Source organism: Brevibacillus formosus, from assembly GCF_003013405.1.
Classification (GTDB): Bacteria; Bacillota; Bacilli; order Brevibacillales; family Brevibacillaceae; genus Brevibacillus; species Brevibacillus formosus.
In genome coordinates this window covers 1-53,260 of the sequence record NZ_PXZL01000035.1, presented here as the reverse complement: position 1 = coordinate 53,260, position 53,260 = coordinate 1, and the positions used below count along the sequence as shown (strand labels likewise).

The following is a 53,260-nucleotide window of genomic DNA, read 5'->3' as shown; positions in this document are numbered from 1 at the left end:
GCAACTGATCATGCAGATCCGGTTTTGAATGAATAATGAATGAAGAAGCCATTCCTTAAAGGAATGGCTTTTTTTTATAAAATGGTTGACAACAACGAAACCAACACAATAATATAATCTTACGTAAAAAATAATTTTACGGAGGGCTGATTAATGGAGATTTCAAAGGGAGTCGAAATGCTTCATCTGGATTTTCAAGGGAATATCATTCATCCGATTCTTTTGTGGGATCAAGACATGGTTGTTTTAATAGACACCGGATTCCCAGGACAAATGGAAGATTTACGTGTGGCCATGGAAAAGGCAGGTGTACCGCTTAACAAACTAAAAGCTGTGATTTTGACGCATCAGGATGTGGATCATATCGGTAGTCTTCCAGAGATTTTGCAGGAGTGCGGAGGTCAGGTTCACGTTTATGCACACGAACTGGATAAGCCGTATATTCAGGGGGAATTCCCACTTTTAAAAGACGGAGACCTTGAGAATCCTCCGAAAGGCAAAGTGGACCATACCGTGAGCGACGGTCAGGAACTGCCGTTTTGCGGCGGGATTCGCGTCATCCATACCCCTGGTCATACTCCCGGTCATATCAGCCTGTATGTAAAGCAAAGCAAGACCCTCATTGCCGGAGATTCGATGTACAGTGTAAATGGTGTGCTCGAAGGCATTCATGCCCCGACCACGCCAGATATGAATGCAGCTAGACTCTCGTTGAAAAAGTATGCAGACCTCGACATTGCATCTGTGGTTTGTTACCACGGGGGACTTAGCACTGGAAATGTGAAGGATAGGATCGTAGAACTTAGTCAAGGGTTACGTTAACAGGCAGTTATCCAGAATCGAGTGACAATCACCAAGCTCCGGCATGAACGCGCCGGGGCTTTTTAGCATGCAGTTAGGGGACAAATACACTGGCTTTGGTAAAGAACGTTGTTGACAGGACACCAAATGGTGTCGTATTATCAAAGTGACACTATTTGGTGTCCAATCAGCAGTTAGTCATTTGGAAAGTTTGGAATTTGAATAAGTTTCATTTGAAACCATTATGAGGGGGAAACATATGGGTCAAATTAACGGTGTGGAAACAATCGCGAAAGCAGAAACCAATCCCCGAGGAAAAATGATTGCCTATTGGTCAGTCACATTACTACTCGCAGTAGCTATTATGCTAAGTGGTATTGGACAGCTGATGCAATTTGGGGGAAACATCGAGTTAGTGACGAATCTTGGTTACCCGCTATACATTTTGACCATTCTCGGGATGTGGAAAGTGCTTGGAGCCATTGCTCTCGTCATCCCGGGTTTTCCTCGGCTTAAAGAATGGGTTCACGCTGGTATCTTCTTTTTAATGACTGGTGCGGCTTTATCTCACGAAACGTACGCTGCGCTAAATATCGCCTCGTGGGCGCTACGTCCGATGAGCCGCAAACTTTAGGGAGGTTGCAGAAATTAACGGCTATCCCCACCACACTACAGAAAATCAGATTTTGGAGGGAGTGTTGTGAGCGAGAACAACCCGTTACGGGATGTGTTTGATGCGATTGCAGATCCAACCAGGCGTCAACTGATTCGCCTGTTAGCAGAGGCAGAGGAGATGCCGCTTCATGAATTAACGGCACAGTTTCAAATGGGGCGCACAGCGGTATCCAAGCATTTGACAATCCTTAAAGAGGCCGGACTGGTACTTGACCGAAAAGTCGGCAGAGAAACGCGATTTAGGCTAAACGCCGCTCCACTTAGAGAAATTCAAGATTGGTTGGCTTTCTACACGAAGTTCTGGAGTACGAATATGCTGCGCTTGAACCAATTTTTAGAGGAGGAAGAAGAATGAGTTTAACATTATCCTTGGATTTTCAGTACAAGACATCGATGGAGAAGCTCTGGTCCGCTTTAACCGATGCAAACAAGCTTACCAAGTGGATGGTCAACGTCCATACCGGACAAGCGATGGAAAATGATTTTAAGCCCGTCATCGGACACCACTTTCAGTTTCGCACTCAGCCGACCGAATATTGGGATGGAATTGTTGAAGGGGAAGTGCTTATCGTAGAAGAACCAAACCGGTTGTCCTATACGTGGTGCAGTGGAGGAGAAAAGCACACCGTCACCTGGACGTTGCAGGATTTAGGAAACGGAAAGGTTAACCTTCATCTCGAACAAACTGGAATCTCAAATGCTCAAGCACTGGGTGGAGCCAAGTATGGCTGGAGCAATTGGTGCGGCGAGCTTGAAAAGGTATTGGAGCAATAATCGCATACCCTCAAAAAACGGCAGCCAGTTTCAATGGCTGCCGTAACTTTTTTACCAGGCAAATGTCCACCCGTTAATCCGTTATCATAACTGAAGGAGTAGCCGTTCGCACGAAGATGATTGCATCAAAAGCTTTTGCCGGAACCATTTGCAACGTATACATCTTCTCCATTTTTCCATACCATCCACTAAAAACATCACCAATTGCACTGATAGACTGCCCTTTATTCAGATAGGTGTAAAGATCCTGATGATGCTTTGCCTTGGAAAAATCAAGAAATCCATCTGGCATGTTTGTCTGTGCAAACAGAACAGCTAGCCGATCTTTGCCACTATTTTTTACAGTAAACGCTTTGCGCTCATTGGTAGTGGTGTCTTTTGCAAGGAAGGTGCTCTCATAGAATTCACTTCCGATTGCGTAATATTGGTCCCCCAAGGCTTTGGCGAGATGTGCCCCCATGCAGGTTGTTATTCCTGCGGAAGTGGAGGTCTTTTCAATGTGTCCATTGTGTCCGGTAATGAACAGGTTATTGCGGCCGTAATGTTTCTTTTCAAACGATAAAATCCACATCACTTTGTCCGCCATATAGCGATCACGGGTATTGCCATAGTTTGTGTTTGTTCCGCGCAGTGTAGCATTTTGCTTGATTGATTCTGCGAAGGCGATAGCCAGCTCATATTCTTTCTCAGAGCTTTTCGCGATGTAGACGGATTGGTTTTGTTTCATCTGTTCCATCAAGCTTTTTATGTGGGTGAGCGCTTCCTGTACGAGGGCGATCTTTTGGTCATACACCGTCTGATCATTCAGATTCGTAAGCAGCTTCTCATACTTGGATGCGCGTGCCGGATCAACTTTTTTCAAATAGGAGAATAGCCCGTTTTTGTTATGGTCATAGCGTTGCATGTCAAAGCCATAAAAATGAATTTGATCTTTGGCATCTCGTTGCTCATTAAAGGAGCGCATCCAAGAGAGAAGCGCCGCCATTTCTTCTGTATGGTAAATCGTAAACCCGATGGCTTTTGCGGCATCCTGCGCAGTTCCACTGCCGCCTAAAATGTATTCATTGACCTTTTGTCCACCGCCAAAATCTCCTTCGATGGCAAATACGCGATAACCTTGTTTTTCGACCAGATGTTTAAAAATATCTAACTTCAGCGTAGTGAATTGCTTGTTGCCATGCGTAGCTTCTCCAAACCCGATGATGGTTTTTGCAGGAAGCTCCATTTTTGAAGCAGGGACAAGGTTAGATTGTAATGACTGTTGCAAGGTGTTGGCTGATGCAGATTGGAAACCCGTCAATACACTCAGCACGATGAACAAGCTTAGGGTGATCAGGAGTTTTCTTTTCATATCAATCTCTCTTTCTTGAAGTGATTACTGGGAAATGGATGGATTTTCCTATCATTTACACAATTATACTCCTTCTAGATCGTATTTACCTAGAGTGAATTCTTTTCTGTGGAGTCTAAGCCAAAATGTAAAAACGCACCTTGGGTGGATTATCCGTACCCCCCGGTGCGTTTTCCATTTGCTATTTCAAATACTTCGCTCGATACTCATCTGCCAGCATGGACATGAGAATGGAGTCGTGATAGGCGTGGTTGTAATAAAGCGCTTGTCGCTGGACACCTTCCCGCTGGAAGCCGAGCTTTTCATACGTGTGGATGGCGCGTTCGTTAAAGGCGAATACGTTTAACTCGATGCGATGCAGATTGAGGATGCCAAACCCATAATCGAGCATCAGCAGAAGGGCTTCGCTTCCGTAGCCTTTGCCTTGATAGGCATTTTGATCAATAGAAATTCGAATGAAGGCACTGCGATTTTTCGAATCGATATCGCCAATTTGAACGTCGCCAATCACCTGATCATTTTCGCACAGGCAGATCAATAAGAGGACACTGGAAGCGTCCTGGCCTTTGTTCGCGATGTACTGGTGGATTTGCTCACGCGTGAAATGCTTTTGGGTACCAGTCAACATACGCGTTTCCTTGTTGAACAAGGAGCGGAAGTATAATTCGGTATCTTCTGTGCCAATCGGTCGCAAAAAGACACGTTCTCCTTCCAAAAAGCGAACCGCTGCATTTGTGTTCTCTTGTTGTGTCACAGACATAGTCGTTGTCCTCCTGTTCGTGCAAAACTTCTTTCTTTTTAGGATAACGAGCAAGTGTATACTTGAAAATGTGCAGTTTTGTAAAAATGAAAAGGACAGATGGAGAGGGAAATCGAGATGCTCTTGACCCTAAACTGGCAGGAAAACGACAACGAGCCGCAATACGTACAGCTTTATGCTTATTTGAAAAAGGAGATCGTCGCAGGACGCTTGGCGGTGAATAGCAAGCTGCCGTCCGTTCGCAAGCTGGCTGACCTGCTGGGCTTAAGCACAACACCTGTGGAAATGGCGTATCAGCAGCTGCTTGCAGAAGGTTTTATCCAGAGCAAACCGCGCAGTGGATACTATGTGGAGAAATTGCCTGATCCAGAGGTGAAGCCGGGTGCGAGCATACAAACCATCCAGCGGCCTATGCTGCGTGACGAGCGGGAATACGTCTATGACTTTCATCTCTCCCGTAATGATTTTTCGTTATTTCCAACCATGATTTGGCGGCGTTTGTACAATGAGACACTTCACATAGAGGAGCAGGAGAATCTTTTTTATGGCGATCCACAAGGAGAGGCTGGACTCAGGAGCCAAATCGCTGATTACTTGCGCAGGTACAGGGGCGTCGCTTGTTCACCGAATCAAGTGGTGATTGGGGCGGACCAGTTTGGCTTGCTGTCCCTGATCTGTTTGATGGTAAAGCCGCAGTTCCAACGCATCGGCGTAGAAAATCCGGGGTATTTGCTATTTGCCAATACGTTTCGCCAGCACGGCTATGACGTGGTGCCGATCTCACTGGAAGAGGATGGAATTAGCGTCAGTGAGCTATACGAGTCAGAGGTTCGGTTGGCTGCCGTTTCTTCGGCTCATCAATACCCACGTGGGATGATCATGCCTATATCCAAACGACTGCAATTACTTGAATGGGCCAAAAGTGTGGGAGGGTACATCATCGAAGACGATTACGACGGAGAGTTTCGTTACCATGGCAGACCGATTCCATCTATGCAAGGCTTGCTCCCGCATGCGAATGTCATTTATATGGGGAGCTTTGCGCAGGTATTGGCACCTGCACTAGGCATTTGGTACATGGTTTTGCCAGAATCTCTGCTGAATATGTACTACAGCCTGCTTCGCGAGACACTGCTGGAACCATCCTCATCCCGACTGCATCAGCGGACGATGGAAGCCTTTATGGAAAAAGGATACTTCGAAAAGCATGTCCGCAAAATGCGCAAGCTGTACCGCAAAAAGCACGACGCGCTGCTGCTGGCTGTGCACAAGCATTTTGGCGAAAGGGCGACTGTTATCGGAGCCGATGCGGGTTTTCATATATTGCTTCGGGTGAACAGTGAGCGAAGCGAGGAGGAGTTGAAAAAGCTGGCGATTCAGGCAGGTGTGAGAGCCTCGTCCGCATCGTTTACTTGGCTGGTGCCACCCAATCCCCTGCCAAAAGAGTTTTTCCTCGGCTTCGCGGGCATCCCATTGAAAAAAATCGATTCCGGTATCGAGGCACTGAGCCAAGCGTGGTTTGGCGATTGTTGACAAGCCACGAGTACGCCTTTATGATAAGAGTACGTTTTGGAAAATATGAAAAACAAAATATTTTCCATGTTTTCTAGAGGGGGCAAGAACATGCAGGAGCGAATCCTACAATGCGCTTATCATGAGATTGAGACCAAGGGCGTTCGTTTTACCATGTCTGATTTAGCTCGGCGCGCAGGTGTTAGCACCAAGACGTTGTATGCGAGCTTTCCATCGAAAGAGGCCTTGATCACCAAAGTCATTGAAGAAAACATCGAGGATTTGCGTAAAGCGGAAGATCAGATTTTGCATGATCCTGACATCGATTTGGTAGAGAAGATGCGACAGCTCCTCGCACTCGTCCCGAACAACTTCTCACGAACGGACCTGCGCGTGTGGTACGAGCTGAAGCGCTACTATCCCGAGCAATGGAAGCTGATCGACGAGTTCAATCAACAGGAGTGGGAGCATGTTCGGATCATTCTGGAGCAAGGGGTAGAGGAGGGCGTGTTTCGTCGTATCCAGCTTCCGATCTTGATTCAGATGTATACCGGGACGCTCAACCAGCTAATTGATCAGCAGTTGGCGAACCAGCATCATGTGACGATTGGCGATGCGCTGGATGCGGTCATCGATATTTTACTAGGCGGCATCGTTGATTCATCGTCTTCAAACAAGTAAGTAGGAGGAACATAATGAGTTGGGTCTATCTATTAATGGCCATTTTGCTAGAGGTGGCTGGAACAACATCGATGAAGCTGTCTGACGGGCTGAGCAAGCCTGTCCCCAGTGTGATGATGTTTATCTTTTATATTTTGTGCTTCTCGTCGCTGAGCCTGGCGCTCAAGGAAATGGAGGTCGGGACTGCCTATGCTATTTGGTCTGGTCTCGGCACGGCGATCATCGCGGTCATTGGTGTGGTGGTCTTCAAGGATGCCTTCACTGTCAAAAAAGTAATTGCTGTCGGACTGATCATCGTGGGCTGTGTGCTGTTGAATCTGGGAGACTCCTCTCACGTGCAATCTTCTAAAGATACAGGAGTAGCTGAGGCGAAATGAGTGAGAAAAATGTGAGAGCTATGCTAGTTTTCTTCTGGGTCACCGATGTGGCTTTTGTCGCATACTGGTTTATTACATTTTTGGAGCTTCTCCCTGTGGAATACTTGTATCAGGATTACTACGACCCCAATTTGCTCGCATGGAACCTGTCCTTTTTTCCATTGGATATCTTCATTTCCATCACGGGCTTTGCCAGTCTGTACGCCTATCGCAGAGGACGGCACATCTGGAAACCGCTCGCCATGCTATCGCTCATTTTGACGTCCTGTTCGGGTTTGCAGGCAATCGCTTTTTGGGCGTTCAAGGCAGATTTTGATTGGTCTTGGTGGATTCCGAACCTGTACCTGCTGATTTATCCGTTATTCTTTTTGCCTGGCTTGATGCGAGAACTGGCAAAAGTGAAGGAAAGGAATTCTTGACAAATTTTGAGCAGTGGCTATATAGTAGGTCTTAAGTTAATAGTGCTGTGGAGATTGGGAGATCAGCTAATATTTGCAAAATGAGGGCATTCGCTCTCAGGTTGCGAGTATTAGCTTTTTTATTTTCTCTCTAGACAAACCACAAAGGAGTTGGCAAATTGTAAGCGCTTTACGGAAGTGATTTTACAATTTTTCCAAAAAGGGGGAGGATGGGGCATGTCTATTTATGTAGGGGAACTGATCGGGACAATGATCTTGATCATTTTGGGGGCAGGTGTTTGCGCCGGACAGAACTTGAAAAAGGCGTATTCCCAAAACGGCGGTTGGATTGTGATTACGCTGGGCTGGGGGCTGGGAGTTGCGTGCGGAGCGTATGCGGTAGGAAGCATTAGCGGAGCGCATTTGAATCCGGCACTTACGATTGCACTGGCCAGCATCGGTCAATTTCCGTGGGAGCATGTGCCGGGCTATATAGCGGCTCAACTGATTGGGGCATTTATGGGCGCGACGTTTGTCTGGATCTTTTATTACCCGCATTGGCGTGAGACGGATGATGCCGGAGCCAAATTGGGGGTATTTGCAACAGGACCCGCTATTCCCCATACAATCGCAAATCTCTTCAGCGAAATTTTAGGTACGTTTTTCTTGGTGCTCGGTCTACTGGCGATCGGAGCGAATAAATTTGCAGAAGGACTCAATCCGTTTATCGTCGGCTTCCTGATCGTAGCCATTGGTTTGTCTCTTGGTGGTACTACTGGTTATGCGATCAATCCAGCCCGTGACCTCGGACCTCGCCTCGCCCATGCCCTCTTGCCCATCCACGGCAAAGGAAAGTCCAACTGGCGCTACGCATGGATTCCTGTTGTTGGACCTATCATTGGAGCTGTAAGTGGAGCATTTTTTTACAAATGGACGTTTACAGACCATTCGCTGACAGGTGTAATAGCATTAGCGGCTTTCATGGTGATTGCCATCGTGGTCGGCATGACAACGAAAAAATCAATCGGCAGCAAGGAGCGACTCGCATCCGAAAGTGCGCGTTCCTAGACATACAGGAAAGAATGAAGGCGACTCCATATGACTGAAGGAGGAACATTATCATGGAAAATAAATATATGCTTTCCCTCGATCAGGGAACCACGAGCTCTCGCGCTATTTTATTCGATAAATCAGGTGCCATTATCGGCGTTGCCCAGAAGGAATTCACGCAAATCTATCCGAAGCCGGGTTGGGTGGAGCACAATGCCGAGGAAATCTGGGAATCACAGCTGGAAGTTTTGAAAGCGGTTTTACTGGAGAATCATGTGAAACCGGAAGAAATCGCAGGAATCGGGATTACCAATCAGCGGGAAACAACCGTGGTATGGGATAAGCATACGGGTAAGCCCATCCACAATGCGATTGTATGGCAAAGCAGACAGTCCATCGATATTTGCAACCAGTTGAAAGAGCAAGGCCATGAGCAAACCGTTCGTGAAAAGACAGGGCTGTTGATTGACGCCTACTTTTCCGGCACAAAGGTAAAATGGTTGCTCGATCATGTGGAGGGAGCACGGGAAAGAGCAGAGAAAGGCGACCTCTTGTTTGGAACCATTGATACGTGGCTGATCTGGAAGCTGACCAATGGTCTTGTGCATGTGACCGACTATTCCAATGCTTCGCGTACGTTGATGTTTAATATTCATTCCTTGGAGTGGGACGATGAGCTGTTGAACATGCTGCAAATTCCGAAAAGCATGCTGCCAGCTGTCCGTCCTTCCAGCGAATTGTATGGCTACACAGACGAGAAGCTCTTCGAATTCCAGATTCCGATTGCCGGGATTGCCGGAGACCAGCAGGCTGCGCTGTTTGGGCAGGCGTGCTTTGCGGAAGGGCAGGCCAAAAACACCTACGGAACAGGCTGCTTCATGTTGATGAATACCGGAGAAAAGGCAGTTGCATCCAAAAACGGGTTGCTGACGACCATTGCCTGGGGCGTGGATGGCAAGGTAGAGTATGCCCTGGAAGGCAGTATTTTCGTAGCTGGTGCGGCGATTCAATGGCTGCGTGACGGACTCAAGGTGATCGAAAAATCATCGGATTCGGAAAAGCACGCACTCGCTGTTGACAGTACAGATGGTGTCTATATGGTTCCGGCTTTTGTTGGCTTGGGAGCGCCGTATTGGGATATGGAAGCTAGAGGCGCGATTTTCGGTTTGACCCGTGGAACGACGGAAGATCATTTGATCCGGGCAGCGCTGGAGTCTCTGGCTTATCAGACAAGGGATGTGCTTGAAGCGATGGAGGCTGATTCCGGCATCCGGCTGCAAAAGCTGGCGGTAGACGGTGGAGCCGTGGCGAACAACTTTTTGATGCAGTTCCAGTCCGACATCCTGAATTCAGAGGTAGAGCGTCCGCGTGTCAATGAAACGACCGCGCTAGGAGCAGCTTACCTGGCAGGGCTTGCCGTCGGGTATTGGGGCAGCAAGGAAGATATCGTGAATAACAAAGTGGTGGAGCGCTCCTTCTCACCGGATATGGCGGAGGAAGTGCGCCAAGAGCTGTACGCAGGTTGGAAGCAAGCTGTAACGGCAACGATGGGTTACAAGATTAGGCATTGATTTTTGCGTAAAAGAGGTCTAAAGTTAGAGATAAGTTAATCATGCTGTGGAGACTACGGAGACAGCCAGTATCAGAAGGGCAATGAGATTGCATTGCTTCTTTTGGATATTGGCTGTCTTTTTCTTTTTAGAAAGGATGAGAAGAACGATGAACGATCAACATGCATTATCATCAAGTCAACGCCAGGCTTGTCTGGATAAAATGGCAAACAAACAACTCGATCTTTTGGTAATTGGCGGTGGGGTGACGGGAGCAGGTATTGCCCTCGATGCAGCCGCGAGAGGACTTACAGTTGGACTCGTGGAAAAACAGGACTTCGCTGCGGGCACCAGCAGTCGCTCTACCAAGCTCGTTCACGGAGGGTTGCGCTATTTGAAGCAGGGCGATGTGCAACTGGTGCGGGAAGTAGGCAGGGAGCGAGCCATTTTGTATCGCAATGCACCACATATCGTCATCCCTGAAAAAATGATTTTGCCAATCGTGAAAAATGGTACCTATGGCAAGCTGGCAACCTCTATTGGTCTGTATGTTTACGATGTGTTGGCTGGAGTCGAAAGAAAAGAACGACGCATTATGCTGAACAAACAGAAAACCGTGGAGGCAGAACCGCTTTTGCGCCGCGATATTCTCAAGGGCGGCGGGCTCTATTTCGAATACCGGACAGATGATGCAAGGCTTACCGTTGAGGTCATGAAAACAGCAAGCTCGCACGGAGCGCTCTGCGTGAACTATACCGAAGCCACTGGCTTTATTTATGAAAACGGCAAGGTCATCGGAATTAGCGCGAAGGATTTGCTCACGGGTACGGAGTACTCCCTCCATGCCAAAAAAATCGTCAACGCAGCAGGTCCTTGGGTGGATCAGCTACGAGAAAAAGATCACTCCCTGTACGGCAAGCGCCTCCACCTGACAAAAGGTGTCCATCTGGTCGTGCCATATAACAGACTTCCATTGAAGCAGGCCGTTTATTTCGATGTATCCGATGGGCGCATGTTGTTTGCCATTCCGCGGAATAACAGTACGTATATCGGTACCACTGACACGAATTACAAAGGTGTGCTGGAGCGGCCAACGGTGACGAGAGAAGACATGGAGTATGTGTTGAATGCCGCGAACGAGATGTTCCCATCTGTGAAACTGACGGAACAGGATGTCAGCTCCAGCTGGGCAGGACTCAGACCGCTGATCCATGAAGATGGCAAGTCCCCATCCGAATTGTCACGCAAGGACGAGATTTTTTATTCCAAAAGCGGGCTGATTACGATCGCAGGTGGAAAATTGACGGGCTTCCGCAAGATGGCCGAGCGCATTGTCGATGTGGTGGTCAAGCAGTTGACTGAAGAAGAGGGCAGAGCATTTGGAGCTTGTCAGACAGATAAAATCGTCCTCTCTGGCGGAAAATTTGATTCCGCAGCCAAAATTCCTGTATTTGTAAAAGCACAGGCAGAGCGGCTTCGCCAATGGGGAATCACCGAGGAACAAATTCGTGTTCTTGTCGGGAAATATGGAAGCAACAGTGAGAAAATCGTAACGATGTGCCAGGAGCTTTTGTCACAAAATGCTCAAAATGTGTCTCCAATCGAAGCACTGTTGAAAGCAGAACTGCGCTACGCTGTAGAGGAAGAAATGGTCATGACCATGAGCGATTTTCTGATTCGTCGCAGTGGCAGACTATTCTTCGAGAGAGATACACTGGAGCCTGTGTATCGATTGGTTGGAGAAGAGCTCGCGCATGAGCTGCAATGGTCGGATGAGAGGAAAGAACATGAAATAAAAGCGTTTGAAGAGGAATATCATCTTGCGAAAACATTTCAATAGGGGTGATTCGTGATTGGCAAACCAGATCAATCAAGTCATACTTCCTGCAGCCCGGACGTTAAAAGAATTTGATGAACTCATGGAAAGCTCCTACGAGCGGATTATTTTGCTGAATGCTCATGTAGCGCAAGTAAAGCCACTGGGAAAACGGGCAAGAGCGTTCGGGAAAAAACTGCTGATCCATGCTGATCTCATTGACGGCTTGAAGTCGGATGAATATGCGATGGAGTTTCTTGCGCAAGAAGCACAGCCCGAAGGTATCATCACCACACGGAACAGTGCTATTCTTGCTGCCAAGAAAAAAGGACTCATTTCCATCCAACGACTTTTTCTCATTGATACGATGGCATTAGATAGCAGTCTTACTCAGCTGGAGAGAACCAAGCCGGATTACGTCGAGGTTTTGCCAGGAATCATTCCCCACCTGATCGAAGAAATCACTGTACGAACCAAAATTCCGGTTATCGCTGGAGGATTTATTCGCACAATGGATGATGTAGATCGCGCCATTCAAGCGGGTGCAACTTCTGTAACCACTTCTCGCAGAGAACTGTGGACGAAATCATAAGGGCATCAGGGTTGTAAAAAGCCGGTTATTCCTGTTCGTAGGAATACCGGTTTTTTTGGTGTTTGTCCGTAAAGAAAATAGGTAAATGACGATGATAGAGGACATAGGTAGATACCCTTTTATTTAATATGGAGGTCATTAGTCTATGCGGATAAACGTCACCGTGCATATACACATATAGTCAACAAAAAATAAGAGGAAAGAAGGCGGTTACGTGAATTATCCAAGCGGGCAATGGCAGTCATCGTATGGGCAGTCTTCCTATTATCCATGGCAAAGAGATGATTGGGGTCGTGGTCGAGACTGGGATCGAGGACGAGATTGGGATCGTGGGCGTGACTGGGATCGAGATCGTAGACGCAGATGTCCAGATTTCTGTCGGCATTGCCATCCTAGATGCTGTGGTCGCTGGCGTTAATCATCCTCTATTTTTTCAGAAGATAAAAACGGAAGTGTAATAGTCTTGAGCCAAATCTTGTGGAGCATTCTAGATTTGGCTCTTTCCTTTGTAAAAGGTGGAAAACGTGGTGAATCAAGAGATACAGGCATTCTCGCTCAAAAGATTTGACTGAGGTTATTTTGCTTTCTCCAGCGGAATATTCGTTAAAACAGCCTTGATCCGCTCGACCCCTTCTTTGATCTGTTCCTCATTGGTATTGCCGTATCCGAGAATGATTTTATCCGTATGCTTGTCTTTGACAATGGTGTGTTCCTCAACTGGGTAGACACGAACTCCGGCTTGCTCCAGTGAAGTCAGGACGTCAGGTGTGAAGCGAACCGTTGGAAAAGCAGCTACGATATGCAGACCAGCGGCCTCCCCCCAAATACGCATACGATCTCCAAAAGCCAGCTGAAGAGCATCAATCAAGCATTGTCGGCGTTTTTTGTACAGCTTTTTCGCGCGATTCACGTATTTCTCTAGGTGCCCCTCCTCGATAAAAACCCCTAGGGCAAGCTGATCAATCGAAGGAGCGTGCAAATCGGATAGCCATTTCGCTTGCTGATAGGAAGCTACCAATGCTTTTGGGAGGACGAGGTATCCCTGGCGTAGACAGGGAGAAAGAATTTTGCTAAAGGAACCGATGTAGATAACACGCTCCGAGGCAAGCCCCTGAATGGAGCTGATGGGAGCGGTATCGTAGCGAAACTCGCTGTCGTAATCATCCTCGACAATGTAGCAGTCAGCTTCCCGTGCATAACGAATGAGTTGAAGTCTTCGCTGGATGGGCATGGTGCCGCCGAGCGGGAACTGATGAGAAGGAGTGACAAATACGAAGCGGGGGCGATGGGCAGATAATGACGGTAGCTGATCCATATCCATCCCGTAGGCATCTGTCGGAACAGGCAGTAAACGAGCGCCTGTCCTGGTGAAAATACTTTGGATATCGTGGGTGATCGGGTCCTCGATGACTACGTGACTATCAGGGCGCAGAAGCACGTTGGCAATCAGGGTGAGCGCCTGAGTAGCCCCGGATGTCATAATAATCTGCTCGGGTTCGCATTGCACGCCGCGCGTTCGATACAAATAGCGACACAAAATCGTGCGCAGCTCCGTGCGTCCCTCGGGACGATTATAGCCAAATACTGACAGCGGCGCTTCCTGACAGACGCGCTGGACGGTTTTGCCCCAGAGGCTGCGAGGAAAGTGCTCCAGAGCAGGAATACCGGAACGAAAATCGATCAGCTTGCTCTCGGCTTCGTTGAAGGGCTGATCCACTTTTGGCAACCCAGTCTCTGTCACCCGAGCGTGCTGTTCCAAATAAATACCGGAAGCAATAAAATACCCAGAGCCACGTCTGCTCTCGATGTAGCCCTCGGCTAATAGCTGCTCGTACGCCTCTAACACTACATTACGAGAGAGGTGCAGTTCGCTGGCTACTTTGCGGGTAGAAGGAAGCTTGAAGCCAGCTGTCAGTTCTCCGCTCAAAATCTTTGTGCGCAATTCAGAGTAAATTTGTCTGATTAACGGAATGGGTTTCTCTCGGTCAATGGTCATCCAGAGCAAGGCGTGTGAGCCTCCTTATGTAACTGGTCCTCTCAAAATAGTGGGAAACTGGACCTAATCCACACAAGCGTACCATGGTAGGGTGAAGGAAGAGAAGAGGTATGCCATTGTCAAAGGAGAGAGAAAGATGACGCCAGAAATGAGAAGAACCGCAGAGATTTTACGTACAATCGCCCGTGATGAACGGATCAAGGAAGTGGTCAGAACATCGCCCTTGTTATATCCATTGCTTTTGACTGCTGCCAAACGTTATGTGACAGGCGAAACGCGTGCGGATGCAATGAAAATAGCCCAACGCTTGGAAAAAATGGGCTACCGTCTATCAGTTGAACACATTGGTGAAAATACGCTGGATTTGCAGGTTGTTCATGAAGCGCAGCGGGAATTTCTGGCGCTAACTGCGGATTGCTCCCAACTACATACATCAGTCGGGATTTCCTTTGATCTGTCCCATCTCGGCTTGTTATTGGATCTAGAGATGGCGTTTGCCCACGTAGACGAGTTGGCGGAGCGGGCGAGTCATAGTGGCCAGTATTTGATGATCAGTATGGAGGAATCGACGAAAACAGAGGCGATCATCAGCATGTATGAGCGCTTGGCACAGCGACATGAAAATGTGGGCATTACGATTCAAGCGCATTTGCACCGCTCGTTGGATGATGTGAAAAGGGTGCTAGAGCTCCCAGGAAAAATTCGTTTGGTCAAAGGCGCATTCAGGGAACCCCAGGAAATCGCATTGGCGCGTTCAGTGGAGTTGAACGAACGATACCTGGAGCTGGCTGACATGTGTGTGCAAGCTGGGCGAGAATGCTCACTCGCCACGCACGACCAAGCGATTGTAGACGAGCTAGCCCGTCGAGACTATTTGCATCGACCGAATGTAGAGGTTGAGTTGTTATACGGGGTTCGCCCTGAACTGGCTCATGCTTTGCGAGAAAAGAGGGTTCCGGTGCGCTTGTACCTCACGTATGGGACAGAGTGGTACTTGTACTTGTGTCATCGATTGGCAGAGCACCCGCCTCATGTGCATCAGGCAATAGCCGATATGTTTGATCCGGCGAGACTTCAGGATGTAGGGTATGGCATGTCATAGAAGGATTACGAAAAAACGTCAGAGCACAATCCTGACGTTTTTTCTATTTTTCACTCTGCACTTAGTGACCAGTAGACTTCATTTTGAAAAAAATGTAGCTATTTGTATGGAAATAACGTCAATAATTGTATGAGTAGAAAAGATAGGAAGATAAAAGAATGGTCCGTGGAGGTTTTGAACGAATGAAAACGGCGCAGTGTAAGCGATGGCTCCTGGCCTTCTGTGCGTTCCTCCTGTTGGTAGCAGGTGTTCCTTTAGGATTAACGGGGACAGCATTGGCAGAGGGAAACATTCAGCTGGGAGTAACAGTCGGAATTGAAGGAAAGTACAGGGAGGTCGGGATGGTTCCCGTTGTGGTCACGGTGAGAAATGGAGGGGCGGATATCGAAGGCGATCTTTTTGTCGCCACGGGGGTACGGGGAGACAGTCGCTTCGAAGTTGCCAATTATCAGCCGGTTTCGATTGCAAGCGGAGTGACCAAGCAGGTAACCATTCTCGTTCCTGGATCAGAGCTGGATAGCAGTTCTTTTGTAGCTTTGATGCAAAATAACAAGATCATGGCGCAAACTCCGGTAACAGGCGTTTCATACACCGAAGATACGTTGATGATTGGCGTGCTGGCAGAAAATCCTGACACAGCTAATTTCCTTGGTGTACTGCCGAAAGGCTCCATTCATAACCCTGTCCAGCTCTTGACGATGAAGGCAGACAATATGCCAGTGACAGGTACACAGCTACAGATGCTTAATATGCTCGTGATCAACAATTTTGCTTTGGATTCATTGAATGAACAGCAGATCAAAGCGATCCGGGATTGGACGAATTCTGGCGGGATGCTGATTTTAGCCGGAGGAGCGCAGTACAAGAAAGCCGGAGGCGTTTTGAGTGACTTGTCGCCAGTAGAAGTGACTGGAGTGACGAGCGTACAGACACTTAACAGTTTAAAAGCGGATAAGACCAACCCGATTGCACTGACATCCCCCTTTACTGTAAGCAATGGGACAGTGAAGGCAGGGAAAGTTCTGTACAGCGAAGGAAATATTCCGCTGATGGCTGTACATAACGTGGGAGCCGGAAAGGTATTGTACGTCGCCTATGATTTGGCGGCGGAACCAGTGGCCAGTTGGGCAGGAAACAGTCGCTTTTGGGCAGATACATTAGTAAAGGCTTTTGGTTCCTTCATCAACACTTCAAATAGGAGCATGATCGACAACGTATGGCCGCTTCGCGATGCTGCTGATCGCGTCCCGTCCTTGAAAATTCCGGAGGTTGGCTGGTTCGCAGTATTTTTCGGAATTTATGCCCTGGTTGTCGGGCCAGTTCTTTTCTATATTTTGCGGAGAGGCCGCAAGCAAAGCTACATGTGGGTGATTGTCCCTGCCCTTTCGGTGTTGGCGGGAATCGGAATCTTCTCGATTGGTGCCATCCAGCGGGGGGTGGGTGTAAAGCTGCATCAGGTAGGTTATGTTGAGCTGCAAAACAACGGACAGGCGAATGCAGTGAGCGTAACCGCATTATTCGTACCGAGTAATGACGACTATCGATTGACTATAAAGGGAGAAGGCAAAACCCAACCCGTCACTGAAGGAGACTATATCGATCAAATTCCGAGAACGTGGATTTCCATACAGCCAGATCAGACCCATATTGATTTCCGCGATGTAGAATTTTGGTCGATGCGCAAGGTTGCGACGGAGCAATCCTTATCGGACGTAGGAAAAATTGAATCGAACCTGTCGTATGAGAACGGTGCACTGAAAGGAACCGTGACGAACCATACGAAGTACTCGCTAAGAGACGTGACGATCTCGACAGGTATGCAGGTACAAGAGTTTCCACAGTTGGCGGCTGGCAGCAGTATCGAAGTGAACTTGCCGTTTGCCCCTCAACAACAAGCAAGGCGGAATCAACATCGGATGAATATGGGGCATGCGCTGCCGCAGTACATGCAATCGAATGGCTATGAAAGAGAAACGCGTGAGCAACTCATCGTGGAAATGCTGGACATGCTGGACAGACGTAGTGGTCCGTCTGAAGTGGTAAAACTCGTGGGATGGACCGATGCGCAAGTTGTTGAGGCTGTCGTACCAAACGAAAATACGGAGAACAACAGCATTGCGATGGTCACTTCGACGCTGCAAGTGAATCCATCCAAGGATGGACACATTTATTATCCGACGGGATCATTTGATGTGACGATGTCGGGCAGCTCAGTTCCAGTAGATGACTTCGGAGATGGCTTTAGACTCCCTGCTGGGGATATTACCTTTGACATCAATTTGAATCAGGAAGGACAGGAGCTTGCCATCAGCAATTTGTATCTGTACACCTGGTCAGAGGACAATACGACATTTGGAAAAGAGGTTTACAACTGGAAGACAAAAGCTTTCGAACCATTTGAAAAAGCATTCATGAACAACGTCATGACAAGCGATAAGACCACTACTTATGTTTCGGGCGACGGCATTGTCCGCATCAAATTTGCCCACCAGTTTGAGGATGATCGCCACATTGGGGTTCCAAGTGTCAGTGTGGAAGGGAAGGTGAGCAAAAAGTGATCCAGATTCAAAATTTGCGCAAGCGCTACGGCAAAATGGAAGCGTTAAAAGGACTTTCGCTCGAAATTGACAAGGGTACCGTCTTTGGTTTCGTCGGTCCGAACGGGGCAGGAAAATCGACGACGATGTCTATTTTGGCGACTTTATTGGAGCCGACCAGTGGGAAAGCATACGTAGGCGGCTACGAAGTGACCAAGCATCCAAAGGAAGTGCGCAAGCTGATCGGCTACATGCCAGACTTTTTTGGTGTCTACGACAATTTGACAGCAGAAGAGTACCTTGATTTTTACGGTGCGAACTACGATATTCCGGCAGCTGAACGAAAACAAATCATTCCGCAGTTATTAGAGCTGGTGAATCTTACCCACAAGCGGGATGCCTACGTCGACTCGTTGTCGCGGGGGATGAAGCAACGCCTCGGACTGGCACGCTCGCTGGTTCACAATCCGGAAGTGCTCATTTTGGACGAACCGGCTTCTGGCTTGGACCCGCGTGCACGCATTGAGCTGCGGGAGATTTTGAAGGAACTGCGGGATATGGGCAAGACGATTATCATTAGCTCACACATATTGCCTGAGCTGGCGGAGATGTGCGACGTCATCGGGATTGTGGAGGAAGGCAATCTGGTTGCCTTTGGACGAGTCGATGAGATTTACTCGAAAATGCAAGAACAGCGAGTATTGCGCATTCGCCTGTTAGATCGGGTTGAGGAAGCAATGACGCGCCTTCGTGAGATGCCCGTCATAACCAGGGTGACACGTGAAGGGAACTGGGTCGTTGCAGGCTTTTCAGGCAATGACGAAGAACAGGTTGAGCTGCTGCGGGAGCTCGCGGTGTCAGGCTATCCTGTTGCCGCGTTTAATGAAGCAGTAGGTGATTTGGAAGAAATCTTCCTGGAAATTACGAAAGGGGTGGGCTCATGAGCGACTTGAGACGATTTCGCAACCCTGTCTTGTTTAATGAATGGAAAATGCGGATGCGGACCAATCGGTCACCGTGGATCATCCTGTTATATTTGCTCGTTTTGGGTGCAATGACGCTCACGATTATTTTCTTTATGACAAACGGCGGCAGCTACTACAACCCGAATGATACACGCGAGCTGTTCATGATGCTGTCTGTGTTTCAGCTCGGGATGATCAGCTTCGTAGTGCCGGGACTGACAGCAGGTGTGATTTCCGGTGAACGCGAACGCCAGACGTTGAGTGTGCTGTTGACCACGAATGTCAGCGCAACACGGTTGATTTTAGGCAAATGGCTGGCGTCACTCAGCTTCATGACCTTTCTGGTCATTGCGACCATCCCGCTCTATGCCATCGTCTTTTTGTATGGAGGAATTTCACCTGCACAGGTGATCAAGGTGTTTGGCTTTTACGTCGTCACGATGTTCGGCATCGGCAGCATTGGTGTGCTCATGTCTACGCTGATCAAACGGACTGGTATCGCTACGGTTGTCACTTATGCGGTGGTGTTTGGATTTGCGATCGGGTCGAGCATACTGGCGGAAATTATCAAAGAGTTCATTCGGTACCAGCGCCGGTCTGGTAGCATGTCATCCATGCCTATGCCGGACTGGCCACATCTCCTGCATAATTTTAACCCGTTGTTTGCGATGTTGAACATTTTTGAAGAAGGGCCGCAGATCAGGATTGGGAATGTGGACCCGTACGCGGTTTACTGTTTGTTTTTCGGGATTATTACACTATTCTGCCTGTTACTCTCCATCTATCTCATTCAGCCAGTGAAACCGAGATTTCGCAAAGCAAAAGAGGAGCAATAAGCCATGTTTACCTCTAGAGCGAACGACGAGCTGAAGTCACTGCTTGCACCCATTCGAAAGCAATTGGGATTGCGTGTATGGATACAGCAGCTAACTGTCTATGGATTGTGGGGAATGGGGGCGAGTTTGATGCTCCTCCTCCTTGCCCGCATCTGGCCGATTCCGTTTTACCATTGGATCGCGGTTGTGCTCCCAGTGCTTGTTGTCATCACAGGTCTGGTGCGTGCGCTTTGGATGCGCCCTACCTGGCTCCAATGTGCGCAAGTGGCAGACGGTAATGGTTTGGCCCAGCGAGTCGTCACAGCATGGGAGAATCAAGAGAATCAGTCAATGGTAGCAGGTATGCAGAGGGAAGACGCCCTACAGCATCTGCGTAAAAATTTGCCGCAAATCGTAGAGAGCCTCCGCATCTGGTCGCTAGTCCAAAAAAAGGTGTATGTCACCAGCAGCTTGCTATTGGTTTGTCTGGTACTGTTTCTTTGGCCGAATCCTCAAGACTTGCGACTGGCCCAGATTGCAGAGGAAAAGAAAGCCATCGCGCAGGTCGAGGAAGAAGTAGAGGCAATCAAGCAGGACGTGAAAAAGAATACAGGCTTAACGGACGCGCAGAAAAAGCAGCTGGAGGAAATGCTGGAGCAGGCAAAAAAGGCTTTGGCAAAAGCAGACGACCCGGCAGAACGTCAAAATGCATTGCGCGCTGCGGAAAAACAATTGGAGAAGGTCAGAGATGCGGAGCAGCGCAAAGAAAAAGCGCTGCAAGCACTCCAGCGCAGCTTGGGTAATCAAGAAGGGACACAAGCCCTGGCTGGCGCGATGGAAGCGAAAGATCGACAAGCGATGACCGAGGCTCTGGCACAAATGGCAAAAGCCATGGAAAGCATGCCGCAAAAAGAGCGGGAAGAGATCGCTCGTGAACTTGCAAGTGCAGCAGAGCAATTGAAAAAAGAGGCAGAGTCTGCCGACTCAAAGGAGCTGGAGGATATCGCCAAACAACTGGCGGAGGCAGCTCAACAAACAGCCCAAGGACAAGTGCCTCAAGCGATGACTGCGCTCGAGAACAGCTTGATGCAAGCCATGACGGGCATCCAGCAATCTCAGCAAGCCATGCTCGCAGCTATACATGCGGCTGCTTCGCTCAATCAGTCGCAAATGACGCTTGCCAGTGCCGGCACACAAGCAGGAAATGCTGGAGCGAGTGGAGCTGGGACAGGAACGGCAGCAACGGGCCAGGCGACTCCAGCATCTGGGGCACCCGGGAATCAGCCAACTGCAGCTACACCGGGAGCAGGTGCCAATCCGAATCAAGGGGCGAACCCGGCAAGCCAGCCTGGGAATGGAAACAATGGTTCGGGGCAAGGGAATGGCAACGGTAACGGTAACGGTAACGGAAATGGAAATGGCAATGGAAGCGGCAATGGTAATGGCTCTGGCGGTCAAGGAAGCGGTCAAGGCGGCGGGGCCGGGTTAGGAAAAGGCAAACACGAGCTCGTTACCGTCCCGGCAGAGCGCATAGGTGGAGAAAACGGACCTGTTGATACAGTCGGAGGCTCACTCGGTTCAGGCCCATCCCAGTCGCAGCAAAGCGGAAACACACAAGTTTCCTCCGGTGGAACGCTGCCGTACGAGGAAGTGTACGGCCAGTATGAGCAATTTGCCCGCGAGAGTATGGAAAAAGGCAGTATTCCCGGCGATTATCAACAGATTGTGAAGGATTATTTCAGCAAAATAGAGCCTTAGATCATTCAACAACAGGAAGGAGACACGGCGATGGCGCAGCAAACGCTAGAGGATTGCTTGCAGCGAGTAGAGCTTGTCAGGCAGGAAATTGGAAAGGTATTGGTAGGACAAAAAGATGTGGTCGAGCAACTTCTGTGGGCTGTGTTTGCAGGAGGACATGCGCTTTTGGAAGGCGTACCCGGATTGGGCAAAACGCTGCTTGTTCGGACACTCTCTCAAGCCTTTGAGCTGTCGTTTCAGCGGATTCAGTTCACACCGGACCTGATGCCGACAGACATTACTGGAACGAACATCCTATTGGTGGACGAGAAGGGACAACAGTCCTTCCAATTCCAACATGGGCCGATCTTCGCTCATGTCGTGCTGGCAGACGAAATCAACCGGGCAACGCCAAAGACGCAAAGCGCCCTGTTGGAGGCCATGCAGGAGCGAACCGTTTCGGCTGGAGGAGTGACTCGTTCTCTGCCAGAGCCGTTCTTCGTTCTCGCGACACAGAACCCGCTGGAGCAGGAAGGGACATACCCGTTGCCAGAAGCACAAATGGACCGCTTTTTATTGAAGATCGACGTGCCGTACCCGACAGAAGAAGAACTGAAAATGATCGTGCGGCAAACGACCACGAGCCGGGTGATCACCGTGGAAAAAGTGGCTTCAGCCGAGCAAATTGCAGAGATTCAGCAGGCAGCACGTGAAGTGCTGGTTGCCGATGCGGTACTGGATTACGCCGTGAAGCTGCTTTTAGCGACGCATCCGGGGGAGTTGGCGATTGCTTCGGTGAACAAATATGTGCGAAACGGTGCGGGTCCGCGTGGCGTGCAGGCGATTGTCTCCTTGGCAAAGGTACGTGCATTATTGGCTGGGCGATACAATCTGGCGTATGAGGACGTGACAGCAGTTGCTCTGCCAGCGCTGCGTCACCGCATTTTCCTCAATTTTGAAGGAGAGGCAAACGGCATCCGACCAGACCGCGTCATTATGGATATTTTGGACGAACTGGGGACGCAGAAGGTATGAATCAACACCTGCTTGATCCGTCATGGCTCGCCAGACTGGAGCGAATGCAGATGGCTAGTCGCAAAGCGGTCAGCGGCAGCCAGGCAGGAAAGCGAAGGGCGAGACAGCTGGGCAGCTCCATGGAGTTCGCAGACTTTCGGGCGTATGTTCCCGGCGATGATTTGCGGCAGCTCGATTGGAATGCGTATGCCCGTTCAGGCAAGCTGTTTTTGAAAAAGTACTTGGATGAAACAGAGCTTCATGTGAACTTATATATCGATTGCAGTCGTTCGATGAGCTACGGGCAACCGAACAAAATGGTTCGTGCTGTTGAGATTGCCGCGGCTCTTGGCTATTTGTCCCTGTGCCACCTCGATCATGTGTCGGTCTATGCATTTGACAGCCGCATTACGGCAGCACTTACCGGGCTGCAAGGAAAGAGCCAGGCGCATCGCTTGCTTAGCTTCCTGTCTTCCCTGCAAGAAGGGGGAGCAGGTAATATGCAAACGGCAATGCGCCAGCCCGGGGCTGTCAGCGGCAAAGCTGGCATATCTATCGTGCTGTCGGATTTTTTGTTCGAGTCAGGCTATACGGAGGGCATTGCGTATTTGCAGGCGGCCAAACAAGAGGTCACGCTGGTCCAGGTGCTTTCCAAAGAAGAGCTTGCGCCCGAGTATGCGGGAGAGCTGCGGTTGATCGATTCAGAGACCGGGCAGGCAAAAGAAGTATCCTTGACCAGCCTTTTGATGGAAGAGTACCACAAGAGCTTGCGAGATTATCAACAAGAACTGTCCGCGTTTGCTTATGGAAGAGGAATCGCCTTCGTGTCTGTAGAGGCGGAACAATCCCTGGAATCGATTGTCTTCCATGTCTTTCGTCAGGCCGGCTTGATTCGCTAGAGAGGAGAGAGACAACATGCAGTGGATGGGTTTGGGAAACTTGTGGTTTGCGCTGATTATCCCGGCCATCATCGTCCTCTACCTGCTCAAGCGAAAAGTAGAGGATCGTGTCATACCAAGTACGCTCCTGTGGCAGCGCACGATGCAAAACTGGGAAGCGGTGAAACCGTGGGAAAGGCTGCGGCGCAACCTGTTGTTGCTGCTGCAATTGCTCGTTGCTTGCTTGCTCGTGCTGGCTTTGATACGGCCGGCTGTGCCCACTGAGGGAATCACATCCGACCATACGATTTTGGTCGTGGATACATCAGGGAGCATGATGGCGAAGGAAGGGAACGAAACGCGGCTGGAACGAGCAATTTCACAGGCAAAAGCACTTATAGAGAAGCTGGGAAGCGGACAGACGATGACCCTCATTGAGGCAGGGCGTGAGCCGAATGTTTTGGTTTCCAAAAGTGCAGACAAAGAGCCGCTCTTGCAAGCCATCGAAAAGCTTGCGCCTTTTTCCGGGACATCCGATCAAATCGCAGCCTTGTCTTTGGCAGGAGCCATTGCAGAGAATGAACCAGGCAGTGGAGTGGTTTGGATGGGGGACGGAAGCGGGGAACGCAAGCTGGATGGTGGCTCAGTCCCTGCCTTTTCTGGAAGCTTTCAGTTCATGCAGATGGGGAGCACCCGCGAGAATACGTCAATCGGTGTTTTTGTGACCCAGCCTACGGAAAAAGGGGTAGAGGGACTGCTACGGGTGGACAATCATGGCAGTATGCCCTCGAAAGGAAAAGTCACGATTTTTGATGAGCAAGACAATCTGCTGGATACCGATTCTTTTGCGGTGGGGGCAGGCAGCTCCCAGACATTTTCGTTTCAGAAGCTGGCGGTGTCTCGCGTCTATCGCGCAGTCATCGAACCGGAGCAGGACGGACTTTCCCAGGATAATGTCATGTGGAGTGTTCCATTCGCTACAGGGAAAGGAAAAGCAGCGTTGTATTCGCCAGAGGGCAATCGCTTCCTCCATCAAGTATTGCAGACAGTAGGAAGTCTCGAGGTGGAAACGATTCAGCAGGCACCGGATGCAGCGGCGGCTGCGCGTGACCTGTGGGTTTTTGACGGAGTCGTGCCAGACGAGCTGCCAAAAGGGAACATTTTATTGATTGCTCCGAACAAGAAAACAAAGTGGTTGCCGCTCGCTGGAGAAAAAGAACTGGATCAACAGCCAAGGCCAGTTTCCCCTGATGACCCGCTGCTCAAGCACGTAGATTGGCGGGATGTGCACGTCGCCAAAGGATACGTATTGGACGAGATGCCTGGTATGAAGCCATTGGTACGCGCAGGCGATGTCGATCTGGTCAGAGCCGGGATTATAGACGGTCGACGAATGGTCATCATCGGATTTGATTTGCATGCATCGGACTTTCCGTTGCGTCCTGCTTTTCCGATTTTCATGCAAAATGTCGTCAACTGGCTGTCACCTGGTCAAACAGCCCCAATCCCCACGGCACATCCGGGAGAGGTCTTGACCATCCCACTCTCACCGGGAGCGGCAACACGTACCTTGACGTATCCGAATGGACACCAGCAGGCTCTTACAGAGGACGCCACGTCCAAAACGATGCAGCTGCCAGAGCTGACCGGATTGTATCGCCTTGACGAAGGGGTAGATACAGGCACAAAAAGTACGTATTTTACTGTCCAAATGAATGAGGAAGAATCGAATATTACACCAAAGTCTTTGAGTGTTGCCCGGAAGAATGCCGAAGAGCAAAAGGAGAGTGAGGAAGCGACAGCGACTGACACAACAGGAGCACTGGGAACGAAGGAGTTGACCTATTGGTTGGCGGCGTTTGCTCTCTTGGTGTTATTGGTGGAATGGAGGGTGTATCAGCGTGGGTATTAACTTTATACAGCCACTATTCCTGTTGCTATTGCTTCCTGTTGCGTACGTCATCATCAGCTGGTGGCGACATCAAAAGCAAATGCCAATCGGCAGAAAGGTGACGATTGCTACGATTCGCTCGCTCTTGTTCCTCCTTCTGGTTTTGGCGTTGGCAGGGACACAGCTGCTGACACCTATACAGGCGAAAACGATTGTGTTTGTTGCAGATCGATCCGCTTCCATGAAGGACGATCCGCGAGTTCTCTCCTTTTTGCGAGAGGCGATCGGTCAAAAGCAGGCAGCGGATAAGTACGCTGTCATTGCAGTAGGTGCGGAGGCGGCGGTCGATCAACCGTTGACGATACGCCAAGAGGTACAGCCCTTGGGCGTAGATGTCAACCGGAATGCAACCAATTTGGCAGAAGGAATCCGATTGGCGTCTGCCATGATCCCTACCAATGCCAGAGGAAAAGTCGTCTTGCTGACAGATGGTCTGGAAACAAACGGAGATGCGGCACGGCAGACGAGACTGGCGAGGGAGCGAGGAATCGCTGTAGAGGCTGTGTCCTTGCAGCAGCCAAACGGGGATGAGGTCGTTCTTACATCTGTACAGGTGCCGCAAAGGCTGTACGCGGGAGAGGAATACGGTATCAGCGTTGATGTGGAGAGTACGATAGCGACCGAGGCAACTCTTCGCCTGTATGAAGGCAATCGCGAGGCTGGCCAGCAAACGGTACAGATCGGCAAGGGAAACAACCGCTTCGTTTTTTCCCAAAAAGCCATGCAGCAGGGTTTCCATCGTTATCGCGTGGAAATCGAGCCGCGACAAGATACCGTAGCGGCGAACAATCAAGCTACAGCCTACACGCAGGTAGCCGGGGCGCCAGTTGTACTCGTAGCCGAAGGGCATCCAGGTGCAGCCAGCAACCTCATTCAAGCGCTGGAAGCAGGCAATATCAAGGTAGAACTGCGCGATCTCGCACTGCTGCCAAAGGAGCTTGAGGGCTACAAGCAATTTGCCTCCATTGTGCTGGCAGATGTGCCCGCAACCAGCATGACTGATGCGGATATGGAACGCATGCGGACTGCTGTACGTGATTTGGGCATTGGTTTGATCATGACAGGCGGTAAAGATAGCTTCGGTATGGGTGGCTGGTTTCAGACACCAATCGAAGAGGCATTACCTGTTCACATGGATTTAAAAGGGAAGGAACAGCTCCCTTCGCTCGGGCTGCAGCTGGTTATTGACAAGTCGGGCAGTATGAGCTCCGATGCCAGAGGTGCGGATAAGATGGCACTGGCAAGGGAAGCCGCGATTCGAGCGACAACCATGATGAATGCACAGGACTCCATCGGGGTGATCGCATTTGACGACACGCCATGGGATGTCGTAGCTCCACAATCTGTTACGAAGCTGGATGAAATCCAGCAGCAGATCAGCAGAATCCAAGCAGATGGCGGGACCGATATTTTCCCTGCCTTACAGCTGGGCTACGAACGTGTAAAGGCGATGAACACACAGCGCAAGCACGTTATTTTGCTCACAGATGGGCAGTCTGCACTCGACGACGATTACGAGGGCTTGCTACAGCAAATGACGGCTGAAAATATTACCGTTTCAACAGTGGCGCTGGGGGATGATTCGGATAGGTCGCTGCTGGAGATGATTGCCGAGTTAGGAAAAGGCAGATATTACTTTGCAAACGATGCCGAATCTATCCCGAAAATCTTCAGTAAAGAAACAGCGTTAGCCAGTCGCACGTTTATTGTGGAGAAGCCCCAAGTACCAGGCTATACAGGGGTGGGAGCTTGGCCTGCGCTGAAGCAGACTTTGCCTCCGGTGCGTGCGTATATAGCAACGACTCCGAAGCAAACAGCTGAATCCTCCTTGATGAGTGCTGACGATGATCCGATTCTAACCCGTTGGCAGTACGGTCTGGGGCGTTCTGTCGCGTGGACAAGTGATCTGGAAGGGAAGTGGTCACCGGACTGGGTGGCTTGGGGAGGAAACAGCCGTCTGTGGAACGAAATCGTGGCATGGACTTTCCCACAAATTACAGAAGGCGCTTGGAAGACGACTACGAGCGTTAATGGAGCAAAAGGCAATGTGAAGGTTACGATGCCAGCTGGCGGAAGCATGCCTCAAGAGATGGAGGCAGTCGTTCTCAATCAAGAGATGAAGCGAGAGGTCATCAAGCTTAAGCCGGTTGCGCCAGGCGTCATGGAGGGTGAATTCGAGACGGCTGATCCGGGCACTTACATGATTCAGATCTCACAAAAAAATCAAGGCCGAGTCACGGCGAGCCAAACGACAGGATTGACCGTTTCCTATTCACCCGAATACGGAATACATGCCGATGGTGAGAAAGAACTTCAAGAGTGGCTAAGCTCCGGTGGAGGGAATCAGATCACCAAACCGGAAGAAGCCTTTGGTGGCACGCTTCCCGATAAATGGGACACACAGTCAATCAGTGAGTGGTTACTGATGTTGGCTGCTTTGCTGCTGCCGATCGATATCGCCGTTCGCCGTCTGCAGTTGCCGGATCAATGGTGGGTAAGGCTATCGAGTCTGTGGAGATTGCGCAAGTCCACGTCCGCCGATTCTGGACAACAGGCCGTATTGTCTCGCCTCGGCGAGAAGCGCTCGGTGACAAGACGGACACGCGAAGAGCGGACAGATGACCAGAAAGTCGTATCTGCTCCCCTCATTCATCCGATAGGGACGGCTGGAAACCGGGTGAAGCCCGCAACAGTCAAGAACGAGCAGGCAAAAGAGCAGCAAGAGAAGCAAGCACAGCCTGACGAAACGCTAAACAGACTATTGGCGGCGAAGAACCGGAAAAAGTCTCAGTAATAGATAAAAAAGAAAACAGCAGTCTGGCGAAAAAATCGCTATGGACGGCTGTTTTCTTTTTAGAGATGCTCTTCATACACGAGCGGAATGGCTATACCAAAAGCAGTTTCATCTTTAGGAAGGGTCTCTTCCATCGATACACCAGGATTATTCGCGCGGAAAGCAACTTCATAGGTTTCACCTGGCGCTACCTGGAGAGTGTCCGTCCACCATGGGCTTCCTGTAACTTTTTTGCCGTCCCGGCTCAAGATGAGCATGTGATGGCCGTGCAAATACAGCGATTGATCCTGAAAGCTGCGGTTGACGAAGGTCAGCTTTATAAGATCGCCCTCTTCAAGCATCATCCGTGTATCAGGAAGCCAGTCGCCATTTACAGTCGACAACCGCTCGAATTTACCGTTATAAAACCCGTACTGACCATCAATGAGCAGTTGATATTCCCGATCAAACTGGGAAGAGAGATCAAAAGGAAGGGCAGTCGGACTGCCGTAACGTGCAGGGTCAAAGACGGAAAGCTCTGCGTTTAAGAAGGGCACAGCATCTGTGGACCCGTCTGGACTTAAAAGCAGCCCTTTGTCATGCTGGTTTGCAGCTGGAGCAAATAGCACGGGACGATTCGGCATTGTAAACTGAATGTCGTATCGACCGCCTGCCCCCGGCTGCAAGGCTTGATTGGCGATCAAATTCGGTTCGTTTACCTCGGTTCCGTCAATCGCTACTACCTGAAAAGGAGTTCCTTGCAGCAAATAGGCAACAGGAGCATTTTCGGCGTTTATAAAGCGAAGGCGAACCGTTGTGCCAGGAGCAACTGTTTCGATTTTTCGCGTATCTGAGCCGTTTAACGTCGCGCCTGCTTTTTCGTCATTGTGATGAATCATGGCGATATCGCGGATGGGTACGTCTGTAGTCGTAGTATCGGCTGCCTCGATCACAAGGGCACCGAATAACCCGTTCACTGCCTGCTCAGGAATTTGCTGATGAGAATGATACCAATACGTTCCTGTTTGTTCTGCGCGAAAACGAAAAACAGATGTTTCTCCTTTGGTAATGCGATCATCGCTAGCGGGAGTCTGCATGCCATGCCAGTGGATGTCTATTCCTTCCGATATATCCTTGTTCAGAAGAGTGATTTCGACGAGCTCACCTTGCTTCATACGCAGCTCAGGTCCGGGATATTGTCCATTCAAGGTCCATGCTTCTACGGTTTTGCCTGATGCTAGACGGATGGTTGTTTTCTGTGCGTTCAGCGAGAACACTCGATCAGGGCTTCCTTGTTTTGGTTTTGTTGATACATCGATACTTCTAGCTTTCCCTGTGGAAGGCATCGAATGGGCACTTGCCTTTACAGGGAAAACGAAATCGGGGAGAGCGTGATCGTCCTGATTCTGACCTCCCAAAGATGGATGATCGGGAAGGCGGCTCGCTATCATCGCTTGATTTCCCCAGATCGCCGCAAGTAAAGCAGTCATCAGGACAAACGCAGCGAAACGGATAAAGTGGAGCAGACGACGCGGCTTTGCCCAGTTTTCCGCAGTGGAGTGGTATTGATGCTGCCACGATTGCTGAATCCAAAGCAGGGAGACCCCGGCTAATAATACACCCCAAGCGAGAAACAAGATGGACGGTTCCAACGTAACAGCAGGAAAAAAGATTTGAAGGAAGAGTGCAATCAGACAGCCCAAGACGGTAGCTTGCAGCGGAACGATCAATTCGGGGCAAGATGCGTCTCCTCGCCACTCTGGATCTAACGTGTCGTCTAGGTCCGGGGAGTTTACTTTTACAGGTGTAAGATTTTTCTCTTGTAACAAAATTCTGGTGTAATCCGTATCTACTTCTGACTGCCTTGACTCTCTGCCCCCTTTCCCGGCCAGCTCCCACAGTCGTGGAAAAGTAGAGAGCAGGCAGCAGAGCAATGGAACAAAAATAAAAGGCAAAAAGCCTAGCAGCTTATCCTTTATGTAAAGCCAGCCAAAGGATTCAAACAAAACCCACGTCATCACCAAATGCCCCGCAAATACAAAAAGGGCCGACCATGAAAAACATAAAGTGATGCGAGCACTGCTTATAAAAGCCCGTTTCGTCGGACGGAAAACGAGCTGGTTTGCCATAATTGTCGGGACCAGCATGACGATGAGAAGGACCAGAAACAATCCTTGGTGAATCCCGGCAAGCACTTCAAAATCAGCCATGTTCAGTTCCTCCTGTTTACCAGTTCGATACTAATGATATAGAGAAACGGCTGAGGACCAAACGTACCGGGGCAGTATTTTCCCTCCGCCTTAAGTCGGAGAAGTATATTGGGAAGGACGAGCTCCTCCTGCCTCGTCTGACTTGGAAGTGAACAGACTGGTATAAACGAGAGGAGAAACAGAAATGGAAAATAAGGATTGGATCAAAAGCTTTCAAGAGGAAGTGGAGGCACCATTCGCTGGGTGGGATTTTGCCAGATTGACTGCGACAGGCAGGATGCAGGATGCACCACTTGGCTGGAACTACGTAAATATTGTGAAAAAGAACATGCAAGGGATTCGCTCTATGCTGGAAATGGGAACAGGTGGTGGAGAACTGTTTTCTACGCTTGCGCCGTTCCCTCCGCAGACGTATGCGACAGAAGGCTATGAGCCGAATGTAGCGGTGGCAAAAGCCAATCTGGAGCCATTGGGTGTTCGGGTGTTTCCAGTAGATGGGGAAGAAATATTGCCATTTGAGGATCAATCACTCGACTTGATTATCAATCGCCATGAAGCTTATTTGCCGTCTGAAATGAAGCGCCTGTTGAAGCCAGGGGGCATATTTGTTACTCAGCAAGTAGGCGGTCAAGACAATCTCGATCTGAACCGATTGTTGGGCGCTCCCATTCCGCCAGATTACTTGCACTGGAATTTGGCCTATGCAGTGAACGAACTGGAGGAAGCCGGTCTTACGATTGTGGAGCAAAGAGAGGAAATGAGCTTTTCCCGTTTCTACGACATAGGTGCCATTGTTTACTACCTAAAGGCTATCGAATGGCAGATTCGCGACTTTACTGTAGAAAAGTATGCCGACGCCTTGCTCGATCTGCATAAGAAAATAGAATTGGTCGGGTACATCGATATTCCTACCCATCGATTCCTCATGATTGCCCAACAAAAGTCCTAATTAAATCACTACCGATTGTCGATAAGACTGGTAGGGAGTGTTTAGGAAAAGCACCCTTTTTTGGGTGCTTTTTTTATTCACATATCGTAACCGGCGAAGGAGAAGTGAAACAGGATGAGTAAGAGCTTGGCAACACGGGTCGTTGCTCTTGTAGCGGTGATCATTGCCGTCATGATGGCAATCAATATTATCATGATTTACGAAAACAGCGTAGCCACTGTTGAAAAGACACTCTCGCGCTCAAGCATCAACACAGCATTGCATATCTCCCAGGGGCTTGATTCAGAGAAGATAGCGAAATTTATATCTCAGCCACAAGAATCTGACGACTACTGGTCGATCCGAAATTTGTTGCTTGAGTACACCCAAAAAACAGGTGCCCTTTATGTTTATATTCTTCATACAGACGGTGAAAAGGTAAAGATTATGGTGGATGGAACGGAGAAAGGAGCAGAGGGGGCGGCTGCAATCGGTCAAGAGACGACTTCTACCGGCATGGCTGATATTGCTCCTGTTCTGGCAGGCGGATCGAACAGTACGCCAATTGTCAAAGACCCTGTGTACGGAGACTACCTGAGTGCATTCGCACCGATTGAAGATTCATCTGGTCAAGTGATTGCTGTGCTGGGTGTAGATACTGCGGCAGACAAAGTGGAGCTGATTAATGATCAGGTTTTGGATGAAACCATGCCACGAATCATTATCTCTATGATCGTCGTAACGATTATTGCTTTGGTTGCTGTATTCTTCTTGATCAAAAAGATGCTGCGACCACTGCAAGTTGTACAAGAGGCGTCTATGCGTATTGCTTCCGGTGATCTCACGTCGACAGAGATTTCTGTTTCCAACAAAAAAGACGAGATTGGCCGAATTGTTGTTGCTTTTGGTGAGATGACGGCACAGCTTCGTCAAATCATTGGCGGAGTAAAAGAGACAACGGAGCGTATCGACAGCATGGCTAATTCCATTCGGGAAGGTGCCAATTCTGTCCGCGAGCAAAACAAAAATATTGTGGTCACCAGCCAAGAGATTGCGCAAGGGAATGAGCAGACTGCAACTGCGATGGAGATGACGGTGCAGACGGTTCAAGAATTCTTGAGCGAGCTGTCTGAATTGAATACAGCGATTGACGAGATGGATGCAGTATCCAATCGCGTGTCTGATATCGGAGAGAGCAGCTACAAAGTATTGCAAGAGTTTTTGGCAGATGGAACAGAGACGAACAAACAATTTCATGAAGTGCAAAATACAATGGCGATTCTCGAAGAAAAATCCAGCCGAATTAACGACGTGATTGAAACGATTCAGCAAATCGCCGGACAAACCAATCTGTTGGCATTGAATGCAGCCATCGAGAGTGCGCGTGCTGGCGAAGCGGGCAGAGGCTTCGCTGTGGTAGCGGGAGAAGTTCGCAAGCTGGCTGAACAGACGGGTGCGGCGACCCACGTCATTCAGGAGAGCATCAAAGACATTCAAGATCAGGTAAGACAAGCTACGGAAAAGACAAATGCGACGCTGGATCGCTACAATGCGGGTACAGAGCGTTTGGATTCCGTCACGCAAGGCATTACGGCGCTGTCTGACATGACGCATACCTTGAAGACGTCGCTTGCGAATGTTATGGCAAGTGTAGAGACGATGAAGCAAGGTCAGAACAAGGTGAATGAATCCGTGTTGACGGTTACTGCCATCTCGGAACAAACAGCAGCAGCCACCGAAGAAGTATCTGCTACGATGCATGAGGTCAGTGGAAACGTTGATCAGTTCGTATCTGAAACGGAGCAGGTGACAGACAGTATTCAGGAGCTGCGAAGCAAGGTGGATATGTTCCGACTGTAGATGAATTACTTTATCAATAATTAAAAAACAGCTCTTCTACTGGCAGGATGTTGCCAAGAAGAGCTGTTTTTTTGTAGCTGTAGTGGAGGGAAGAAGCGCATTTCCAGTCTACGCTTCGGCCTCCGCCCCGCAAGGGGTGAAGACTGTCCGCTCCGGAATAAATAGCGGGAGCGCTTCAAACGTAGAAGTTTCAATGAGGTATTCCATAAGTGAAGCTTAAATTCCCCGCTATTTATTCCAGAGCTGGGTCGGGCTCCAGAGGCGCTTGGACTGGAAATGCGCTTCTTCCACGCGACTTTTTATGTAACGGCAAGCTTACACTACAAAATTCCAATAAGCACTAGAACTACACCGTGCACGCCCAATAGCACCATACGCAGCCAGCTAAAAGCCTGTCTCATCTGACCATCCCGAATCGGAAAGATCGAATACCCGTTGCGCTTTTGCTGGTGGCGCCAGAGGCTGCCGATCTGGCTGGCTGTCATGAAGAGAAAGAGCAGGCCAGCAATGATTTTTGCATAGGGACCGGGCAATATGAGAACGACGAAGCCTGACAGCAGGAGGAGTCTGAAATAAATGCCCGCAAAGTCACCAGAGCGAATAAATTTTTTGGTAAACAGATGATGTCCTGCTGTTGATTGACGGTAAGGCAGCAGCTTCGTCAAGGCAATGAGCCACGGGCGCGACTTCACCTGGTGCTGCATGGCAGGGACATCCCTGAAGTTGTTCACGAACTGATAAAAGCGGTGACGCAAGCCGCTCTCGATGGCCAGCAGGCGATACCATTGTAGGGAATGTTTTTTCTTATAGGTCAACATTCGCGAATGGAGCCAGATCAAGAGCGCAGCACAGATCAGAACACCAAATGGGATAGGACCTAACCGTAAGAATTGTCCTTCACTTAATACCCAAGCGAGGAGGATGTAAGAAAAGACAAATCGAGCGAGTGTATAGAATCCGATATTCTTCTGATCCGGCAAACGCAAGAACGTCCAATTGCTGTAAATATTCCAGCCCTTCAAGAGCAGGGGAATGCCCCAATAAACCCACAGCTGCACGCCTTGAGCGCCTACGACCCCTGTATACATAGGCATGAGCAGGAGCAGGACGATAAACACCACCATGCTCTGAATGGCAAAATTGTAAACGAGCGCCTTCCGGAAATAGCGATCCAGTCTTACTTCATGCGGAGTCAAAAAAAGCAAATCCGCTTCCAGCAAAAACGTGCGCAGGGGGCTTTTCACCACGATAAAAGCAATCACGAGGGCCATAGCATACGGCAAAGGGAACCAGGGTGGAATCATCGCGATGATGCTGCGGTAGTAGAAGGCGAGCAACCCCATCAAAAAAATTCCGACGAACGCCAATCCGCCATTCGCCATGTACTGGGCATACCTAATGAATTCTACCGAAAAGACATGGAACCGTTTGCGAAATAATTGATCTACGTCTATTTTCACTGGCCGTCATCCTCTACGATATGCAAGTATATGTCGTCCAAGGAGCTATCTGGGAGCCCTGTTATATGCCGAAGCTCCTCAAGCGTTCCTTGGGCTCTAATCTCGCCTTTGTGCAAAATGATGAATCGGTCACAATGCTTCTCGGCGGTCGCCAAAATATGCGTGGACATCAAAATGCCAGCCCCTTGCTCCTTGCAACGGTTCAACCACGTGAGAAGAGAGCGAATCCCCAGAGGGTCCAGACCCAGGATCGGTTCATCCACGATGTACAGAGGCGGTTGTACGAGCAACGCCATCATGATCATGAGCTTTTGGCGCATCCCTTTGGAAAACTGCTGGGGAAATCGGTCCTTCATTTCCTCCATGCGGAATTCTTTTAAGAGAGGACGTGCCCGTTCATAAAAAATTTCCTGGTCCAGCCCGTGGCTCATGGCCATTAACTCGATATGCTCCCACAGCGTAAGCTCTTCGTAATAAATGGGAGACTCCGGGATATACCCGTAAGACAAACGATAGTTTTCGGGATCGGATTGAAAGGTCTTCCCCGCAATGCTGATTTCGCCTGCGATTGGTTCCAAGAGTCCTAAAATATGCTTGATTGTCGTGCTTTTGCCTGCTCCATTCAGCCCGATTAGCGCCACAATTTCTTTTTCGCGTATGTGAAAGGAGACGTCTTTGATTACAGCGTGGTTGTAAGAGTACCCACCCGTTACCCCTTTTACCTCCAACAAGGTTGTCATGGTATCCTCCTTTATGAATAAACGGTCATGTCCCCGTTTATTTGAGAGAAATGCTAGATAGTCTTCCATCTATTTTAGCTGAATTCAGGATTTGGAAATACATTTGTTTGCCGCCTTTTTTTACACGAGACTGAACAAAGTAGGATAACCGTACAAGCAATGCTCCTCTCCGCTACATAAACAAGGAGTATAAGGGACGGACGGGGGAGGTGGAATCTATGACAGCGGGACCGTATGAAAATCAGAAAGATATAGATCAGCATATACAACGTATCTATATGAAATTAGACAAATTCGACGAACGAATTGATCAGCTTGAGGGACAAATGATAGTCGTCACGAAGTGGTTGGAACGAATTGAACATCGATTGGGACGCATGGAGGATGTGCGTTATGATGTACTGCAAGTTTTGAACAAGCTACAGACTGAGTTAGAAACGAAAGCAGAGAAGACGGAAAAAGACAAAGATATTATCTTGCAATTACTGTCTAACGAAAATCGGGACAAGGAAGCACTCGCTCAGTCTATGGAAGTAGAAAAAGACAGGAAGCAAGAACGATTTTTACAGGTTTGGGCAGTTTTAGGTCCTGTCATCGCCTCCGTTCTCTCCTCTTTTTTTACCCGATTTTTTATGTAGTGCATAATATGTTTAGAATGTGGAAAAGTTGTGTAATACGCTTTCCATTTTTCTACCATAACTTCTTTCTATACTTGGAGGGCAGATTATAGAAAGAGAGGATATCCAAGTGAAGAAGTTTGATCTTTCCATGCTTTCGGTTGCCATATTATTAACGGGGTTAGCTGTTTTAGGTTTTTATCAATCGTGGGCAAAAGGCAATGACCCTGTATTGGTAACGGCTGGCGATACCTCCATTACGCAAAATCAGCTTTACGGTGAAATGAAGAAAACGTACGGAAAACAAACGATACATGAACTTGTTGCGGAAACGTTAATCAAGCAGGAAGCCAAGACGCAAAACGTCGCGGTGACGCAAGAAGATATGAATAAAGAGATTGATTCAATGAAACAACAGGTAGGTTCACCTGAGGCATTCCAAAACTACTTGAAGAGTATGGGAATGACCGAGGCACAGCTACGGGATAAGTTGAACGTGCTCATGACACGGGATAAGTTGTTGGATAAAGCATTCCCGGTTACCGAGGAGCAAATCAAAACCTACTACGATACAAATAAAGCACAGCTGGGGTCACCGACACCTGAGTTTGATAAAGTCAAAGATCAGATCAAGATGATGCTGACCGACCAAAATCGCAGTCAGAATTACGGTACCTGGTTAAATACGCTTCAGGATAAACACAAAGTAGAATGGTACGATCCTTCCTTTGACGATGCAGCAGTGCCAGGTGATGCACAAACACCTGCTCCATAGTGTAGAACTTATACCAAAGACCTTGTCCTCTTACGAAGAGTGCGAGGTCTTTTTCTGTGAAAACGATCATGATCGTTTTGTTTAGCAATGGGGGCAATCGGAGAAACTGTGTTCATATTGCCGATGTGAGGAGCAATCCGAATGACTCAGATTGGTTGCAGCTTAGACGACAACGTTCACTATATTAAAGAATCGCTCGGTTACAGCAATGACATTGTGATTCGAGAGGTAGTCCTAAATACCCTAGAGCCTGTTCGGGCAGCGGTCTTGTATGCGGATGGCATGGTTGATTCGTATCTGGTGCAAGCCGTATTAATCGATAGTCTCTTATATAAAATACGCTTGAAAGAATGGGAAGGGATACGCGAAGACGAGTTCGTTCCCTTTTTAAAAGAATCCGTCCTGACCGTAGGGGATATGGGGGATTTATACGATTTTCCCACATTGTTTACAGCATTGCTGTCTGGCTGTGTGATCATTCTCGTGGATGGCTGCTCGCAAGCAATTCATGTCGGTTTGCAGGAGTGGAAGGATAGAGGAGTCACCGAGCCGTCATCGCAAACCGTTATTCGTGGTCCACGGGAAAGCTTCACGGAGACACTTCGCACGAATATTACGCTGCTGCGCAGACGGATTTCCAGTGAAAAGCTAAGGATGGAAATCAGCAGAATCGGCGAGGAAACCAAGACAGAAGTCGCGATTGTTTATATAAAAGGGATTGTAGAAGAAGGTGTTGTAGAAGAAGTGCGTAACAGACTGGATCGAATCAGCATCGATGGCATCTTGGAAAGCGGAATGATTGAGGAGCTGATCCAGGACGAAGCCTACACACCTTTCCCCACCATCTCTAACTCGGAGCGCCCGGATGTGGTCGCCGCAAATCTATTAGAGGGGCGCGTAGCGATTCTTGTAGATGGGACTCCTTTTGTTCTGACCGTGCCCTCTCTCTTTGTTGAGTTTTTCCATTCAGCGGAGGACTACTATCAGCGCTTTGATTTTAGTACGTTGATTCGCATGCTGCGATTCGCTTGTTTTTTTATAGCGTTGCTTGCTCCCTCTCTCTATATCGCCATTACGACCTTCCACCAAGAGATGCTCCCGACACAGCTTTTAATCAGCTTGGCGGCACAGAGAGAAGGAGTGCCCTTTCCAGCCTTTATTGAGGCGATCATGATGGAAGTGGCTTTTGAGATATTGCGAGAGGCTGGAATTCGGATGCCGCGTGCCGTCGGTCAAGCCATTTCTATCGTGGGAACACTGGTCATCGGACAAGCAGCGGTGGAGGCGGGGATTGTTTCGGCAGCGATGGTTATTGTGGTCTCGATTACCGCAATCTCCAGCTTTATTTTCCCAGCGAGCAACATGTCGATTACCGTGAGGATTCTTCGCTTTCCACTGATGGTTCTGGCTGCTTCTTTTGGCATATACGGAATTATTGTAGGGATCCTTGCGTTAGTGCTGCATTTATGCAGTTTACGCTCGTTTGGCGTACCGTATATGGAATCGTTTGCTCCGTTTTCCTTGAAAGAGCAAAGAGACACGATCTTTCGCTTGCCTCGCTGGGCCTTGGACAAACGTCCTGAATCGATCACCAAAAACAATTTGCGCCGTCAATCTAAAGGGATAAAGCCATTACCGCCGCAGAAGTAAGAGGCTTTCCACAGCATGTAAAGGAGTGGGCACCAGTGAAAGGGATAAAAGTTCTTCTCTGCATCGTGCTCGTTGTTATCCTAGCTGGTTGTTGGGATCGAAAAGAACTGAACGATTTGGCGATTGCGGTCGGGATCGGTATTGATAAAGTGCAAGGAGGCTATCAAGTATCGGTTCAAGTAGTAGACCCTGCAGAGGTCGCGGCCAACAAGGGGAAGCCTGGACGTTCGCCTGTTACTCTCTTTACGATGAACGCGCCGACGATTTTGGAGGCTGTGAGGAAAATGACCACGATTTCTCCTCGGAAAATTTATATGGCGCATACGCGGATGCTCATATTTGGTGAGGCGGTTGCGAGAGAGGGAATCGCTCCTGTCGTCGATTTTGTCTCGCGTGACCATGAGTTTCGGACTGACTTTTATATTGCCATCGCTAGAGGAACGACGGCACGCAACATCCTGAGAGTGATCACACCGCTTGAGCAAATCCCTTCTACAGAAATGTTTGCTTCTTTGGAGACATCCTCCAAAGTATGGGCGCCTACCGCAGCAATTACGATGGATCAATTGATTACTGACTTTACCAGCAAAGGGAAACAAGCGGTTTTGACAGGCGTGCGACTAACGGGACCTGCAAGTGAGGGGGATAAACGAAAAAATGTCGAGCAAATAGATTCGCCCGTGCTGCTTCAATATACAACATTGGCTGCTTTCCGGGGAGACAAGTTGATCAACTGGCTGAGTGAAGCGGACAGCAAAGCCTATAGTTACATTACAGGCAAAGTAAAAAGCACGGTCGGAAGTATGCCTTGCAAGGGGGGCGGGCTCTTGACGTTGGAAGTCATGCACGCTGACGCGAAAATCGACGCTACCATGAAAAATGGCGCGCCTGAAGTCATCGTTCACATTGGTTTGGAAAATGATATTGGCGAAGTGCAGTGCAAGCTCGATCTGACAGAGAAGGGAACGATCAAGGAGCTGGAAAAAGAGGCAGAAACATCACTGGAAAAATTGGCGACAAAAGCAATTGCGAATGCCAAGAAACATGGAGTAGACATATATGGATTCGGAGAAGCGATCCACCGAAAATACCCGAAAGTATGGAAGAAGATAGGGAGCAATTGGGAAAAGGAATTTACCAAGCTGCCAGTACATGTGATCGCCGATGTGAAAATCAGACGTTTAGGAACCATCAATAATGCCTTTGAAGAAAAGTGATTGTGTAACAGGGACAGGGGGAGTTTGTATGTCGACATTTGCCGTCATCGTTGTATCTATAATGGTTTGTGCATACGAGCTGCCCAGATTGATTCGGAAGCAGCAGCGCAAAGAGATTGCTGTCTTTCTTGGGTTGCTTGTCATCAGTGTTGGCTTGTACGCAGGAGCCGAGAAAGGGGTTGTCCCTAATCCTGTTTATTGGATGGAAATGGTTTACAAGCCGGTATACGACGGCGTCATGACATGGCTGAAGTAAACGAGGGGCATACTGAGTACACCCCCAGTAAAGGAGAGTAAATAGACGTGGACGGTCTTTTGATGAAGCTGCTCGTTAGTCCGTTATTGGTCGTTTTGGCAGATGCTCTCTTTCCAGAAGTGAATTTCGCTAATCTATATCAGTCTGTCGGAGTCGGATTTGTATTGGCAGTCGCCGGATATTTTTTGGATAGGGCGATCCTTGCATCAGGGAGTCTTTGGCTTACGACCATGTTTGACTTGATTATCAGCTTTTTGATCGTTTATGGAAGCATTGTGTTTTTGCCGACGGCTCAAATCGCTGCAATCGGGGCCGGTTTTGTTGCGATATTTTTTGGCGTAGCAGAATATATCCAGCATGTTTGGCTGATACGCACAGGACGAACGGAAAGTGTATAGTTGTTTAACGTGCAAACACACTCCTTCGGGGTGTGTTTTGTTTATGGATAAATCATTACGATCGCTTTGTCACGATTCGCTCAATCCATGACCACGGAAGCCAATTTTTTGCGGCGATCGTAAGTCCCACGCCTCGGCCAACTGGGTAGCGGAATCGCGGCTTGGGAGTGGTGGCTGCATGGACAATCGTCGAGATGACTGCGTCAGGGGGAGGTGCCTTTTCTATGATCGCTTCTACGTGACGCATCAGTTTCTTCATTTGGGAGGCGTAAGGAGAGTTTTCATTAAGCTGTTGGTCTTGCATTCCTTTCTCCCAGATTGCTGTACGAAAGGAGCCGGGCTCAACAAGGACGACTTGGACCTGAAAGGGTAGCATTTCGAGGCGAAGCGACTCACTGAAGCCTTCGACTGCATGCTTGGATGCAGCATACGGTGATAGACCAGGGAAACCAAATCGCCCACTGATGCTGCTTACGTTAATAATTCGTCCAGCTTGTTGCTGCCGCATATAAGGCAAGACTGCCCGAGTGACGTCGATCAGTCCGAACACATTTACATCAAACTGCTTGCGCCATTCCTCCGAAGTGACTTCCTCGGCAAAGCCGCCCAACGCGTAGCCGGCATTGTTCACTAACAGATCAATGCGCCCATGCTTTGCAATAATGGAGGTGATCGCATCCTGAATTTGTTCCGGATTCGTAACATCAAGGGAAATGACTTCCAGATGCTCAGGATCTATAAACAAGCTTGCCAATTTGTCAAGAGGGTCTCTTTTTGCTAGATCACGCATAGCAGCAATTACCTGAAAACCGGCCTTGACTAAAGCGACTGATGCGTGCTTACCAAAGCCACTTGAGGTACCAGTGACTAGTGCAATTGGTCTTTTTTGCATGAAATTCTCCTTTTAAATGGATAGTTTGACAGTATTTAACTCCAATGTTCACAAAATTGTTCATAAATTTGTTAACAAAATCATAACAAATAGCCTTTGTATTAAGGAAAATTTATGTATACTTAAATGGTTACCACGCTTGGGTAGAAGTGTGCAACACTGCCCCTTACTTTCCTGTTTGTTTCTGGAATGACTGCTAATACTTTTCACGTTTGGGTATTATAGTTGTGAATGGTATTGTATGCGATTTCTTCAAGCAGATAGAAAAGTACGAAAACTTCTAGTTGTAGGCGTGGCTAGAACGTTACCAACACGAAGAAAGAGGGGTTCATTGGTATGAAGGGTTGGCAACAGTATTGGCGTCAGTTTTCCCTGTTTGCTCTGCTGGCGCTAGTGTTAACCGGGTGTGGCAAAGATGAGCTCTCAGCGCTCAAGCCCTCTGGTCCGGTAGCTGCTATGCAGTTTGACCTGATGAAGCTGTCCTCCGCTATCATGATCGGCGTCTTCATTGTCGTAATGGCGATCTTTACGTACGTCCTTATCCGTTATCGTAAGCGTCCCGGACAGCAAGGCATTCCTAAGCAGGTCGAAGGAAATCATGCACTTGAAATTCTTTGGACGGTAATTCCTTTCTTGCTCCTTATCATCATGGCGATTCCGACTGTTACTACCGGTTTTGCACTGCACAAGGAGTACCCAAAAGAGGAAGCAGTTCAAGTAAAGGTTACCGCTCACCAATTCTGGTGGGAGTTCGAGTATCCTGATCTTGGAGTAGCGACTGCACAAGACTTGGTATTGCCAGTTGGTAAAAAGGTTCAATTCGTATTATCAGCGTCTGATGTTAAGCACGCATTCTGGATTCCTGCATTGGGCGGCAAAATCGATACGAACCCAGGGCAAGAAAACAAAATGTGGCTGCAAGCAGACAAAACAGGCATTTACTACGGTAAATGTGCGGAGCTCTGTGGAGCGTCCCATGCCTTGATGGACTTCAAGGTAGAAGTAATGGAACAAGCAGATTTTGACACTTGGGTAGCTGGCATGAAGGGCGTTCAGGCAAAAGAACCTGTAACGGCAACTTCTCCACTGGCTGCAGAAGGTCAACAAATCTTCGATAAGAGCTGTTTGGGATGTCACGCTGTGGCAGGTAAAGGCGGTAAGATGGGGCCAAACCTGACTAACTTTGCAGATCGTGAACGCGTAGCAGGTATCAAAGCTCATACGCCTGAAAACATTGCAGATTGGCTGAAAGATCCTCAAAAAATCAAGCCGGGCAACAAAATGCCTAACCTCAACCTCGATGACAACCAAGTGAAAGCGCTTGTAGAGTACATGGAGACATTGAGCGTAAGCGAGAAAAAGTAAAGTAAAACCTCATAAAACTTATTGCATTGACAATCGTCATAGGCAGTGACGCTTAAAAAGGAGGTAAACCCGTGTCTGCACATGCTTCTCATGCACCAAATCGTTCGGGGCTGTGGGATTATCTTACGACAGTGGACCATAAGAAGATTGCGATCCTTTATCTGATTGCTGGTGGGATTTTCTTCTTGGCCGGTGGTTTGGAAGCCCTGCTGATTCGTTTGCAGTTGATGTACCCAGAGATTGAATTCGTTGGTGCCAAGACTTTTAACGAATTAATTACGATGCACGGCACTACGATGATTTTCTTGGCGGTTATGCCGATCATTTTTGCTTTGATGAACGCGATTGTTCCCCTTCAAATCGGTGCACGCGACGTAGCATTCCCGTTTGTTAACGCACTCGGATTCTGGCTATTTTTCTTCGGGGGAGTGCTACTGAACACAAGCTGGTTCTTGGGTGGCGCACCTGATGCTGGTTGGACATCGTATACAACTTTGGCTTTGAATCAATACAGTGGAAGAGGAGTAGACTTCTACGTACTTGGTTTGCAAATTGCCGGTCTCGGAACGCTGATTGGTGGTATTAACTTCCTGGTTACCATCATCAACATGCGTGCTCCAGGTATGACATTCATGCGTATGCCAATGTTCACCTGGGCGTCCTTTATTACATCCGGTTTGATCCTCTTCGCATTCCCTGCGATTACGGTTGGTTTGGTTCTGTTGATGTTTGACCGCTTGTTCGGCGGAAACTTTTTCAACCCTGACGCAGGTGGTAACGTTGTTATCTGGGAGCACTTGTTCTGGATCTTCGGTCACCCCGAAGTATACATTTTGATTCTCCCGGCATTCGGTATCATTTCTGAAGTAGTTTCTACATTCTCAAGAAAGCGCCTGTTCGGTTACAGCTCCATGGTGTTTGCAACAGCGCTGATCGGTTTCTTGGGCTTCATGGTGTGGGCTCACCACATGTTCACAACAGGCTTGGGCGCAATTGCCAACACGCTGTTTGGACTTGCAACCATGTTGATTGCTGTTCCTACAGGTATTAAAATCTTTAACTGGCTGTTGACCATGTGGGGCGGTCAAATCCGCTTCCCTACCGCAAACCTGTTTGCAGTAGGATTTATCCCAACGTTTACAATCGGTGGTATGACAGGGGTTATGCTTGCGGTTCCGCCAGCTGACTACCAATACCATGACAGTTATTTTGTAGTTGCTCACTTCCACTACGTAATCGTAGGGGGTCTCGTATTCGGTCTCTTCTCCGGTCTTTACTACTGGTGGCCGAAAATGTTCGGTAAAATGCTGAACGAAACAATTGGTAAATGGAACTTCTGGACGTTCTTCATTGGTTTCCACCTTACCTTCTTCCCGCAACACTTCCTGGGGCTGATGGGGATGCCGCGTCGCGTCTTTACATACCTCAAAGATCAGAACCTGGATATGGGGAACTTTATCAGTACGATTGGTGCATTTGGTATGACGATCGGTACCATCCTATTCGTAATCAACGTATTCGTTGCAGCGAAAAGCTCCAAACGCGCTCCTGCAGATCCATGGGATGGACGTTCACTCGAATGGGCGATTCCTTCACCGCCGCCGGAGTACAACTTCGTTCAAACGCCTCTCGTTCGCGGTTTGGATGCGTTGTGGGTTGAGAAAATGGCTGGTAACAAAGGCATGACGCCTGCTGAGCCTATTGGCGACATTCACATGCCATCGCCATCGTTCTTGCCATTCCTGATGTCTCTCGGATTGTTCGTGGCAGGCTATGGTTTTATCTACCACAACTATGTGGTTGTAGTCATTGGAATACTCGCTACACTGGCCTGCATGTTTACCCGTTCAGTGAAAGACGATCCAGGTTATCACATTCATGAAGATGAACTCGAAGAGAAAGGGGTAAAGGCTTAATGGCTAACCATCACGCACATGCAGTATTGCCTGACGAACCGGAAAAAGCCACCCTTGAAGGTAAGAATAAGGTTCTTGGCTTCTGGCTCTTCCTCGGTGGAGAGACAGTTCTCTTCGGTTCCTTGTTTGCAACATTTATCGCTCTTCGTGATCAAGCAAATGGTGGACCAACGTCCCAAGCGTTGTTTGACATGAATCTCGTTGCAGTGGCGACACTTCTCTTGCTTACCAGCTCGATGACAAGTGTTATGGCTACACTGGCTCTGCACAAAAAAGACCTCAAGAAGATTCAGCTATGGCTGACTATCACAGTAATACTCGGTCTTGGCTTCCTTGCTTTGGAGATTTACGAGTTTGTACACTATGTGAATGAAGGCTTGAAAATGTCAACGAGTGCATTTTCATCTGCCTTCTACACATTGGTTGGATTCCACGGAGCTCACGTAGCGTTCGGGATTTGCTGGATCATCCTTTTGCAACTGTCTGCGACGAAAAAGGGCCTGACGGTAGTAACGGCACCGAAGTTCTACCTGGCAAGTCTGTACTGGCACTTTATCGACGTTGTATGGGTATTCATCTTTACCGTGGTATATCTCATGGGTATGATCGGTGGAAAGGTGGGATAATCTATGGGAGCACAAGCTCATAATGAAGAGGTACGCAAACCGAAAGTTAAACACGATGGTCCGAAAAGACACATTGTTGCTTTCATCGGATCTCTCGTATTGACCGCACTGGCATTCATTGCAGTGGCGTATGAAGCAATTCCATCAGGTTTTACCGTACCATTCATCGTAGCACTGGCCTTTGTTCAAGCGTTCTTCCAGCTGTATGTCTGGATGCACATGGATCAAAAAGGTCATGAGTTTGCACGGATCAGTATTTTTGCAGGATTGTTTGTGATTATGATGGCGATCATCGTCTTTATTTTCTGGGTGTGGATCTAGGAAGTAGAGCGATGCGAGAGGACAGACATTGGGTCTGTCCTCTTTTTTTTGATCTTGTTTTATTGAGTGGCTGTTGGGGAGGGGAAGAAGCGAATTTCCAGTCTACGCTTCGGCCTACGCCCCGCATGGGGGATTCACTGTCCGCTCCGGAAAAAATGTCGGGAGCGCTTCAAACGTAGAAGTTTCGAGGAGTTTTTTCATAAGTGAAGCTGAAATTCCCCGCCATTTTTTCCGAAGCTAGGTCGGGCTCCAGAGGCGCTTGGACTGGAAATTCGCTTCTTCCCACGAGGCTATTGGCGAAGGAATGCAACAATAAATATTTTAGACTAAACGATCCAAAAAATCTTGACTAAACAGTCCGGAAAAGATAATCTAAACGCAGAAGGGAGTATTCATAACATGGCAAGAAGCAAGGAATTCGATACGACGCTTGTCCTGCATAAGGCAATGGAAGTATTTGGGCACTATGGCTATGAAGGTGCGTCTCTGCAAAATTTGTTGGATGGATTAGGGATCGCCCGTCAAAGCCTGTATGATACGTATGGCACGAAAAGAGATCTCTTTCTTTTAGCCGTAAAGCATTACGCGAGCGAGAAGATGACTGCCGTTATTTCGTATTTGGAGCGGCCGGGTTCGGTGAAGGAAAGCATTGCGGAGATTTTCCGCGAAATCGTAACTGTACTCAAGGATGAGAGTCGCTGCAAGGAATGCTTCATTTTGCTGAGTGCCATTGATCAAGTACCACATGATACGGAAATTGCAGATTTTTTTAGAGACGATATGGCCCGATTAGAAGAAGCGTTTTATACTGCACTGGTCCGTGCTCAAGAACAAGGCGAACTGGGTCATCGTGAGAAAAATTTGCGTGCACTTGCACAGTATTTGAATCATGCACGATACGCTTTAACCCAAGCAGCTAAGTTAACCACGAATCCAGAAGTGTTAGACCATATTTTAACCGTTACCCTATCCACGCTTGATTGATAATGGAGCGACTGTAGACGCTTCATTCTATTTTTACATATATTAGACTGATCGATCTGGAAAGGAGGTGAGTATTTTTTTGTGTCGATTCTAGACTGATCGATCTGAAAATAGCTGGAATGTGGATAAATAATAACAAAGGATTAGTGAGGTGCTACCTATGACTGACGCTACTACAAAACTCAGCCAAGAGGCAGAAGAAGTTGTGAAAAGCTTCCTCTTGTTTATGCTGGAGAAGGATATGGATCAATGGATTGAACTATGGGATGACAACGCTGTTTTTGAGTTCCCATATGCTCCCCAAAATTATCCCTCAAAAATTGAAGGGAAGCCTGCGATTTATAACTATATCAAGGATTTTCCGCAAAAGATGGACCTATTTAAATTCAGTGTTCCTCACATTCATCATGCAGCAGCGTCAAACCACGTCATTGTGGAATTTGAATGTGAAGGTCAAGTGATTGCTACAGGACTGCCGTACAATCAAAAATACGTGAGTGTCATCCAAATCAAAGACAAAAAAATTATCCATTACAAGGATTACTGGAATCCATTGGTGGCAATTGAGGCTTTCGGTGGCAGTATGGAATCGTTTTTGAACAGAGATCATCAGTTTGAGAACTAAGATTGGATAAGGAGCTGATCATATGGAACGTAAGGATAAGATACTGATCACGGGTGGAACGGGTACAACAGGAAGCCGTATTGCCAAAAAGCTAACAGAACTAGGCTACCATCCGCGTATAGCGAGCCGTACAAAACCATCTCTCGCCGACATCGAGCATGTACATTTTGATTGGAATGAAGTAGCAACCTTCGAGCATTCATTGAAAGATGTGAAAAAACTATACCTGGTAGCACCAGTGGGTGTTTTTGATCCATCTCCGCTTGTACTTCCGTTTCTGGATAGGGCTTTACAAGCCGGCGTGCAACGCATCGTCATGCTTAGTGCTTTGATTATTCCTGAGGATGGACCCGTGTTCGGAAGGCTGCATGAAGCAGTAAGCAAGCATAGTCCAGAGTGGGCAATATTGAAGCCTTCTTATTTCATGCAAAATTTTATTCATGGGCAACATGGAACCTCAATCAAAGAGGAGGGCAAGATTGTTACATCTACGGGACATGGAAGGATTGGATTCGTAGACGCTGATGATATCGCCGAAGTTGGAGTTCATGCACTCATTGACGAGATTCCACATAACACCCATCATTTTATTACGGGACCAGACGCGCTAAGCTATGCAGAAGTAGCGGCCATGATTGAATCGGCAATTGGACGTACTATCAAGCATGAACATATTAGCACGGAAGCATTGCAGGATAAGCTGGTCACAGCAGGTTTGACGATGGAATATGCAGGTTTCATGGCAGATTTGGATGAACAGATTCGCAATGGTGCCGAAAACAGCGTAACCGATACGGTAGAACGAGTAACAGGGAGAAAACCACGATCCATGGCGGACTTCATATCAACCCATTCCCATCATTGGAATCGAGACTAAGCCATTTTTTTGTGCCCATTCCGGACTGAATGGTCAATAATGTAACTCCGAGAGCCCCGTTAGATTCAACGGGGTTTTTCTTATGAAGCGGATACTCCTGCGAAAGAGGGCTTTTCCCGATAACAGAAGTCGAAATCACCCCATCGAAGCATATTCTGTCAGCCTTTTCCCGGTCATAAATATGAAGAGAAGGGAGGATTCGATTCGGCAGAGTTTTCTCGCTTTTTTAAAAATACTTGCACCTGTCACAAAGGCTTTATATAATAAAAATATTAACATGCGTTAAAATAACGTTATATGAATTCGTCGTCACATTACGACTATAATCTGAAGAAAGCAGGGATCATGATGGTGAAATTGATAGCAATTTATCGCAAGCCCGAAGATATCGATGCTTTTGACAAGCATTATTTCGAGGTACATGGCCCATTGGCAGAGAAAATGCCTGGCTTAATCAAAATGGAAGTGAGCAAAATCTACGGAACTCCAATGGGAGAATCTGATTTGCATCTGATGGCAGAAATGTACTTTGAATCGAAAGAATCTTTGATGGAAGCGTTGTCATCCCCAGAGGGTCGCGCAGCAGGAAAAGACCTCCGTGGCTTCGCTGGACCAATTGTGTCCATGCATTTTGCAGAAGTAGTTTAATCATGACCACGAAAAGATTGGTAGACGAACAAGCGCTCCATCAGAAGCATTACGCAGAGATATGTGAGAAGCTAAAGCAAGATCCGTTTGCGCAATTTTTGGGCATTAAGCTGATTGAGCTGGGAGAAGGAACGGCGACCGCGGAAGTCACAGTTGCCGAGCATATGCTGAATGCGCACGGCACCGCACATGGCGCAATCATCTTCTCCCTGGCAGACTTTGTTTTTGCAGCGGCCTGTAATTCCTATGGCAAAACGTCCGTAGCACTGTCGATGAATATCGGATTTTTGGCTGCTGCCATGAAAGGGAATCGCTTGGTGGCAACAGCGACCGAAGAGAAGAAAAACAATCGCACAGCCTGGTATCGCATTCGCGTAGAAACGGAGCATGGCTTGGTAGCGACACTGGATGCACTGGCTTACCGGAAAAATGATTACTTCGTCGAAATCGACGAAAACGAATAACTGACAGCGAAAATAAAACGGAGAAAGGATGCCAAAAGCAACGTGCTTAGGCTCCTTTCACTGTTTCAAGACGATACGAGAAAGGGGGCAAAGATGTCAGTGGAGATCCGTAATCGATTCAACCACTACCTGGGCATAGAAGTCGTGCACCGAGATGAACAGGGCTGTAAGGTAGCACTGAAAATTCGCCCCGAGCTGTTCAATAGCATCGAAGGTGTCGTACACGGAGGCGTTACGGCGACATTAGCCGATGTGGCGATGGGGCATGGGGCAGCACCTCATGTGGATGGTGTACAGCAATGTGTGACGGTGGAGAGCAAGATTCAGTACCTGCACCCTGCACGCGGTGAGGTACTCGAGGCACAATCCCATGTATTGAAACAAGGGAAAAGCTTGATCGTAATGGAAGCACGCGTGACTTGTGATGGCAAGCTTGTGGCTTTTGCAACCGGCACGTATGCACGTGTGAACCCGCCTGCACAAGGAGGATGTTGATGATGGAAGAGAGCGTTCGCTTTGAACGTGAAGGACATATAGGACTGATTACGCTGAATCGTCCAGATGAGCTGAATGCGCTGAACTACGAAACATTGGAGCGTCTGGGGAACTTGATTGAGCAGGTCCGTTTGGATGCAAAAGAGATTCGCGTCGTCATTGTGAAGGCAGAGGGGCGAGCGTTTAGCGCGGGAGCTGATTTGAAGGAGCGCCGTACATTGACGGAACAGCAGGTACGCCGCAATGTCCGCAAAATCCGCGATGTGTTTACTGCGTTGGAGAGGCTTCCGCAGCCGACGATTGCCATGATTAACGGATTTGCTTTTGGCGGGGGTTTTGAGCTGGCGCTGGCCTGTGATTTCCGCTATGCCGTCGCAGAGGCCAAAATGGGTCTGACAGAGGTGAGCTTGGGCATCATTCCTGGGGCGGGTGGTACGCAGCGGTTGTCTCGCTTGATCGGACCTTCCAAGGCAAAGGAGCTGATTCTGACTGCCAGGCGCATCCAAGCGCAGGAAGCGTATCAAATCGGTTTTGTAAATGCTGTCGCAAAAGATACAGAGGAGCTATGTGAGTTGGCTATGGGGCTGGCGAACGAGATTTTGGCAAATGCTCCGCTGGCGGTGTATCAGGCAAAATCAGCCATTGATCGCGGAAGCAGTGTCGATTTGCAGACAGGTCTAGATATCGAAACCATGTGCTATGAAGTGATTATTCCCACGACAGACCGTCTGGAAGCATTGGAAGCCTTTCGCGAAAAGCGCAAACCAGTTTTTAAGGGTGAGTAACATTTTCAAATACGTACTCCTACCGAGTCATAACGCAAGGGAATGAGGGAAGCGACATGATCTTTAATACAGAAATGGAAACGCTACCAAGAGAGAAAATGACGGAACTGCAACTGGCACGCTTGAAAGAAACGGTCAAACGCGTATACGAGCGCGTCCCTTTCCACACAAAAGCATTCAATGAGGCTGGTGTGAAACCGGAAGATATCCAGTCGATCGAAGACATAAATAAGCTTCCCTTTATGAAAAAGACAGATTTGCGGGAAAATTATCCATTCAATCTGTTTGCGGTTGATATGAAGGAAGTAGCACGCATTCATGGTTCATCCGGGACGAAAGGAAAGCCGACTGTTGTCGGCTACACCAAAAAAGACTTGGAGAATTGGGCGGAGATCGTGGCTCGCGCCATTTGCTGTGCGGGCGGAGAGCCGGGAGACATTTTCCATAACGCGTATGGCTATGGCCTTTTTACAGGCGGCTTGGGTCTGCACAACGGAATCGAGCATATGGGCGCAGTTGCAGTGCCAGTATCCGGTGGCAATACCTCCCGTCAAATTACATTAATCGAGGACTTCAAGCCACGTGGTATTGCAGCAACGCCATCTTATGTCCTCAACATCGTGGAAGAGATGAAAAAGCAAGGAATCGATCCACGTGAGACGAGTGTCAAATACGGGATTTTTGGTGCAGAGCCGTGGTCAGAAGAAATGCGCGTACAGCTGGAACAGGAGCTCGACATTAAAGCGGTGGACATTTACGGACTGAGCGAAGTGATGGGGCCAGGAGTTTCCATTGAATGTCATGAAGTGCAGGATGGCTTGCATATCGCAGAAGACCATTTCTACGCGGAAATTATCGATCCGAATACCGGAGAAGTGCTCCCATACGGAAAAGAAGGCGAGCTCGTGTTTACATCGCTGACGAAAGAAGCATTCCCGGTTGTGCGCTATCGCACGGGTGATATCGCTTCTCTCAACCCCGAGCCCTGTAAGTGCGGACGGACAACCATGCGGATGTCGCGCATCAAAGGGCGTGTAGATGACATGCTCATTATTCGTGGGGTCAATGTGTTCCCGACAGAGATCGAGTCCGTCCTGCTCACGTTCAGCGAATTGGCTCCACATTATCAGGTCGTCATTGAACGCGACGGTGCCCTTGACCGTTTTGAGGTGCACTGCGAGCTGACACCAGCCTATGCAAAAGAGCTCAGTGGAAATGACAGCTCTGCTCTCTCGCCATTGGTGAAAGAAATTTGCCATCACATCAAAAATACGTTGGGCGTGTCTGTGGTGCTGCGGGTGCAACCGCCAAATTCCTTGACGCGCAGCGAAGGCAAAGCGATACGAGTCGTGGATAACCGAAACAAATCACAGGCAGCTATTTAAACCAACTCCTGTAAAAAAAGGGTGTGACAGTTCATGGCCTATGAATATATTAGCGTAGCCAGTGAAGATGGTGTAGGTATCATTACGTTGAATCGACCGAAGATTCTAAACGCGCTGAATTTGCAGCTCGTCGACGAATTGGTTGACCAGCTGGAGCAAATGGACCGCGACCCGGATATTCGGGTGATCATCCTGACTGGAAACGCGAGGGCGTTCGCAGCGGGTGCTGACATTAATGAAATGGCGGAAGCATCAGCCATCGACATCATGAAGCGCAATCAGTTTGCGGTTTGGGATCGCATCTCACTCATCTCCAAACCGATTATTGGTGCCGTCAGCGGTTTTGCGCTCGGTGGTGGCTGTGAATTAATGATGAACTGCGATATTGTGATCGCTTCGGAGACAGCCGTCATTGGCCAACCGGAAATCAAGCTGGGAGTCATGCCTGGGGCTGGTGGTACACAGCGTCTGACGCGTGTGGTAGGTGAGCGAAAAGCACTGGAGATGCTGCTCACAGGTGAACCGATTTCGGCCAAAGAGGCGTTGAAATACGGACTGGTCAATCGAGTAGTGCCAGTGGAGGCGTACTATCAGGAAGCGCTCAAGCTGGCAAAGCAAATCGCCCAGCAGCCGCCGCTCGCGGTACAGGTCATCAAAAAAGCCGTGTACAAAGCTGGGGATCTCCCTCTTCAAGAGGGAATGGATTACGAGCGAAACAGCTTTTATCTTCTTTTGGCAAGCGAAGATCGAAAAGAAGGCATGCAAGCGTTTCTGGAGAAGCGCAAACCCCGTTTTACGGGACATTAGGAGGCGGCCATGTACGAAACGATTCTTTATGAAGTGTCAGAAGGCGTAGCAGTGGTGACTTTGAACCGTCCCGACAAATTCAATGCGTTTACAGCCGTCATGAACAAGGAAATCACCGATGCATTGAAGCAAGCGCAGAAGGATGCGGATGTGCGTTGCATCGTTCTTACCGGTGCAGGGAGGGCGTTCAATGCGGGGCAGGATCTTGGTGACGTTTCTGGGGGAGGAGATGTGGATTATGGTGGGTTCTTGCGGGATCGCTATAATCCAATGATCCTCCAGTTTCAAAAAACAGAGAAGCCAATCATTGCAGCGGTTAACGGCGTAGCAGCAGGTGCAGGCATGAGTGTTGCGCTGGCGTGCGATATTCGTCTGGCATCGGAAAAGGCATCCTTCGTCAATGCTTTTGTCAACATCGGGCTCGTTCCTGATTCAGGAGGCTGCTACTACTTGCCGCGCATCGTCGGGATCGGCAAGGCGTTGGAGCTGGCGATGACGGGCGAAAAGGTTTCCGCCGAGGAAGCACTGCGAATTGGATTGGTCAATCAGGTGTACCCTGCGGAGAGCTTCATGGAGGATGCGTTGGCGTATGCGCGCAAGCTGGCGTCACTACCGACGAAGGGAATTGGCTTGATCAAGCGCACGATGTACAAAGGGCTTGAGATGGGGTTGGAAGAGGCCTTGGAATATGAAGCTTTTGCACAAGAGGCGGCTGGCAGCACAGCGGATCATAAGGAAGGGGTCACCGCTTTCATGGAAAAACGTGCGCCTCGTTTTACAGGCCGTTAGAGGCGAAGGGAGGCAAGCCCAAGTGAGTATAAAAACAGTAGGCGTCATCGGGGCGGGAACGATGG

At 48.7% G+C, this 53,260-nt stretch carries 51 protein-coding genes; 44 read left to right on the top strand and 7 right to left on the bottom strand.

Translation table 11 applies throughout. From position 1 onward, the window contains the following. Positions 1–153: 153 nt before the first annotated feature. From C7R91_RS26460 to C7R91_RS26445, 4 genes are all read left to right on the top strand, one after another. Positions 154–822 (top strand): MBL fold metallo-hydrolase, encoded by a 669-nt coding sequence (locus C7R91_RS26460; protein WP_047073386.1) that lies wholly within the window; start codon positions 154–156, stop codon positions 820–822. Between the two features lie 238 nt (positions 823–1,060). Further along, positions 1,061–1,435, top strand: a complete 375-nt coding sequence (locus C7R91_RS26455) for a DoxX family protein (protein ID WP_047073385.1) — start codon at positions 1,061–1,063, stop codon at positions 1,433–1,435. 66 nt (positions 1,436–1,501) lie between these two features. Further along, positions 1,502–1,831, top strand: a complete 330-nt coding sequence (locus C7R91_RS26450) for an ArsR/SmtB family transcription factor (protein WP_047073384.1) — start codon at positions 1,502–1,504, stop codon at positions 1,829–1,831. After that, complete coding sequence (locus C7R91_RS26445; protein WP_047073383.1) at positions 1,828–2,250, top strand: SRPBCC family protein; 423 nt, start codon at positions 1,828–1,830, stop codon at positions 2,248–2,250. The genes C7R91_RS26450 and C7R91_RS26445 overlap by 4 nt, the downstream gene beginning before the upstream one ends. Positions 2,251–2,323: 73 nt before the next feature. On the opposite strand, the gene C7R91_RS26440 is transcribed toward C7R91_RS26445, so the two are convergent. Both C7R91_RS26440 and C7R91_RS26435 read right to left on the bottom strand, forming a co-directional pair. Next, the gene (locus C7R91_RS26440) at positions 2,324–3,601 is read right to left on the bottom strand and encodes an erythromycin esterase family protein (protein WP_047073381.1); all 1,278 of its coding nucleotides are present in this window, start codon (positions 3,599–3,601) and stop codon (positions 2,324–2,326) included. Between the two features lie 181 nt (positions 3,602–3,782). Then, positions 3,783–4,361, bottom strand: a complete 579-nt coding sequence (locus C7R91_RS26435) for a GNAT family N-acetyltransferase (RefSeq protein ID WP_047073380.1) — start codon at positions 4,359–4,361, stop codon at positions 3,783–3,785. 117 nt (positions 4,362–4,478) lie between these two features. On the opposite strand from C7R91_RS26435, the gene pdxR (C7R91_RS26430) reads away from it, so the two are divergent. The 9 genes from pdxR (C7R91_RS26430) to C7R91_RS29530 all read left to right on the top strand — a co-directional run bounded on the left by pdxR (C7R91_RS26430) (position 4,479) and on the right by C7R91_RS29530 (position 12,795). Further along, positions 4,479–5,894 carry a MocR-like pyridoxine biosynthesis transcription factor PdxR gene (gene pdxR / locus C7R91_RS26430; protein ID WP_047073378.1) on the top strand — a complete coding sequence of 472 codons (1,416 nt, stop codon included), beginning with the start codon at positions 4,479–4,481 and terminating at the stop codon, positions 5,892–5,894. 90 nt (positions 5,895–5,984) lie between these two features. Continuing rightward, on the top strand, positions 5,985–6,554 hold the full coding sequence (locus tag C7R91_RS26425) for a TetR/AcrR family transcriptional regulator (protein ID WP_047073377.1): 570 nt from the start codon (positions 5,985–5,987) through the stop codon (positions 6,552–6,554). Positions 6,555–6,568: 14 nt separating this feature from the next. Continuing rightward, positions 6,569–6,931, top strand: coding sequence for a DMT family transporter (locus C7R91_RS26420; protein WP_047073376.1), 363 nt, complete (start codon positions 6,569–6,571; stop codon positions 6,929–6,931). Then, positions 6,928–7,350: a YvaD family protein gene (locus C7R91_RS26415; protein ID WP_047073375.1), complete on the top strand. Its 423-nt coding sequence runs from the start codon at positions 6,928–6,930 to the stop codon at positions 7,348–7,350. Before C7R91_RS26420 ends, C7R91_RS26415 begins: the two co-directional genes overlap by 4 nt. A 216-nt stretch (positions 7,351–7,566) precedes the next feature. Then, on the top strand, positions 7,567–8,397 hold the full coding sequence (locus tag C7R91_RS26410; RefSeq protein WP_047073374.1) for an MIP/aquaporin family protein: 831 nt from the start codon (positions 7,567–7,569) through the stop codon (positions 8,395–8,397). A gap of 53 nt (positions 8,398–8,450) precedes the next feature. Then, on the top strand, positions 8,451–9,950 hold the full coding sequence (glpK, locus tag C7R91_RS26405) for a glycerol kinase GlpK (RefSeq protein ID WP_047073373.1): 1,500 nt from the start codon (positions 8,451–8,453) through the stop codon (positions 9,948–9,950). A gap of 148 nt (positions 9,951–10,098) precedes the next feature. Then, entirely contained in the window at positions 10,099–11,769 is a 1,671-nt protein-coding gene (locus C7R91_RS26400; protein WP_047073372.1) for a glycerol-3-phosphate dehydrogenase/oxidase, read from the top strand. A gap of 13 nt (positions 11,770–11,782) precedes the next feature. Further along, entirely contained in the window at positions 11,783–12,337 is a 555-nt protein-coding gene (locus C7R91_RS26395) for a glycerol-3-phosphate responsive antiterminator (protein WP_047073371.1), read from the top strand. Between the two features lie 248 nt (positions 12,338–12,585). Beyond that, positions 12,586–12,795, top strand: coding sequence for a hypothetical protein (locus tag C7R91_RS29530; RefSeq protein ID WP_047073370.1), 210 nt, complete (start codon positions 12,586–12,588; stop codon positions 12,793–12,795). A 116-nt stretch (positions 12,796–12,911) separates the two neighbouring features. Here C7R91_RS29530 and pdxR (C7R91_RS26385) read toward each other — a convergent pair whose 3' ends face one another. Then, complete coding sequence (gene pdxR / locus C7R91_RS26385; RefSeq protein WP_047073368.1) at positions 12,912–14,342, bottom strand: MocR-like pyridoxine biosynthesis transcription factor PdxR; 1,431 nt, start codon at positions 14,340–14,342, stop codon at positions 12,912–12,914. Positions 14,343–14,469: 127 nt separating this feature from the next. Here pdxR (C7R91_RS26385) and C7R91_RS26380 point away from each other — a divergent pair, with 127 nt between their 5' ends. From C7R91_RS26380 to C7R91_RS26340, 9 genes are all read left to right on the top strand, one after another. Continuing rightward, complete coding sequence (locus C7R91_RS26380) at positions 14,470–15,435, top strand: proline dehydrogenase family protein (protein ID WP_047073367.1); 966 nt, start codon at positions 14,470–14,472, stop codon at positions 15,433–15,435. 182 nt (positions 15,436–15,617) lie between these two features. Beyond that, positions 15,618–17,993: a DUF8815 domain-containing protein gene (locus C7R91_RS26375; RefSeq protein WP_236697959.1), complete on the top strand. Its 2,376-nt coding sequence runs from the start codon at positions 15,618–15,620 to the stop codon at positions 17,991–17,993. Beyond that, complete coding sequence (locus tag C7R91_RS26370) at positions 17,990–18,916, top strand: ABC transporter ATP-binding protein (protein WP_047073364.1); 927 nt, start codon at positions 17,990–17,992, stop codon at positions 18,914–18,916. The genes C7R91_RS26375 and C7R91_RS26370 overlap by 4 nt, the downstream gene beginning before the upstream one ends. After that, positions 18,913–19,773 (top strand): ABC transporter permease, encoded by an 861-nt coding sequence (locus tag C7R91_RS26365; protein ID WP_047073362.1) that lies wholly within the window; start codon positions 18,913–18,915, stop codon positions 19,771–19,773. Before C7R91_RS26370 ends, C7R91_RS26365 begins: the two co-directional genes overlap by 4 nt. A 3-nt stretch (positions 19,774–19,776) precedes the next feature. Beyond that, positions 19,777–21,510, top strand: coding sequence for a DUF8809 domain-containing protein (locus C7R91_RS26360; RefSeq protein WP_047073360.1), 1,734 nt, complete (start codon positions 19,777–19,779; stop codon positions 21,508–21,510). A 30-nt stretch (positions 21,511–21,540) separates the two neighbouring features. Beyond that, positions 21,541–22,524, top strand: a complete 984-nt coding sequence (locus tag C7R91_RS26355; protein WP_047073359.1) for an AAA family ATPase — start codon at positions 21,541–21,543, stop codon at positions 22,522–22,524. After that, positions 22,521–23,402 (top strand): DUF58 domain-containing protein, encoded by an 882-nt coding sequence (locus C7R91_RS26350; RefSeq protein WP_047073357.1) that lies wholly within the window; start codon positions 22,521–22,523, stop codon positions 23,400–23,402. Before C7R91_RS26355 ends, C7R91_RS26350 begins: the two co-directional genes overlap by 4 nt. Positions 23,403–23,418: 16 nt before the next feature. Next, positions 23,419–25,293 carry a vWA domain-containing protein gene (locus C7R91_RS26345; protein ID WP_047073355.1) on the top strand — a complete coding sequence of 625 codons (1,875 nt, stop codon included), beginning with the start codon at positions 23,419–23,421 and terminating at the stop codon, positions 25,291–25,293. Further along, entirely contained in the window at positions 25,283–28,126 is a 2,844-nt protein-coding gene (locus C7R91_RS26340; protein ID WP_047073354.1) for a VWA domain-containing protein, read from the top strand. Before C7R91_RS26345 ends, C7R91_RS26340 begins: the two co-directional genes overlap by 11 nt. Positions 28,127–28,185: 59 nt before the next feature. On the opposite strand, the gene C7R91_RS26335 is transcribed toward C7R91_RS26340, so the two are convergent. Next, positions 28,186–30,315, bottom strand: coding sequence for a multicopper oxidase family protein (locus C7R91_RS26335; protein WP_047073353.1), 2,130 nt, complete (start codon positions 30,313–30,315; stop codon positions 28,186–28,188). A gap of 184 nt (positions 30,316–30,499) precedes the next feature. On the opposite strand from C7R91_RS26335, the gene C7R91_RS26330 reads away from it, so the two are divergent. Both C7R91_RS26330 and C7R91_RS26325 read left to right on the top strand, forming a co-directional pair. Continuing rightward, positions 30,500–31,264 (top strand): class I SAM-dependent methyltransferase, encoded by a 765-nt coding sequence (locus C7R91_RS26330; protein ID WP_047073352.1) that lies wholly within the window; start codon positions 30,500–30,502, stop codon positions 31,262–31,264. Positions 31,265–31,378: 114 nt separating this feature from the next. Next, positions 31,379–33,103, top strand: a complete 1,725-nt coding sequence (locus C7R91_RS26325) for a methyl-accepting chemotaxis protein (protein ID WP_047073350.1) — start codon at positions 31,379–31,381, stop codon at positions 33,101–33,103. Between the two features lie 320 nt (positions 33,104–33,423). On the opposite strand, the gene C7R91_RS26315 is transcribed toward C7R91_RS26325, so the two are convergent. Then, positions 33,424–34,563 carry an ABC transporter permease gene (locus tag C7R91_RS26315; protein WP_047073349.1) on the bottom strand — a complete coding sequence of 380 codons (1,140 nt, stop codon included), beginning with the start codon at positions 34,561–34,563 and terminating at the stop codon, positions 33,424–33,426. Continuing rightward, a complete protein-coding gene (locus tag C7R91_RS26310; RefSeq protein ID WP_047073347.1) occupies positions 34,560–35,303 on the bottom strand; it encodes an ABC transporter ATP-binding protein in 744 nt (247 codons plus the stop codon). The genes C7R91_RS26315 and C7R91_RS26310 overlap by 4 nt, the downstream gene beginning before the upstream one ends. A gap of 218 nt (positions 35,304–35,521) precedes the next feature. Here C7R91_RS26310 and C7R91_RS26305 point away from each other — a divergent pair, with 218 nt between their 5' ends. The 6 genes from C7R91_RS26305 (at position 35,522) to C7R91_RS26280 (ending at position 40,216) form a co-directional block, all read left to right on the top strand. Next, entirely contained in the window at positions 35,522–35,941 is a 420-nt protein-coding gene (locus tag C7R91_RS26305; protein ID WP_047073346.1) for a hypothetical protein, read from the top strand. A gap of 109 nt (positions 35,942–36,050) precedes the next feature. Then, positions 36,051–36,695 carry a SurA N-terminal domain-containing protein gene (locus tag C7R91_RS26300; protein WP_047073343.1) on the top strand — a complete coding sequence of 215 codons (645 nt, stop codon included), beginning with the start codon at positions 36,051–36,053 and terminating at the stop codon, positions 36,693–36,695. A gap of 141 nt (positions 36,696–36,836) precedes the next feature. After that, on the top strand, positions 36,837–38,345 hold the full coding sequence (locus C7R91_RS26295; protein ID WP_047073342.1) for a spore germination protein: 1,509 nt from the start codon (positions 36,837–36,839) through the stop codon (positions 38,343–38,345). 35 nt (positions 38,346–38,380) lie between these two features. Then, positions 38,381–39,562: a Ger(x)C family spore germination protein gene (locus C7R91_RS26290; RefSeq protein ID WP_047073341.1), complete on the top strand. Its 1,182-nt coding sequence runs from the start codon at positions 38,381–38,383 to the stop codon at positions 39,560–39,562. A 28-nt stretch (positions 39,563–39,590) separates the two neighbouring features. Beyond that, positions 39,591–39,818, top strand: coding sequence for a hypothetical protein (locus tag C7R91_RS26285; RefSeq protein ID WP_047073340.1), 228 nt, complete (start codon positions 39,591–39,593; stop codon positions 39,816–39,818). Positions 39,819–39,865: 47 nt separating this feature from the next. After that, positions 39,866–40,216, top strand: coding sequence for a DUF2512 family protein (locus C7R91_RS26280; protein ID WP_047073339.1), 351 nt, complete (start codon positions 39,866–39,868; stop codon positions 40,214–40,216). Between the two features lie 55 nt (positions 40,217–40,271). Here C7R91_RS26280 and C7R91_RS26275 read toward each other — a convergent pair whose 3' ends face one another. Then, entirely contained in the window at positions 40,272–41,108 is an 837-nt protein-coding gene (locus C7R91_RS26275) for an oxidoreductase (protein WP_047073338.1), read from the bottom strand. A 336-nt stretch (positions 41,109–41,444) separates the two neighbouring features. Here C7R91_RS26275 and coxB point away from each other — a divergent pair, with 336 nt between their 5' ends. From coxB to C7R91_RS26200, 14 genes are all read left to right on the top strand, one after another. Beyond that, the gene (coxB, locus tag C7R91_RS26270; RefSeq protein ID WP_047073337.1) at positions 41,445–42,473 is read left to right on the top strand and encodes a cytochrome c oxidase subunit II; all 1,029 of its coding nucleotides are present in this window, start codon (positions 41,445–41,447) and stop codon (positions 42,471–42,473) included. A gap of 71 nt (positions 42,474–42,544) precedes the next feature. Continuing rightward, on the top strand, positions 42,545–44,389 hold the full coding sequence (gene ctaD / locus C7R91_RS26265) for a cytochrome c oxidase subunit I (RefSeq protein WP_047073335.1): 1,845 nt from the start codon (positions 42,545–42,547) through the stop codon (positions 44,387–44,389). Continuing rightward, positions 44,389–45,015, top strand: coding sequence for a cytochrome c oxidase subunit 3 (locus C7R91_RS26260; protein WP_047073333.1), 627 nt, complete (start codon positions 44,389–44,391; stop codon positions 45,013–45,015). Before ctaD ends, C7R91_RS26260 begins: the two co-directional genes overlap by 1 nt. A gap of 3 nt (positions 45,016–45,018) precedes the next feature. Next, entirely contained in the window at positions 45,019–45,336 is a 318-nt protein-coding gene (locus tag C7R91_RS26255) for a cytochrome C oxidase subunit IV family protein (protein ID WP_047073332.1), read from the top strand. A 399-nt stretch (positions 45,337–45,735) separates the two neighbouring features. Next, the gene (locus tag C7R91_RS26250; protein ID WP_047073330.1) at positions 45,736–46,320 is read left to right on the top strand and encodes a TetR/AcrR family transcriptional regulator; all 585 of its coding nucleotides are present in this window, start codon (positions 45,736–45,738) and stop codon (positions 46,318–46,320) included. A 160-nt stretch (positions 46,321–46,480) separates the two neighbouring features. Further along, entirely contained in the window at positions 46,481–46,945 is a 465-nt protein-coding gene (locus tag C7R91_RS26245; protein ID WP_047073327.1) for a nuclear transport factor 2 family protein, read from the top strand. Positions 46,946–46,967: 22 nt separating this feature from the next. Beyond that, positions 46,968–47,822 carry an NmrA family NAD(P)-binding protein gene (locus C7R91_RS26240; protein ID WP_047073326.1) on the top strand — a complete coding sequence of 285 codons (855 nt, stop codon included), beginning with the start codon at positions 46,968–46,970 and terminating at the stop codon, positions 47,820–47,822. Between the two features lie 348 nt (positions 47,823–48,170). Further along, a complete protein-coding gene (locus tag C7R91_RS26230) occupies positions 48,171–48,470 on the top strand; it encodes an EthD family reductase (protein WP_047073324.1) in 300 nt (99 codons plus the stop codon). A 2-nt stretch (positions 48,471–48,472) separates the two neighbouring features. Next, positions 48,473–48,934: a PaaI family thioesterase gene (locus C7R91_RS26225; protein WP_047073323.1), complete on the top strand. Its 462-nt coding sequence runs from the start codon at positions 48,473–48,475 to the stop codon at positions 48,932–48,934. 93 nt (positions 48,935–49,027) lie between these two features. Beyond that, entirely contained in the window at positions 49,028–49,429 is a 402-nt protein-coding gene (locus tag C7R91_RS26220) for a PaaI family thioesterase (RefSeq protein ID WP_047073320.1), read from the top strand. Further along, a complete protein-coding gene (locus C7R91_RS26215) occupies positions 49,429–50,214 on the top strand; it encodes an enoyl-CoA hydratase-related protein (RefSeq protein ID WP_174769375.1) in 786 nt (261 codons plus the stop codon). The genes C7R91_RS26220 and C7R91_RS26215 overlap by 1 nt, the downstream gene beginning before the upstream one ends. 56 nt (positions 50,215–50,270) lie before the next feature. Beyond that, entirely contained in the window at positions 50,271–51,599 is a 1,329-nt protein-coding gene (gene paaK, locus C7R91_RS26210; RefSeq protein WP_047073319.1) for a phenylacetate--CoA ligase PaaK, read from the top strand. A gap of 33 nt (positions 51,600–51,632) precedes the next feature. Then, positions 51,633–52,406, top strand: a complete 774-nt coding sequence (locus C7R91_RS26205; RefSeq protein WP_047073317.1) for an enoyl-CoA hydratase-related protein — start codon at positions 51,633–51,635, stop codon at positions 52,404–52,406. Positions 52,407–52,415: 9 nt separating this feature from the next. Further along, a complete protein-coding gene (locus C7R91_RS26200; RefSeq protein ID WP_047073315.1) occupies positions 52,416–53,195 on the top strand; it encodes an enoyl-CoA hydratase-related protein in 780 nt (259 codons plus the stop codon). The last annotated feature ends 65 nt before the right edge of the window (positions 53,196–53,260 follow it).

Excerpts from the sequence above, each read along its gene's own strand:
- C7R91_RS26460 (WP_047073386.1), top strand. The coding sequence starts at position 154 with ATGGAGATTTCAAAGGGAGTCGAAATGCTTCATCTGGATTTTCAAGGG.
- C7R91_RS26455 (WP_047073385.1), top strand. The coding sequence starts at position 1,061 with ATGGGTCAAATTAACGGTGTGGAAACAATCGCGAAAGCAGAAACCAAT.
- C7R91_RS26445 (WP_047073383.1), top strand. The coding sequence starts at position 1,828 with ATGAGTTTAACATTATCCTTGGATTTTCAGTACAAGACATCGATGGAG.
- C7R91_RS26440 (WP_047073381.1), bottom strand. The coding sequence starts at position 3,601 with ATGAAAAGAAAACTCCTGATCACCCTAAGCTTGTTCATCGTGCTGAGT.
- C7R91_RS26435 (WP_047073380.1), bottom strand. The coding sequence starts at position 4,361 with ATGTCTGTGACACAACAAGAGAACACAAATGCAGCGGTTCGCTTTTTG.
- pdxR (WP_047073378.1), top strand. The coding sequence starts at position 4,479 with ATGCTCTTGACCCTAAACTGGCAGGAAAACGACAACGAGCCGCAATAC.
- C7R91_RS26425 (WP_047073377.1), top strand. The coding sequence starts at position 5,985 with ATGCAGGAGCGAATCCTACAATGCGCTTATCATGAGATTGAGACCAAG.
- C7R91_RS26420 (WP_047073376.1), top strand. The coding sequence starts at position 6,569 with ATGAGTTGGGTCTATCTATTAATGGCCATTTTGCTAGAGGTGGCTGGA.
- C7R91_RS26415 (WP_047073375.1), top strand. The coding sequence starts at position 6,928 with ATGAGTGAGAAAAATGTGAGAGCTATGCTAGTTTTCTTCTGGGTCACC.
- C7R91_RS26410 (WP_047073374.1), top strand. The coding sequence starts at position 7,567 with ATGTCTATTTATGTAGGGGAACTGATCGGGACAATGATCTTGATCATT.
- glpK (WP_047073373.1), top strand. The coding sequence starts at position 8,451 with ATGGAAAATAAATATATGCTTTCCCTCGATCAGGGAACCACGAGCTCT.
- C7R91_RS26400 (WP_047073372.1), top strand. The coding sequence starts at position 10,099 with ATGAACGATCAACATGCATTATCATCAAGTCAACGCCAGGCTTGTCTG.
- C7R91_RS29530 (WP_047073370.1), top strand. The coding sequence starts at position 12,586 with ATGGGCAGTCTTCCTATTATCCATGGCAAAGAGATGATTGGGGTCGTG.
- C7R91_RS26380 (WP_047073367.1), top strand. The coding sequence starts at position 14,470 with ATGACGCCAGAAATGAGAAGAACCGCAGAGATTTTACGTACAATCGCC.
- C7R91_RS26375 (WP_236697959.1), top strand. The coding sequence starts at position 15,618 with ATGAAAACGGCGCAGTGTAAGCGATGGCTCCTGGCCTTCTGTGCGTTC.
- C7R91_RS26365 (WP_047073362.1), top strand. The coding sequence starts at position 18,913 with ATGAGCGACTTGAGACGATTTCGCAACCCTGTCTTGTTTAATGAATGG.
- C7R91_RS26360 (WP_047073360.1), top strand. The coding sequence starts at position 19,777 with ATGTTTACCTCTAGAGCGAACGACGAGCTGAAGTCACTGCTTGCACCC.
- C7R91_RS26355 (WP_047073359.1), top strand. The coding sequence starts at position 21,541 with ATGGCGCAGCAAACGCTAGAGGATTGCTTGCAGCGAGTAGAGCTTGTC.
- C7R91_RS26350 (WP_047073357.1), top strand. The coding sequence starts at position 22,521 with ATGAATCAACACCTGCTTGATCCGTCATGGCTCGCCAGACTGGAGCGA.
- C7R91_RS26345 (WP_047073355.1), top strand. The coding sequence starts at position 23,419 with ATGCAGTGGATGGGTTTGGGAAACTTGTGGTTTGCGCTGATTATCCCG.
- C7R91_RS26335 (WP_047073353.1), bottom strand. The coding sequence starts at position 30,315 with ATGGCTGATTTTGAAGTGCTTGCCGGGATTCACCAAGGATTGTTTCTG.
- C7R91_RS26330 (WP_047073352.1), top strand. The coding sequence starts at position 30,500 with ATGGAAAATAAGGATTGGATCAAAAGCTTTCAAGAGGAAGTGGAGGCA.
- C7R91_RS26325 (WP_047073350.1), top strand. The coding sequence starts at position 31,379 with ATGAGTAAGAGCTTGGCAACACGGGTCGTTGCTCTTGTAGCGGTGATC.
- C7R91_RS26310 (WP_047073347.1), bottom strand. The coding sequence starts at position 35,303 with ATGACAACCTTGTTGGAGGTAAAAGGGGTAACGGGTGGGTACTCTTAC.
- C7R91_RS26305 (WP_047073346.1), top strand. The coding sequence starts at position 35,522 with ATGACAGCGGGACCGTATGAAAATCAGAAAGATATAGATCAGCATATA.
- C7R91_RS26295 (WP_047073342.1), top strand. The coding sequence starts at position 36,837 with ATGACTCAGATTGGTTGCAGCTTAGACGACAACGTTCACTATATTAAA.
- C7R91_RS26285 (WP_047073340.1), top strand. The coding sequence starts at position 39,591 with ATGTCGACATTTGCCGTCATCGTTGTATCTATAATGGTTTGTGCATAC.
- C7R91_RS26275 (WP_047073338.1), bottom strand. The coding sequence starts at position 41,108 with ATGCAAAAAAGACCAATTGCACTAGTCACTGGTACCTCAAGTGGCTTT.
- coxB (WP_047073337.1), top strand. The coding sequence starts at position 41,445 with ATGAAGGGTTGGCAACAGTATTGGCGTCAGTTTTCCCTGTTTGCTCTG.
- C7R91_RS26260 (WP_047073333.1), top strand. The coding sequence starts at position 44,389 with ATGGCTAACCATCACGCACATGCAGTATTGCCTGACGAACCGGAAAAA.
- C7R91_RS26255 (WP_047073332.1), top strand. The coding sequence starts at position 45,019 with ATGGGAGCACAAGCTCATAATGAAGAGGTACGCAAACCGAAAGTTAAA.
- C7R91_RS26250 (WP_047073330.1), top strand. The coding sequence starts at position 45,736 with ATGGCAAGAAGCAAGGAATTCGATACGACGCTTGTCCTGCATAAGGCA.
- C7R91_RS26245 (WP_047073327.1), top strand. The coding sequence starts at position 46,481 with ATGACTGACGCTACTACAAAACTCAGCCAAGAGGCAGAAGAAGTTGTG.
- C7R91_RS26240 (WP_047073326.1), top strand. The coding sequence starts at position 46,968 with ATGGAACGTAAGGATAAGATACTGATCACGGGTGGAACGGGTACAACA.
- C7R91_RS26230 (WP_047073324.1), top strand. The coding sequence starts at position 48,171 with ATGGTGAAATTGATAGCAATTTATCGCAAGCCCGAAGATATCGATGCT.
- C7R91_RS26225 (WP_047073323.1), top strand. The coding sequence starts at position 48,473 with ATGACCACGAAAAGATTGGTAGACGAACAAGCGCTCCATCAGAAGCAT.
- C7R91_RS26220 (WP_047073320.1), top strand. The coding sequence starts at position 49,028 with ATGTCAGTGGAGATCCGTAATCGATTCAACCACTACCTGGGCATAGAA.
- C7R91_RS26215 (WP_174769375.1), top strand. The coding sequence starts at position 49,429 with ATGATGGAAGAGAGCGTTCGCTTTGAACGTGAAGGACATATAGGACTG.
- paaK (WP_047073319.1), top strand. The coding sequence starts at position 50,271 with ATGATCTTTAATACAGAAATGGAAACGCTACCAAGAGAGAAAATGACG.
- C7R91_RS26205 (WP_047073317.1), top strand. The coding sequence starts at position 51,633 with ATGGCCTATGAATATATTAGCGTAGCCAGTGAAGATGGTGTAGGTATC.
- C7R91_RS26200 (WP_047073315.1), top strand. The coding sequence starts at position 52,416 with ATGTACGAAACGATTCTTTATGAAGTGTCAGAAGGCGTAGCAGTGGTG.